The 56,708-nt window shown below is 72.0% G+C and carries 51 protein-coding genes, 2 pseudogenes and 1 riboswitch (1 of these 54 running past the window's edge); of the genes and pseudogenes, 22 read left to right on the forward strand and 31 right to left on the reverse strand.

Annotation, left to right across the window (positions count from 1 at the left end; translation table 11 throughout):
• Positions 1-1,019: 1,019 nt before the first annotated feature.
• A pseudogene (locus E0F75_RS40475) lies at positions 1,020-1,097 on the forward strand (hypothetical protein); the annotation flags it as partial.
• 267 nt (positions 1,098-1,364) lie between these two features.
• Here E0F75_RS40475 and E0F75_RS29710 read toward each other — a convergent pair.
• The 16 genes and pseudogenes from E0F75_RS29710 to rsmH form a co-directional block, all read right to left on the reverse strand.
• Positions 1,365-1,499 (reverse strand): annotated as a pseudogene (locus tag E0F75_RS29710) (DivIVA domain-containing protein); the annotation flags it as partial.
• Positions 1,500-1,554: 55 nt separating this feature from the next.
• Positions 1,555-1,845, reverse strand: coding sequence for a YggT family protein (locus tag E0F75_RS29715; protein ID WP_017238790.1), 291 nt, complete (start codon positions 1,843-1,845; stop codon positions 1,555-1,557).
• Positions 1,846-1,926: 81 nt separating this feature from the next.
• On the reverse strand, positions 1,927-2,550 hold the full coding sequence (locus E0F75_RS29720) for a cell division protein SepF (RefSeq protein WP_030314526.1): 624 nt from the start codon (positions 2,548-2,550) through the stop codon (positions 1,927-1,929).
• 139 nt (positions 2,551-2,689) lie between these two features.
• The gene (locus E0F75_RS29725; protein WP_229314043.1) at positions 2,690-3,409 is read right to left on the reverse strand and encodes a YggS family pyridoxal phosphate-dependent enzyme; all 720 of its coding nucleotides are present in this window, start codon (positions 3,407-3,409) and stop codon (positions 2,690-2,692) included.
• An 8-nt stretch (positions 3,410-3,417) separates the two neighbouring features.
• Positions 3,418-4,146, reverse strand: coding sequence for a peptidoglycan editing factor PgeF (gene pgeF / locus E0F75_RS29730; RefSeq protein WP_229314044.1), 729 nt, complete (start codon positions 4,144-4,146; stop codon positions 3,418-3,420).
• Positions 4,143-5,357, reverse strand: coding sequence for a cell division protein FtsZ (gene ftsZ, locus E0F75_RS29735; protein WP_229314045.1), 1,215 nt, complete (start codon positions 5,355-5,357; stop codon positions 4,143-4,145). Before ftsZ ends, pgeF begins: the two co-directional genes overlap by 4 nt.
• A 278-nt stretch (positions 5,358-5,635) precedes the next feature.
• Positions 5,636-6,451, reverse strand: coding sequence for an FtsQ-type POTRA domain-containing protein (locus E0F75_RS29740; protein WP_229314046.1), 816 nt, complete (start codon positions 6,449-6,451; stop codon positions 5,636-5,638).
• A gap of 28 nt (positions 6,452-6,479) precedes the next feature.
• Positions 6,480-7,574 carry an undecaprenyldiphospho-muramoylpentapeptide beta-N-acetylglucosaminyltransferase gene (gene murG, locus E0F75_RS29745; RefSeq protein ID WP_030314515.1) on the reverse strand — a complete coding sequence of 365 codons (1,095 nt, stop codon included), beginning with the start codon at positions 7,572-7,574 and terminating at the stop codon, positions 6,480-6,482.
• Positions 7,575-7,580: 6 nt separating this feature from the next.
• Positions 7,581-8,921 (reverse strand): putative lipid II flippase FtsW, encoded by a 1,341-nt coding sequence (ftsW, locus tag E0F75_RS29750; protein WP_229314047.1) that lies wholly within the window; start codon positions 8,919-8,921, stop codon positions 7,581-7,583.
• 55 nt (positions 8,922-8,976) lie between these two features.
• A complete protein-coding gene (murD, locus tag E0F75_RS29755; protein ID WP_229314048.1) occupies positions 8,977-10,416 on the reverse strand; it encodes a UDP-N-acetylmuramoyl-L-alanine--D-glutamate ligase in 1,440 nt (479 codons plus the stop codon).
• Positions 10,398-11,468, reverse strand: coding sequence for a phospho-N-acetylmuramoyl-pentapeptide-transferase (mraY, locus tag E0F75_RS29760; RefSeq protein WP_229314049.1), 1,071 nt, complete (start codon positions 11,466-11,468; stop codon positions 10,398-10,400). The genes murD and mraY overlap by 19 nt, the downstream gene beginning before the upstream one ends.
• Entirely contained in the window at positions 11,465-12,889 is a 1,425-nt protein-coding gene (murF, locus tag E0F75_RS29765) for a UDP-N-acetylmuramoyl-tripeptide--D-alanyl-D-alanine ligase (protein ID WP_229314050.1), read from the reverse strand. The genes mraY and murF overlap by 4 nt, the downstream gene beginning before the upstream one ends.
• Before the next feature lie 4 nt (positions 12,890-12,893).
• The gene (locus E0F75_RS29770; RefSeq protein ID WP_374115456.1) at positions 12,894-14,582 is read right to left on the reverse strand and encodes a UDP-N-acetylmuramoyl-L-alanyl-D-glutamate--2,6-diaminopimelate ligase; all 1,689 of its coding nucleotides are present in this window, start codon (positions 14,580-14,582) and stop codon (positions 12,894-12,896) included.
• A 16-nt stretch (positions 14,583-14,598) separates the two neighbouring features.
• Complete coding sequence (locus tag E0F75_RS29775; RefSeq protein ID WP_229314052.1) at positions 14,599-16,581, reverse strand: penicillin-binding protein 2; 1,983 nt, start codon at positions 16,579-16,581, stop codon at positions 14,599-14,601.
• A 7-nt stretch (positions 16,582-16,588) separates the two neighbouring features.
• Positions 16,589-17,122 (reverse strand): septum formation initiator family protein, encoded by a 534-nt coding sequence (locus E0F75_RS29780; protein WP_229314053.1) that lies wholly within the window; start codon positions 17,120-17,122, stop codon positions 16,589-16,591.
• The gene (gene rsmH / locus E0F75_RS29785) at positions 17,119-18,075 is read right to left on the reverse strand and encodes a 16S rRNA (cytosine(1402)-N(4))-methyltransferase RsmH (protein WP_229314054.1); all 957 of its coding nucleotides are present in this window, start codon (positions 18,073-18,075) and stop codon (positions 17,119-17,121) included. The genes E0F75_RS29780 and rsmH overlap by 4 nt, the downstream gene beginning before the upstream one ends.
• A 327-nt stretch (positions 18,076-18,402) precedes the next feature.
• On the opposite strand from rsmH, the gene E0F75_RS29790 reads away from it, so the two are divergent.
• The 4 genes from E0F75_RS29790 to E0F75_RS29805 all read left to right on the forward strand — a co-directional run bounded on the left by E0F75_RS29790 (position 18,403) and on the right by E0F75_RS29805 (position 23,882).
• The gene (locus tag E0F75_RS29790; protein ID WP_229314055.1) at positions 18,403-18,966 is read left to right on the forward strand and encodes a carbonic anhydrase; all 564 of its coding nucleotides are present in this window, start codon (positions 18,403-18,405) and stop codon (positions 18,964-18,966) included.
• Positions 18,967-19,111: 145 nt separating this feature from the next.
• Positions 19,112-20,128, forward strand: a complete 1,017-nt coding sequence (locus tag E0F75_RS29795) for a MoxR family ATPase (RefSeq protein ID WP_229314056.1) — start codon at positions 19,112-19,114, stop codon at positions 20,126-20,128.
• Positions 20,128-21,483 (forward strand): DUF58 domain-containing protein, encoded by a 1,356-nt coding sequence (locus tag E0F75_RS29800; protein WP_229314057.1) that lies wholly within the window; start codon positions 20,128-20,130, stop codon positions 21,481-21,483. Before E0F75_RS29795 ends, E0F75_RS29800 begins: the two co-directional genes overlap by 1 nt.
• Entirely contained in the window at positions 21,480-23,882 is a 2,403-nt protein-coding gene (locus E0F75_RS29805) for a DUF3488 and transglutaminase-like domain-containing protein (RefSeq protein ID WP_229314058.1), read from the forward strand. The genes E0F75_RS29800 and E0F75_RS29805 overlap by 4 nt, the downstream gene beginning before the upstream one ends.
• A gap of 644 nt (positions 23,883-24,526) precedes the next feature.
• On the opposite strand, the gene E0F75_RS29810 is transcribed toward E0F75_RS29805, so the two are convergent.
• The 3 genes from E0F75_RS29810 to E0F75_RS29820 form a co-directional block, all read right to left on the reverse strand.
• Entirely contained in the window at positions 24,527-24,937 is a 411-nt protein-coding gene (locus E0F75_RS29810; protein ID WP_030314489.1) for a DUF3040 domain-containing protein, read from the reverse strand.
• 272 nt (positions 24,938-25,209) lie between these two features.
• Positions 25,210-25,998, reverse strand: coding sequence for a bifunctional 2-polyprenyl-6-hydroxyphenol methylase/3-demethylubiquinol 3-O-methyltransferase UbiG (locus tag E0F75_RS29815; RefSeq protein WP_229314059.1), 789 nt, complete (start codon positions 25,996-25,998; stop codon positions 25,210-25,212).
• Positions 25,999-26,117: 119 nt separating this feature from the next.
• Positions 26,118-26,633, reverse strand: a complete 516-nt coding sequence (locus tag E0F75_RS29820; RefSeq protein WP_229314060.1) for an SAV_6107 family HEPN domain-containing protein — start codon at positions 26,631-26,633, stop codon at positions 26,118-26,120.
• Between the two features lie 164 nt (positions 26,634-26,797).
• Between E0F75_RS29820 and E0F75_RS29825 the strand changes: the two genes are divergently transcribed.
• The 5 genes from E0F75_RS29825 (at position 26,798) to E0F75_RS29845 (ending at position 32,948) form a co-directional block, all read left to right on the forward strand.
• Positions 26,798-27,823 (forward strand): ATP-binding cassette domain-containing protein, encoded by a 1,026-nt coding sequence (locus E0F75_RS29825; protein ID WP_229314061.1) that lies wholly within the window; start codon positions 26,798-26,800, stop codon positions 27,821-27,823.
• A complete protein-coding gene (locus tag E0F75_RS29830) occupies positions 27,795-29,891 on the forward strand; it encodes a YhgE/Pip domain-containing protein (protein ID WP_229314062.1) in 2,097 nt (698 codons plus the stop codon). Before E0F75_RS29825 ends, E0F75_RS29830 begins: the two co-directional genes overlap by 29 nt.
• Positions 29,892-29,934: 43 nt before the next feature.
• Entirely contained in the window at positions 29,935-30,543 is a 609-nt protein-coding gene (locus E0F75_RS29835; protein WP_229314063.1) for a TetR/AcrR family transcriptional regulator, read from the forward strand.
• A gap of 272 nt (positions 30,544-30,815) precedes the next feature.
• Positions 30,816-31,463 carry a DUF4126 domain-containing protein gene (locus E0F75_RS29840; protein ID WP_229314064.1) on the forward strand — a complete coding sequence of 216 codons (648 nt, stop codon included), beginning with the start codon at positions 30,816-30,818 and terminating at the stop codon, positions 31,461-31,463.
• 42 nt (positions 31,464-31,505) lie between these two features.
• Entirely contained in the window at positions 31,506-32,948 is a 1,443-nt protein-coding gene (locus tag E0F75_RS29845) for an NAD(P)/FAD-dependent oxidoreductase (RefSeq protein WP_229314065.1), read from the forward strand.
• A gap of 42 nt (positions 32,949-32,990) precedes the next feature.
• Here E0F75_RS29845 and E0F75_RS29850 read toward each other — a convergent pair whose 3' ends face one another.
• From E0F75_RS29850 to E0F75_RS29870, 5 genes are all read right to left on the reverse strand, one after another.
• A complete protein-coding gene (locus E0F75_RS29850) occupies positions 32,991-33,827 on the reverse strand; it encodes a hypothetical protein (RefSeq protein WP_229314066.1) in 837 nt (278 codons plus the stop codon).
• Between the two features lie 54 nt (positions 33,828-33,881).
• Positions 33,882-34,796, reverse strand: a complete 915-nt coding sequence (gene metF, locus E0F75_RS29855; RefSeq protein ID WP_229314067.1) for a methylenetetrahydrofolate reductase [NAD(P)H] — start codon at positions 34,794-34,796, stop codon at positions 33,882-33,884.
• A gap of 151 nt (positions 34,797-34,947) precedes the next feature.
• A complete protein-coding gene (gene thiE / locus E0F75_RS29860; protein WP_229314068.1) occupies positions 34,948-35,607 on the reverse strand; it encodes a thiamine phosphate synthase in 660 nt (219 codons plus the stop codon).
• Between the two features lie 167 nt (positions 35,608-35,774).
• Positions 35,775-36,140 carry an Rv2175c family DNA-binding protein gene (locus E0F75_RS29865; RefSeq protein WP_229314069.1) on the reverse strand — a complete coding sequence of 122 codons (366 nt, stop codon included), beginning with the start codon at positions 36,138-36,140 and terminating at the stop codon, positions 35,775-35,777.
• 43 nt (positions 36,141-36,183) lie between these two features.
• Positions 36,184-37,419, reverse strand: coding sequence for an FAD-dependent oxidoreductase (locus tag E0F75_RS29870; protein ID WP_229314070.1), 1,236 nt, complete (start codon positions 37,417-37,419; stop codon positions 36,184-36,186).
• A gap of 82 nt (positions 37,420-37,501) precedes the next feature.
• Positions 37,502-37,615: riboswitch (TPP riboswitch) on the forward strand.
• Here E0F75_RS29870 and thiO point away from each other — a divergent pair.
• From thiO to E0F75_RS29900, 6 genes are all read left to right on the forward strand, one after another.
• Positions 37,613-38,959, forward strand: coding sequence for a glycine oxidase ThiO (gene thiO, locus E0F75_RS29875; protein WP_229314071.1), 1,347 nt, complete (start codon positions 37,613-37,615; stop codon positions 38,957-38,959). (Overlaps the previous riboswitch by 3 nt.)
• The gene (gene thiS, locus E0F75_RS29880; RefSeq protein ID WP_030314461.1) at positions 38,956-39,156 is read left to right on the forward strand and encodes a sulfur carrier protein ThiS; all 201 of its coding nucleotides are present in this window, start codon (positions 38,956-38,958) and stop codon (positions 39,154-39,156) included. The genes thiO and thiS overlap by 4 nt, the downstream gene beginning before the upstream one ends.
• A 5-nt stretch (positions 39,157-39,161) precedes the next feature.
• Complete coding sequence (locus E0F75_RS29885) at positions 39,162-39,956, forward strand: thiazole synthase (RefSeq protein WP_229314072.1); 795 nt, start codon at positions 39,162-39,164, stop codon at positions 39,954-39,956.
• Positions 39,957-40,051: 95 nt separating this feature from the next.
• Positions 40,052-41,974 (forward strand): Stk1 family PASTA domain-containing Ser/Thr kinase, encoded by a 1,923-nt coding sequence (gene pknB / locus E0F75_RS29890; RefSeq protein WP_229314073.1) that lies wholly within the window; start codon positions 40,052-40,054, stop codon positions 41,972-41,974.
• A 6-nt stretch (positions 41,975-41,980) separates the two neighbouring features.
• Complete coding sequence (locus tag E0F75_RS29895; RefSeq protein WP_229314074.1) at positions 41,981-42,832, forward strand: deoxyribonuclease IV; 852 nt, start codon at positions 41,981-41,983, stop codon at positions 42,830-42,832.
• 83 nt (positions 42,833-42,915) lie between these two features.
• Complete coding sequence (locus E0F75_RS29900; protein ID WP_229314075.1) at positions 42,916-43,530, forward strand: DUF4396 domain-containing protein; 615 nt, start codon at positions 42,916-42,918, stop codon at positions 43,528-43,530.
• Positions 43,531-43,564: 34 nt separating this feature from the next.
• Here the strand turns inward: E0F75_RS29900 and E0F75_RS29905 are convergent, their stop codons facing one another.
• On the reverse strand, positions 43,565-44,197 hold the full coding sequence (locus E0F75_RS29905; RefSeq protein ID WP_229314076.1) for a sulfite oxidase-like oxidoreductase: 633 nt from the start codon (positions 44,195-44,197) through the stop codon (positions 43,565-43,567).
• 177 nt (positions 44,198-44,374) lie between these two features.
• On the opposite strand from E0F75_RS29905, the gene bfr reads away from it, so the two are divergent.
• A complete protein-coding gene (gene bfr, locus E0F75_RS29910; RefSeq protein ID WP_030314454.1) occupies positions 44,375-44,851 on the forward strand; it encodes a bacterioferritin in 477 nt (158 codons plus the stop codon).
• A gap of 9 nt (positions 44,852-44,860) precedes the next feature.
• Here the strand turns inward: bfr and E0F75_RS29915 are convergent, their stop codons facing one another.
• Positions 44,861-45,100, reverse strand: coding sequence for a bacterioferritin-associated ferredoxin (locus E0F75_RS29915; protein ID WP_055598849.1), 240 nt, complete (start codon positions 45,098-45,100; stop codon positions 44,861-44,863).
• Between the two features lie 132 nt (positions 45,101-45,232).
• Positions 45,233-46,579 carry a class II 3-deoxy-7-phosphoheptulonate synthase gene (locus E0F75_RS29920; protein ID WP_229314077.1) on the reverse strand — a complete coding sequence of 449 codons (1,347 nt, stop codon included), beginning with the start codon at positions 46,577-46,579 and terminating at the stop codon, positions 45,233-45,235.
• 160 nt (positions 46,580-46,739) lie between these two features.
• On the opposite strand from E0F75_RS29920, the gene E0F75_RS29925 reads away from it, so the two are divergent.
• The 3 genes from E0F75_RS29925 to E0F75_RS29930 all read left to right on the forward strand — a co-directional run bounded on the left by E0F75_RS29925 (position 46,740) and on the right by E0F75_RS29930 (position 51,635).
• Positions 46,740-49,517 (forward strand): N-acetylmuramoyl-L-alanine amidase, encoded by a 2,778-nt coding sequence (locus tag E0F75_RS29925; protein WP_229314078.1) that lies wholly within the window; start codon positions 46,740-46,742, stop codon positions 49,515-49,517.
• Positions 49,518-49,610: 93 nt separating this feature from the next.
• Entirely contained in the window at positions 49,611-49,667 is a 57-nt protein-coding gene (locus tag E0F75_RS40775; RefSeq protein ID WP_073917353.1) for a trp operon leader peptide, read from the forward strand.
• A 96-nt stretch (positions 49,668-49,763) separates the two neighbouring features.
• Positions 49,764-51,635, forward strand: a complete 1,872-nt coding sequence (locus E0F75_RS29930; RefSeq protein WP_229314079.1) for an anthranilate synthase family protein — start codon at positions 49,764-49,766, stop codon at positions 51,633-51,635.
• Positions 51,636-51,649: 14 nt separating this feature from the next.
• Here the strand turns inward: E0F75_RS29930 and E0F75_RS29935 are convergent, their stop codons facing one another.
• The 4 genes from E0F75_RS29935 to E0F75_RS29950 all read right to left on the reverse strand — a co-directional run bounded on the left by E0F75_RS29935 (position 51,650) and on the right by E0F75_RS29950 (position 55,421).
• Positions 51,650-52,648: a 2-hydroxyacid dehydrogenase gene (locus E0F75_RS29935; protein ID WP_229314080.1), complete on the reverse strand. Its 999-nt coding sequence runs from the start codon at positions 52,646-52,648 to the stop codon at positions 51,650-51,652.
• A 107-nt stretch (positions 52,649-52,755) separates the two neighbouring features.
• Positions 52,756-53,430: a response regulator transcription factor gene (locus tag E0F75_RS29940; protein ID WP_030314442.1), complete on the reverse strand. Its 675-nt coding sequence runs from the start codon at positions 53,428-53,430 to the stop codon at positions 52,756-52,758.
• Positions 53,427-54,641, reverse strand: a complete 1,215-nt coding sequence (gene macS / locus E0F75_RS29945; RefSeq protein WP_229314081.1) for a MacS family sensor histidine kinase — start codon at positions 54,639-54,641, stop codon at positions 53,427-53,429. Before macS ends, E0F75_RS29940 begins: the two co-directional genes overlap by 4 nt.
• Positions 54,642-54,689: 48 nt before the next feature.
• Positions 54,690-55,421, reverse strand: a complete 732-nt coding sequence (locus tag E0F75_RS29950) for a 1-acyl-sn-glycerol-3-phosphate acyltransferase (protein ID WP_229314082.1) — start codon at positions 55,419-55,421, stop codon at positions 54,690-54,692.
• A gap of 200 nt (positions 55,422-55,621) precedes the next feature.
• Between E0F75_RS29950 and E0F75_RS29955 the strand changes: the two genes are divergently transcribed.
• Together E0F75_RS29955 and E0F75_RS29960 are read left to right on the forward strand one after the other, a co-directional pair.
• Positions 55,622-56,404, forward strand: coding sequence for a carboxylesterase (locus tag E0F75_RS29955; protein WP_229314083.1), 783 nt, complete (start codon positions 55,622-55,624; stop codon positions 56,402-56,404).
• Positions 56,397-56,708 carry the 5' end (the start) of a hypothetical protein gene (locus tag E0F75_RS29960; protein WP_229314084.1) on the forward strand. It continues 378 nt past the right edge of the window, so only the first 312 of its 690 coding nucleotides appear in the window; the start codon lies at positions 56,397-56,399; its stop codon lies off the right edge, out of view. Before E0F75_RS29955 ends, E0F75_RS29960 begins: the two co-directional genes overlap by 8 nt.

A 56,708-nucleotide genomic window follows, 5' to 3' on the forward strand; every position in this document is an offset into this window, starting at 1 on the left:
CGGTGGCGGGCGCAGCCCGGCAGAGGGTGCGGTGGCGGGCGCAGCCCGGCAGAGGGTGCGGTGGCGGGCGCAGCCCGCGTGGGGGTGGGCGCAGCCCGCGTGGGGGCGGGCGGCGGCACGGCCCGCATGGGCAGGGGGTGCGCCGGGGCGGCCCGCATCGGCAGGGGGCGCGCCGGGGCGGCCCGGGCAAGCGGGCACCGTCCAGCGGGACGATTGCCCACACGGGGGGGGTGGCGCCCCGGGCAGGGCCAGCGCGGGCGCGGCGCCGCGGCCGGGTACGGCAAAGGGCCGGGCCCCGGTTTCCCGGGGCCCGGCCCTTCAGCCTGCCGACGGCTACGCGCTCATCGCGCGACAACCGGCCGTCAGTTGTCGTCCTCGTCGATCAGAAAGCCACGCATCGGCGCCGGCGCCTGCTGCATCGGCTGCGGAGCCTGCGGACGGACCGGAGCCATCGGCTGGGTCATCGCAGGGGACATCTGCTGCTGGCCGCCGTAGGACGGGGCGCCGCCCATGGACGGTCCACCACCCATCGCACCGTTGCCGCCGTAGGACGGCGCACCGGCGCCGGCCGAGGCCATCGACGGGGCCGGCGGCAGCGAGGCCGTGGCGGGGGTACGCGGCGGGGCGAGCGAGTCGTCGGCCTGGGTCTCCAGCTGACGCAGCTGCGACTCCAGGTACGACTTCAGACGCGTGCGGTACTCGCGCTCGAAGCCGCGCAGGTCCTCGACCTTGCGCTCCAGCGTCGCGCGAGCGGACTCCAGGGAGCCCATCGCGACGCGGTGCTTCTCCTGCGCGTCCCGCTCAAGAGCGTCCGCCTTGGCGCGGGCGTCCCGCTCCAGGCCCTCGGCACGCGAACGCGCCTCGCCGACGATCTTGTTGGCCTCGGAGCGGGCCTCGGCGATCGCCTGGTCGGCGGTCTGCTGGGCCAGCGAGAGGACACGCGCGGCGCTGTCGCCACCGGGACCCTGCTGCGGCTGCTGCATCTGCGGCGGCATCTGCTGCTGCATCTGCTGCTGCGGGTGACCCATGGGGCCGCCCTGCATCGGACCGCCCTGCATGGGGCCGCCCTGCATCGGGCCACCCTGCATGGGGCCGCCCTGCATCGGGCCACCCTGCATGGGGCCGCCCTGCATCGGACCACCCTGCATGGGGCCGGCGGGAAGCTGCGGGGCACCGGACGGAAGCTGCGGCGGGCCCATCTGCGGCGGCTGCTGCTGGACCGGCGGTCCGGATATGGCGGCGGGCACGGGCGCGCCGGGACCGACGGGACGATCCTGCTGCTCCGGGGGCTTGCGCATCCCCTGCTGCTGCTGGTTCTGCGCGGCGGCACGGGTCGCGGCGGCCAGCTTGGCGCGCAGGTCCTCGTTCTCGCGGAGCAGGCGGGTCAGCTCGGCCTCGACCTCGTCGAGGAAGGCATCGACCTCGTCCTCGTCATAGCCTTCTCGGAGGCGGACGGTCGTGAACTGCTTGTTCCGCACGTCCTCGGGGGTCAGCGGCATCTCTTCTTCACCTCTACGTAGTCGTCGGCAGTCGGCAAGACCGTATCGTCCACATTCACCTCGCGAAGCTGCTCACGATGGAGATCAGGATGTAGACGATGATCATCAGAACGAAGAAGGACAGGTCGAGTGCCACGCCCCCGAGACGCAGCGGCGGGATGAGTCGCCGCAGAAGCTTGAGCGGTGGATCGGTGACAGTGTAGGTGGCCTCAAGGACGACCACCATCGCCTTACCGGGTTGCCATGAACGGGCGAACTGGAAGACGTAGTCCATGACAAGTCGGACGATCAGGAGGACGAGGAAGCACATCAGCACGATGTAGACCACCTGTAGTGCGACGCCCATCCCGCGTTTCCCTCTCCCCTGACTTACGTGCTCTCACTTGTTCCGGCCGCTTCGCGACCGGTCCGTCCGGTTCTCGTGTTCTCAGCTCTGGTTGAAGAATCCGCCCTCTGCGATCCGGGCCTTGTCCTCCGCCGTGACATCGACGTTAGCAGGCGACAACAGGAACACCTTCTGCGTCACGCGCTCAATGCTGCCATGGAGCCCGAAGACGAGTCCGGCGGCAAAGTCGACAAGTCGCTTCGCGTCCGTGTCGTCCATCTCCGTGAGATTCATGATCACCGGGGTGCCCTCACGGAAGTGTTCCCCGATGGTACGGGCCTCGTTGTAGGTCCGGGGGTGCAGCGTGGTGATGCGGTAGGGCTCCCGCTCGGACACGACCTTGGGCATGATCACGGGTGCGTTCTTCTCCATGCTGGGACGTTCGGGTGTGATGGATGCCACGGGGGCAATTCGGGCCGGACGTCCGCTTTCGGCGAGTACCGGAACAGAATGGGACATCGGCTCACGGGGGGCCGGAGGCTGCACCACTCGTACCGGTTCCTCACGCTCCACCTGTCGCGGGGGGGCGATGTGGCGCCGGTCGCGCTCGGGCTCCGGCTCCAGCTCGGGTTCGAAGTCGTCGTCGGGGTCGAAGCCCCGGCCGTCGTACCCATCGTCCTCCACGAGGCCGAGGTAGACCGCCATCTTGCGCATCGCGCCGGCCATTCTCTGAGTCCTCCGCTCTGTGGTGGATCGCCATACTGGCCAATGTCGCAGCGTCACCAAGTGCCCGCGATCCACGGGTCGTCCCGCCGTTCTGCGGAATGACCATATTTTCTGCTGTGGTCCGACTTGCTTCGCGACGTTACCCGAGCTTCGGGCGGACTCCGAGTACCGCCGTACCGACGCGTACGTGTGTCGCCCCGGCGGCGACGGCCTCTTCGAGGTCCGCACTCATCCCTGCCGACACCATGTTCGCAGCCGGACGGGTCGCGCGCAGGGCAGTCGACAAATCCATCAGCCGGTCGAAGGCGGCGCGTTGCCGTCCCGCGTACGGACCGGAGAGCGGGGCGACGGTCATGAGTCCGTCGAGCCGCAGCCCCGGGGCGGCGGCCACCGCGGCCGCCAACTCCTCGATCCCGTCGGGTGCGACACCGCCGCGGTCGCCCCGCTCGCCCGACTCGGCGTCGAGCGCGACCTGGAGGAGACAGCCGAGCTCGCGGCCCTCCTTCTCCGCGGCCGCGGAGAGCGAGGAAACGAGCTTCAAGCGGTCGACAGACTGCACCACATCGGCATAACCCACCACGGATCTGACCTTGTTGGTCTGCAACTGACCCACGAAGTGCCAGGTCAGATCAAGGTCGGCACAGGCGGCCGCCTTCGGGGCGGCGTCCTGGTCCCGGTTCTCGGCGACGTGCCGTACGCCGAGTCCGTGGAGGATTCTCACATCGCTCGCGGGGTAGGTCTTGGTGACCACGACGAGCGTCACCTCTTCCCGCGGGCGCCCGGCGGCCGCGCAGGCGGCTGCGATGCGCGCCTCCACCCGGGCCAGGTTCTCGGCGAGTTCCGACGTGCGGTCCGTCATGTCTCTTCTCAGTCCAACCAGACATATCCCGCGAGTCGCCCCGTGGTGCGATCGCGGCGGTACGAGTAGTGGTCACCGGATTCCCGGGTGCAGTCCGTACTGGCCTGCCGGTCCGTGACGCCGAGCCGTTCGAGCTGGGCGAGGACTCCTGCGGTGACGTCGACGGCCGGGGTGCCCCAGCTCGTCTCGGCCCAGGCGGCGGGCTCGGTCCCGGCGACCTCGGCCCGCATGGCCTCCGGCACCTCGTAGCAACGCCCGCAGACGGCGGGGCCGGTGCGGGCGACGATACGGGCGGGGTCGGCGCCGAGATCGATCATGGCCGCGACCGCGGCGGGAACGACTCCCGCCACCATCCCGGGCCGCCCGGCGTGGGCGGCGGCCGCGACCCCGGCGACCGGATCGGCGAGGAGGACGGGGACGCAGTCCGCGGTGAGGACGGCGAGGGCGAGTCCGGGGCGGGAGGTGACGAGGGCGTCCACCGACGGGATTCCGTCGGTGCCCCACGGCCCCTCGACCTCGGCGACGTCCGCGCCGTGCACCTGGTTCATCCAGACCACCGACGCGGGGTCGAGCCCGAGGGCGCCGGCCGCGAGCGACCGGTTGGTCCGCACCGCCTCAGGGGTGTCCCCCACCGCGCCGCCGAGGTTGAGCTCCTCGTACGGAACGGCGCTCACCCCGCCCCACCTGTCGGTGAAGGCGAAGTGCGCGCCGTTCGCGTCGAAGCGCTGTCCTATCACTTCAGGAAGTCCGGGACGTCCAGCTCTTCGGCCTGGCTGTCCGCGTACGGACGGGCCGGCGGGACGACCGGAGGGGCGGGCGACAGCGGGGTCTCGTTGACCGCCGGCGCGGGCTCGGCCGGAACCTGGACCGGCTCCTCGCGCGGGGCGACCGTGCCGAGGCCGCCCAGCGGGCGGGAGGTCTCGACGTGGCGGGGCGCCGGGGCCGGCTCCTCGCGCTTGGCGGAGACCGAGCCGATGATGTTGTCCCGGCGGGCCGGCGGCTGGCCGCCGTCGAAGCCGGCCGCGATGACGGTGACCCGGACCTCGTCGCCGAGGGCGTCGTCGATGACGGCGCCGAAGATGATGTTGGCCTCCGGGTGGGCTGCCTCGCTGACCAGCTGCGCGGCCTCGTTGATCTCGAAGAGACCGAGGTCGCTGCCGCCGGAGATGGAGAGCAGCACGCCACGGGCGCCGTCGATGGAGGCCTCGAGGAGCGGCGAGGAGATCGCCATCTCCGCCGCCGCCACCGCGCGGTCGTCGCCGCGGGCGGAGCCGATGCCCATCAGGGCCGAACCGGCCTCGGACATGACCGACTTGACGTCGGCGAAGTCGAGGTTGATCAGACCCGGGGTGGTGATGAGGTCGGTGATGCCCTGCACACCGCTCAGCAGCACCTGGTCGGCCGACTTGAAGGCGTCGAGCACGGAGACCTGACGGTCCGAGATCGACAGGAGCCGGTCGTTGGGGATGACGATGAGGGTGTCGACCTCTTCGCGGAGCTCGGCGATGCCGTCCTCCGCCTGATTGGCGCGACGGCGGCCCTCGAAGGTGAACGGCCTGGTGACCACACCGATCGTCAGGGCGCCGAGCGAGCGCGCGATGTTGGCGACGACGGGTGCGCCGCCGGTGCCGGTGCCGCCGCCCTCTCCGGCGGTGACGAAGACCATGTCGGCCCCCTTGAGGACCTCCTCGATCTCCTCACGGTGGTCCTCTGCCGCCTTGCGACCGACGGCCGGGTTCGCCCCGGCGCCGAGGCCACGGGTGAGTTCACGGCCGACGTCGAGCTTGACGTCGGCGTCGCTCATCAACAGCGCTTGCGCGTCGGTGTTGATGGCGATGAACTCGACGCCCTTGAGACCGACCTCGATCATTCGGTTGATGGCATTGACACCACCGCCGCCGACACCGATGACCTTGATGACTGCGAGGTAGTTCTGCGGTGCTGCCACGTCGAAGGCCTCTCGCCTCGAGTTACGTGTCGTCGCTGCGCGGTTGGTCGCGCGGCTCCGACGGATGCCGATTGGGACGGTCCGAAACGCCGACCCAAACCCTAACGTTGAAGTTTAGGGTTACCAGTGTCTCTGTTCGCTGGACTCTTCCGAACAGGACACTAAGTCGACAAGTGGCGCACGTTCAACGAACACGCCGAACCTCCCGTTTTTCTTTTCACCCTATGTGATCACCCGTAGCGCTGGCCAACCAGGGGGCTGGCCAGGGGCGATTCCCGTCAACTCCCGGACGAGGCGGGCGCTGTGGGAGCACTTACATCGAAGTGCCCCGCTTTGGGGGTGGCTTTCAGGAGAGCGGTGAGAACGCGGGCCTTGACGGGACCGTGTTCGCCGCTGCCCCAGAAGACCGTGCGCCCCCTGGTCAGCTCCAGAGTGACGGAGTCGTACGAGGTGACGCGTACGACACGAGTGTGACGGGCGATTTCGGCCGGGAGTTCACCCCGGACGCGCACCGCCTCCCGGAGCAGCCGGTCCGCGCCGAAGCGGCGCAGGCTCGGCGAGGTGGCGCTGTCGAGGACGAGCCGGGGGACGCCACGGGGAGCGGTGTCGACGGTGGCGAACCGCATTCCGGTCGCGTCCACTTCGATGAACTTTCCGCCCTTTTCCACCAGAAGAACGGGCTTCCGTTCCGTCACTTTCAGCCCGATTCCGTGCGGCCAGGACCGCACGACCTCCACCGACTCGATCCGCGGGAACCCCTCCCGCAGCCGTGCCTCGATGGCCTCGGTGTCGACGGTGACGAGCGGGGCGCCCATCGGTACGGCGGCGACGGCCTCGACCTCACGCGGGGTCAGGACCGAGGTGCCGGAAGTCTTCACACGTTCCACACGGAACCAGTTCGAGCCGTAGAGCGCCCAGATCCCGCCGGCCACGAGCAGGAGAACGGCGAGGGCGACGAGGAGCGCCCGGGCGCCGGGCACCCGGAACTTGCGATTCCGGGTGCCCGTGCGGGACGGACCGTCCGACGAGCCCTTCGACGACCTCTTCGACTCGCTCGCGCCGCTCTTCTCCGCGGTCGTCGGTCCGGCTGCCACGTGGCGTCTCCTGCCCTCAGCCGCCGCGCTACGCCTGGCGGCGCGCGGCGATCGCCTCGTACACCATGCCGACGAGCAGGTCGTCGGCGTCCCGGCGGCCGAACTCGGCGGCGGCGCGGGACATCTCGTACAACCGGTGCGGATCGGCCAGTACGGGCAGGACGTTGCCCTGCACCCACTGCGGCGACAGCTCCGCGTCGTCGACGAGGAGTCCGCCGCCGGCCTTGACCACCGGCTGGGCGTTGAGCCGCTGTTCGCCGTTGCCGATCGGCAGCGGTACGTACGCGGCGGGCAGCCCGACGGCGGAGAGCTCGGCGACGGTCATGGCGCCCGCACGGCAGAGCATCATGTCGGCCGCGGCGTACGCGAGATCCATCCGGTCCACGTACGGTACCGGCACGTAGGGCGGCATTCCGGGCATGTTGTCGACGCGCGGCATTTCGTTCTTCGGGCCGACCGCGTGCAGGATCTGGATGCCGGAGCGCTGGAGCACCGGAGCGATCTGCTGGATCACCTCGTTGAGCCGCCGGGCGCCCTGGGAGCCGCCGGAGACGAGGAGCGTCGGCAGGTTCGGGTCGAGCCCGAACGCGGCGCGCGCCTCGGGGCGCACGCGCGCCCGGTCGAGGGTCGCGATGGTATGCCGCAGCGGAATGCCGATGTAACGGGCGTTGCGGAGCTTGCTGTCCGGGGTCGCGACGGCGACCCCGGCCGCGTACCGCGAACCGATCTTGTTGGCCAGGCCGGGCCGGGCGTTGGCCTCGTGCACGACGATCGGCACTCCGAGGCGCTTGGCCGCCAGATAGCCGGGCAGCGCCACATAGCCGCCGAAGCCCACCACGCAGTCCGCCTTGGTGCGCTCCAGGATCTGCTCGGCCGCCTTGATGGTGCCGCGCAGCCGCCCGGGAACGGTGATCAGCTCGGGGGTGGGCTTGCGGGGCAGCGGTACGGCGGGGATGAGGGCCAACTCGTAGCCCCGCTCGGGCACGAGCCGGGTCTCCAGACCCTTCTCCGTGCCGAGCGCCGTGATCCCCACGCTGGGGTCCTGCCTGCGCAGGGCGTCCGCGAGGGCCAGCGCGGGCTCGATGTGGCCGGCGGTCCCCCCGCCGGCGAGTACGACATGCACCGAAATTCACCGCTCTCCGGACGGGCGCTTCTTGACGCGCCGTCGCATCGACTTCCATCTCACCCCGGCCCGCTTGCCCCAGCCGGGGCGGCGCATGGCCAGGGCCGCTTTCGCGGCGGGTTCCTGTCGCGCGAAGGCGATGAGGAGCCCGACGGCGAACATGGTCGGCAGTAGGGCCGACCCACCGTAGGAGAACAACGGGAGCGGGACACCGGCGATCGGCAGCAGACCGAGCACCGCACCGATGTTGATCACGGCCTGAGCCGTGATCCAGGTGGTCACACCTCCCGCGGCGAACCTCACGAAGGGGTCCTCCGTGCCTCCGGCCACGCGGATACCCGCATAGCCTAGAGCCGCGAACAGGGCGAGTACCGACAGCGTCCCCGCCAGACCCAGTTCCTCACCGGTGACCGCGAAGATGAAGTCGGTGTGCGCCTCGGGCAGTTGGCCCCATTTCTCGACGCTCGCACCGAGTCCGGAACCGAACCATCCGCCCGACGCCAGAGCATAGATTCCGTGCGCGGCCTGCAGACAGGGGGCCCCCTCGCCGCCGGGGTCGGAGGCTCCGATGCACTGGAACCGGTCCATGCGGTGGGGGCTCGTCTTGATGAGCAGCGCCCCGAGGGCGCCGGCCACCGCGAGCACCCCGACGAAGAGCCGGGTGGGCGCTCCGGCGGTCCACAGCAGGCCGAAGAGGATCGCGGTGAGGATGATCGCGGTGCCCATGTCGCCGCCGAGCATGATCAGTCCGAGCAGCATGAAGGCACCCGGGACCAGCGGCACCAGCATGTGCTTCCACTGCGTGAGCAGCCGCATGTCGTTCTTGCGGGCGAGCAGGTCCGCGCCCCAGAGGATCAGCGCCAGTTTGCCGAACTCGCTGGGCTGGAGCATGAACGGGCCGCCCAGCGAGATCCAGTTCTGGTTGCCGCCGACGGAGTGCCCTATCCCCGGGATCTGCACGAGCACCATCAGGAAGACCGCGCCGACCAGGATGGGGTAGGCGAGGGCCCGGTGGAGCTTCACGGGCATCCGTGAGGCGGCCAGGAGCAGTCCGGTGCCCAGGAGCGCGGCGAAGAACTGCTTCCGGAAGAAGTAGGAGGGCACGAGTTCGTAGCGGAGCGCCGTGATCATCGAGGCGGAGTAGACCATCACGAGGCCGAGCGCGGTGATGAGCATGCCCGCGCCGATGATCACGTAATACGCCGTGAGCGGCCGGTCCCAGGCCTTCCGCGCCCGCTCGTGGAGCCGTCGCAGGCCCCCGCCGCGGGGTCGCCGCGGGGTCGCGGGGGCCCGCCCTCCGCCGCGTACGGCGGAGGGCCCACGTGTCCCTGCGATCTTGCTCGGCATGGTCGCTGCCCCCTCCGGTCGTGCCCGGTCCTGCCGGACCCTCCCACGGGTCGGGTCAGGCGTCCCCGGTGGCGGCGAGGGCGCGGACCGCGTCCGCGAAGGCCTCGCCGCGCTTGTTGTAGTTGGTGAACATGTCCATCGAGGCACAGGCCGGGGCGAGGAGCACCGTGTCCCCCGCGCGGGCGAGCCGGGTCGCCTCTCGGACCGCCTCGGACATCGCCCCAGTGTCGGTCCGGTCGAGGTCCACCACCGGTACTTCCGGGGCGTGTCGCGCCAGGGCTTCGCGGATCAGGGCCCGGTCGGCGCCGATCAGGACGGCCCCGCGCAAGCGCTTCGCCGACTTCTGGACGAGCTCGTCGAAGGTCGCGCCCTTGGCGAGGCCGCCGGCGATCCAGACGATCGGGTCGTAGGCGGCCAACGAGGCTTCCGCGGCGTGGGTGTTGGTGGCCTTGGAGTCGTCGACGTACGCGACCCCCTGGACCTCCTCGACCAGTTCGATGCGGTGCGGGTCGGGCCGGAAGGCCTTCAGGCCGTCGCGTACGGCCTTGGCGTCGACGCCGAAGGCGCGGGCCAGGGCGGCCGCGGCCAGGGCGTTGGCGATGTTGTGCGGGGCCGGCGGCTGGACGTCGGAGACCTCGGCGAGCTCCTGGGCGTTCTTCTGCCGGTTCGGGGCGAAGGCCCGGTCGACGAGGATGCCCTCGACGACGCCGAGTTCGGACGGGCCGGGGGTGCCGAGGGTGAAGCCGATGGCCCGGCAGCCCTCCTCGACGTCGGCCTCGCGGACCAGGTCCTCGGTGGCCTTGTCGGCGACGTTGTAGACGCAGGCGACCTGGTTGCCCTCGTAGATGCGGCCCTTGTCGGCCGCGTACGCCTCCATGGAGCCGTGCCAGTCGAGGTGGTCGGGCGCCAGGTTGAGCACGGCGCCCGAGTGGACGCGGACGGACGGCGCCCAGTGGAGCTGGTAGCTGGAGAGCTCGACGGCGAGCACGTCGTACTGCTCCTCGCCGAGGACGGCGTCGAGGAGCGAGACCCCGATGTTGCCGACGGCGGCGGTCCGCAGTCCGGCCGCCTCCAGGATCGAGGCGAGCATCCGGACGGTCGTGGTCTTGCCGTTGGTGCCGGTGACCGCGAGCCAGGGGGCCGCTCCCGGCCCCCTGAGCCGCCAGGCGAGTTCGACGTCGCCCCAGATCTCCACGCCCGCCTCGGCGGCGGCCGCGAAGAGCGGCTTGTCGGGCCGCCAGCCGGGGGTGGTGACGATCAGCTCGGTGCCGGACGGCAGGGTGGCCCCGTCGCCGAGGCGGACGGTGATGCCCTCCGCCTCCAGCTCGGCGGCCTGGGCCCGGGAGCGCTCGTCGTCGCCGTCGTTGACGACGGTGACGAGCGCGCCGAGACCGTGCAGGACGCGGGCGGCCGGGATGCCGGACACCCCGAGTCCCGCGACGGTGACCTTCTTGCCGTTCCAGTCGAGCTGTTCTGTCACTTTTCCGATGCCCATCCCGCGTAGAAGAGGCCCAGGCCCACGATCACGCACATGCCCTGGATGATCCAGAACCGGACGACGACAAGGACCTCGGACCACCCCTTGAGTTCGAAGTGGTGCTGGAGGGGTGCCATCCGGAAGACGCGCTTGCCGGTCATCTTGAACGAGCCGACCTGGATGACCACGGACATCGTGATCAGTACGAACAGTCCGCCGAGCAGGGCCAGCAGCAGCTCCGTACGGGAGCAGATGGCGAGACCGGCGAGGGCGCCGCCGAGGGCGAGCGAGCCGGTGTCACCCATGAAGATCTTGGCGGGCGAGGTGTTCCACCACAGGAAGCCGAAGCAGGAGCCCATGAGCGCGGAGGCGACGACGGCGAGGTCGAGCGGGTCGCGCACCTCGAAGCAGGCGTTGGGGTTGGTCAGGGTCATGGCGTTCGCACAGGACTCCTGGAACTGCCAGAGCCCGATGAAGGTGTACGCGCCGAAGACCATCACCGAGGCGCCGGTGGCCAGGCCGTCCAGACCGTCCGTCAGGTTCACGCCGTTGGACATGGCGAGAATCATGAAGAGCGCCCAGACCACGAACAGCACCGGTCCGATGGCCCAGCCGAAGTCCGTGATGAAGGAGAGCTTCGTGGAGGCGGGCGTGAGCCCCCGCAGGTCGGCGAACTGCAGCGACAGCACGGCGAAGGCGATGCCGACGATCAGCTGGCCGGCCATCTTCGCCTTGGCCCGCAGACCCAGCGAACGCTGCTTGACGATCTTGATGTAGTCGTCGAGGAAGCCGACCAGGCCCATGCCGGCCATGAGGAACAGCACCAGGGCGCCCGAGTACGTCGGGTCCTCACCGGTGATGACCTTGGCCAGGGCGTACGCGATGAGCGTGGCCAGGATGAAGGAGATGCCGCCCATGGTGGGCGTGCCCTTCTTGCCGGCGTGGCCGCGCGGGCCGTCGTCCCGGATGAACTGCCCGTACCCCTTGCGGGCGAGGAGCTTGATCAGCAGCGGGGTGCCGATCAGGGTCAGGAAGAGCCCGATGGCCCCCGCGAAGAGGATCTGCCTCATCGGACGGCGACCTCGCCCTCGGTGTCGAGGAGCGCCAGGGCGACCTGTTCGAGGCCGACCGACCTGGAAGCCTTCACAAGGACGACGTCCCCCGGGCGCAGCTCACTGCGCAACAGGTCGACAGCCGCCTGCGCGTCGGACACGTGCACCGACTCCTCACCCCACGAACCCTCGTTATATGCGCCCAGTTGCAGCCAGGACGCTTCCCTGTCCCCGACCGCCACGAGCTTGCTGACGTTGAGCCGGACGGCGAGCCGTCCGACCGCGTCGTGCTCGACGAGCGATGCGTCACCGAGCTCGGCCATCTTGCCGAGCACCGCCCACGTACGGCCCCCTCGGGCCTGTGCGGCCCTGCCCATGGCCGCGAGCGCGCGCAGGGCGGCTCGCATGGACTCGGGGTTCGCGTTGTAGGCGTCGTTGACGATCGTCACGCCGTCCGGACGCTCGGTGACCTCCATGCGCCAGCGCGACAGGGTGCCGGCCTCGGAGAGCGCGGTGGCGATCTCTTCGACAGGCATGCCCAGCTCGTGCGCGACGGCGGCCGCTGCGAGCGCGTTCGACACGTGATGCTCACCGTACAGGCGCAAGGTCACGTCACTGCACCCGGTGGGTGTGTGAAGCCTGAAAGAAGGCTGTCCGGACTCTGTGAGGCGGACGTTCTCGGCCCGTACGGCCGCTTCGTCCGCTTCGCCGAAGAAGGTCACGCGGGCCTTGGTGCGGCTGGCCATCGCGCGGACCAGCGGATCGTCGGCGTTGAGGACCGCGACACCGCCGTCCTCGGCCGTCGGAAGCGCTTCGACGAGCTCGCCCTTGGCCTCGGCGATCTGCTCCCGGCCGCCGAACTCGCCGATGTGGGCGGTGCCCACGTTGAGGACGAGGCCGATACGGGGCGGGGTGAGGCCGGTGAGGTAGCGGATGTGCCCGATGCCGCGGGCGCCCATCTCCAGGACCAGGTGCCGGGTCTCGTCGCTCGCGCGGAGCGCCGTGAGCGGCAGGCCGATCTCGTTGTTGAGCGAGCCGGGCGTCCAGACGGTGGGCGCGTGCCGGTCGAGGACCTGGGCGATCAGGTCCTTGGTGGACGTCTTGCCGGCCGAGCCGGTGAGGGCGACGACATCGGTGCCGAGCCGTTCGACGACGGCTCGGGCGAGGGCCCCGAGCGCCGTCTGGACGTCGTCGACGACGATGGCGGGGACGCCGACGGGGCGGGCGGCGAGGACGGCCGTCGCACCCGCCGCGACGGCGCGTTCCGCGTAGTCGTGGCCGTCGACGTGCTCACCGGCGAAGGCCGCGAACAGGCTGCCGGCCCGCACCTCGCGGGAGTCGATGACGACGGGCCCGGTGATCCGGGCGGCCGGATCCGGTATGTCGTGCGCCTGCCCGCCGACGATTTCGGCGATCTCGGCGAGGGAGAGGGCGATCACTGCTTCATCCCTGACTGTTCTGGTGGCCGGCTGTTCCGCTCGGCGCGGAAGCCCGGGTGTGCGAGCGGTCGGCGATGGCCTCGCGCAGGACCTGGCGGTCGTCGAAGGGGCGTACGACCCCGGCGATCTCCTGGCCCTGCTCGTGGCCCTTGCCCGCGACGAGGACGGTGTCGCCGGGCTGTGCGCGGGCGACCGCGGCCGCGACGGCCGCGGCGCGGTCGGCGAGGACGAGCACCTCGGCGCGTTCCTCCGCGGGCACCTCGGCGGCGCCCGCGAGCATGGCGGCGAGGATCTTGAGCGGGTCCTCGGAGCGGGGGTTGTCGGAGGTCAGGACGGCGGTGTCGGCGAGCCGGGCCGCGGCGGCGCCCATCGGGCCGCGCTTGGTGGTGTCCCGGTCCCCGCCGCAGCCGATGACCACGTGCAGCTTGCCCTCGGTGACCTCGCGCAGGGAGCGCAGGACCGACTCGACGGCGTCCGTCTTGTGCGCGTAGTCGACGACGGCGAGGTACGGCTGGCCCGCGTCGACCCGCTCCAGGCGGCCCGGCACGCCGGGGACGGCGGCGACGCCCTCGGCGGCGCTCTTCGGGTCGATGCCCGCGGCGGCGAGGGTGACGATCGCGGCGAGGGTGTTGGCGACGTTGAACGGGCCCGGCAGCGGGGCCGTGGCGGAAATCCGCTCCCCCGCGGGGCCGACGGCGGTGAACGTCGAGTCGTGGGAGCCGAGGACGAGGTCCTCGGCGCGCCAGTCGGCGTCGGCGCGGCCCTCGACGGAGAAGGTGACGACCGGGACGGTCGCCTCGCCGGCCAGCCTGCGGCCGTAGGCGTCGTCGAGGTTGACCACACCGAGGCGGCTGCGCTCGGGCGTGAAGAGCCCGGCCTTCGCCCGGTAGTAGTCGTCCATGTCGGAGTGGAACTCCATGTGCTCGGGGCTGAGGTTGTTGAAGACGGCGACGTCGAAGACGCAGCCGTCGACCCGGCCGAGCACGAGGGCGTGGCTGGAGACCTCCATGGCGACCGCGTCGACGCCCCGCTCGCGCATGACCGCGAAGAGCGCCTGGAGGTCGGTGGCCTCCGGGGTGGTGCGCTCCGACTTGATGCGCTCGTCGCCGATCCGCATCTCGACGGTGCCGACGAGCCCGGTGTGGTGCCCGGAGCCGCGCAGGCCGCCCTCGACGAGGTAGGCGGTGGTGGTCTTGCCGGACGTGCCGGTGATCCCGATCTGGAGGAGGTCGGCGCCGGGCCGCCCGTAGATCTCGGCGGCGAGTTCGCCCATCCGGCCGCGCGGGTTCTCGACGACCAGGACCGGCAGGCCGGTGGCCGCGGCGCGCTCGGCGCCCGTCGGGTCGGTGAGGATCGCGGCGGCGCCGAGTCCGGCGGCCTGGGCGACGAAGTCGGCGCCGTGGGCGCGGGCACCGGGCAGGGCCGCGTACACGTCGCCGGGTCGCACGGCCCGGGAGTCGTGGGTGATGCCCGAGATCTCGGCGGTTCCGGGGGCGTCGACCCCCAGCTGCGCGGCCAGGTCGCCCAGGGGTGTCGGGCGGGCCTGCTCCGGCCGGGGCGGGGCGGTTCGGTACTGATCAGCGTGTGGCACGGCGGTGAGCGTACCGGGCGCACCCTGCGGGGGGCCAAAAGAGCCCGGGGCCTCGCCGGAGTTCGATTTCCGGTTCCCGGAATGGGGGGTGATCGTTGTCACTGGTGCTCCCGGAGTGTCACGGGGTGGGGTCGAACATGACCGGCAGTCGGGCGGGCTCGCTGCCCGTGGGGGCGACGTGGAGGGTCTTGAGGGCGAACTCCATGACCTTCTTGTAGATGGGGCCGCAGATCTGGCCGCCGAAGTAGCTGCCCTTGGTGGGGTTCTGGATGGCGCAGTAGACGGTGATCTGGGGGTCGTCGGCGGGGGCGAACCCGGCGAAGGATGCGGTGTAGCCCTTGTAGCGGCCGAGCTCGGGGTCGACGCGGTTGGCGGTGCCCGTCTTGCCGGCGACGCGGTAGCCGGGGATGGCGGCCTTGTTGCCGGTGCCCTCCCGGTCGTCGACGACGGACTCCAGCATCTGGGCGAGGGTCTTGGCGGTCTTCTCGCTGACGACCCGGGACTCCTCGGGCTTGGGCGCCGGCGTGAAGCGCCCGTCGGGTCCCTTGGTGCCGCGGATCAGGGTCGGCTCGACGCGTACGCCTTTGTTGGCGATGGTCGAGTACACGGAGGCGGCCTGCATCGCGCTGACGGAGAGGCCCTGGCCGAAGGGGATCGTGTACTGCTGCGAGGTGGACCAGTCCTGCGGCTTGGCCAGGATGCCGGCGGTCTCGCCCGGGTAGTTCAGGCCGGTGGGGCTGCCCATGCCGAACTTGCGCAGGTAGGAGTGGAGGACCCTGTTCGACTCGGCCTGGGTGGCGCCCAGCTGGCCGGTGGCGAGGATGGTGCCGATGTTGCTGGACTTGGCGAGGACGCCGTTGAGCGTCAGGTACCAGGTCGGGTGGTCGATGTCGTCCTTGAAGAGCCGGTCGCCGCGGTGGAGCCGGTTGGGGACGGTGACCTGGGTGTCGGGGGCCGCCTTGCCCTCCTCCAGGACGGCGGCCATGGACATGACCTTGCTGGTGGAGCCGGGTTCGTAGGCGTCCTGGAGGGCCGCGTTGCCCATCGAGGCGGCGTTGGCGGCGGAGAGGTCGTTGGGGTCGAAGCCGGGGGCGTTGGCCATGGCGAGGACCTCACCGGTCCTCGTGTTCTGCACGACGACATAGCCCCGGTCGGCCCTGGACTTCGTGACCTGCTCGGTGATGGCCTGCTGGGCGGCCCACTGGATGTCCCGGTCGATGGTCAGCTCGATGTCGGAGCCGGGGACGGCGGGGGTGCCCTGGGAGCCCGCGGTGGGCACCTGGCGGCCGCCGGACTGGGTGAAGCGGATCTTGCCGTCCTTGCCGGCGAGCTCCGGGTCGAGCATCGACTCGACGCCGCCGGCGCCCTTGCCCTCGGCGTTGACGTAGCCCAGTATCCCGGCGGCGAGCTCGCCGTTCGGGTACACGCGCTTGGTGCTGGGCTCGCTGAGGATGCCGCCGAGGAGGTTGACGCCGCTGCCGCCGGCCGAGCGCTGGGCCTTCTGCCCGTAGACGCGCCGCAGGTCCTTGATCTGGTTCCAGACCTGCGGGGTCTGCTTGCGGGCGAGCAGCGTGTACCGGGACTTGGGGGTACGGAGCTTCTTCGCGAGCTCCGCGGGCTCCTTGCCGAGGAGGGGGGCGAGGAGGGCGGCGGCCTGCTCGGGCGCGTCCGGGACCTTGGACACCTCGGGCGTGAAGAGCTGCGGGTCGGCGGTGATGTCGTACGCGTCGACGCTCGCGGCGAGCGCGATGCCGTTGCGGTCGGTGATCTCGCCCCGCTCGGCGGAGAGCGTGTACTCCTGGAAGCGGTACTTGTCGGCCTTGGCCGCGTACGCGCTGGCGTCGACGGCCTGGACCTGGAGCAGCCGCACCACGAAGGCCGTCATGACCAGGGTCAGACCGAGGGAGACCAGCCGCAGCCGGGGCCGGGGGCTGCCGAGCCGGATGGTGCGCGGCCGGCGGGCCGGCGGCCGGGGCGCGGTCCGCTTCGCGGTCGGGCGCGGGGCGGGGCGGGACGTGCGGGCCCCGGCGGAGGCGGGCCGGGGGCGCGCGGGCCTGGCGGGTCCGGGGACGCGGCGGCGCGGGGGCTCCTTGGGGGGCACTTGCGGGTCACCTGCCGGAGTTCGTCGGGTCGGGTGGCGGTGCGGGTGCGCGGGCGGGCGCTGTCTGTGCGGGACCGGTGGCGGTGGCGCCCGCACCGGTGGCCGTCCCCGGCTTCGGGGAGCCGGTGGCGGGCGGCGCGGGCTTCCGGCTCGGGGTCGGGGTGGGCTTCGGGGCGGCAGCCTCCGAGGGCTCGCCGAGCACCTTGCCGTCCGGGCCCAGGAAGGCCGGGCTGCCGCCCGGGACCATGCCGAGCTCGCGGGCCCGCCGCTCCAGGGCGTCGGGGGCCGCGTAGTCGTCGACGTCCCGCTGGAGCGCCTGCTCCTCGTCGGTGAGTTCGGTGGTCCGGTCCTTGAGCTCGTTGAGCTGGAAGGAGCCCTGGTTGAGGGCCGAGTTCAGCAGCAGCAGGCTGATCAGACCGCCGCCGAGCAGCACGACGACCAGCAGGACGAAGGGGGTGCGGGCGGCCGAGCTCGGCCCCGACGGCATGAGCCGTCCGAGCCGCGCGGCCCGCCCTTTGAGCGGCCCCTTCGCCGTGGTCACAGGACGTCTTCCCGGATCCGCTCGGCGCCCCGGAGCCGGGCCGGGGCGGCGCGCCGGTTCTCGGCGACCTCCTCCTCGGTGGGCAGCTCGGCGCCGCGGGTGAGCAGCTTCAGACGAGGCTGGTACTTCTCGGGGACGACGGGCAGGCCGGGCGGGGCGGTGGTGGCCGCCCCGGCCGCGAAGACCTGCTTGACGATCCGGTCCTCCAGGGACTGGTACGAGAGGACGACGACCCGCCCGCCGACGCCGATGGCCTTCACGGCCGCCGGGATGGCCTTCTCGACGCTGTCGAGCTCGCGGTTGACCTCGATGCGCAGGGCCTGGAAGGTGCGCTTGGCCGGGTTGCCGCCGGTGCGCTTGGCGGCCTGCGGCAGGGAGTCGCGGATGAGCTCGACGAGCCGGGCGCTGTTGCTGAACGGCTCCTTGTCGCGCTCGCGCACGATCGCCGAGACGATCCGCTTGGCCTGCTTCTCCTCGCCGTACGCGCGGAGGATGCGGACCAGCTCACCGGGTGCGTAGGTGTTGAGGACCTCGGCGGCGCTGATGCCGGTCGTCTGGTCCATGCGCATGTCGAGCGGGGCGTCCTGCGCGTAGGCGAAGCCGCGGTCGGCCTCGTCCAGCTGCATGGAGGAGACGCCCAGGTCGAAGAGGACGCCGTCGACGGTGGGGAGGCCGAGCTTGTCGAGGACCTCGGGCAGCTCGTCGTACACGGCGTGGACGAGGGTGGCGCGGTCCCCGTACGGGGCGAGCCGCTCGCCGGAGAGCCGCAGGGCCTCCTTGTCCCGGTCGAGGGCGACGAGCCGCACCTCGGGGAACTGCTGCAGGAGTGCCTCGCTGTGGCCGCCGAGGCCCAGGGTGCAGTCGACGACGACCGCGCCGGGGCGCCGCAGGGCGGGGGCCAACATGTCCAGGCACCGCTGGAGCATGACCGGGACGTGTCGGTCGTTGCTCAATGCGCCCTCTCAGATCCGGCGCGGAGGTACGGGCGAGCGGGTAAGAAGGCCGAGCCGTAGGTACCGCCGCACACACGGGGGAGAAACCGCGGAAGTCGCTCGTTGTCTCCGTGAACTTCGCGTCACTTTAGTCCACGGGACCCGCCGGTCAATCAACCGGCTGGCGCGTCGCACGGCGCCGGAGAGCCGACGGGACATTCCGGACGGCTCACCCGTTCGGGGCGGGGCCGTCCAGGGCTGTGGGTTACCTCACAACAAGGCTCATTGAGGTTCTTTGTCCCCTCTCACAGCAGGCCCGGAAGGCCTGTGACCATTAACGTCGGAACCATGTCGACCTCCGCGCACCCCTCTGCCGACGCCATACGCACCGGCGGCACGGTCACCGACCGTCTCGTCGACGCGAACGCGCGTTACGCCGCCGACTTCACCGACCCGGGCATGGACGCGCGCCCCGTGCTGCGCGTCGCCGTCGTCGCCTGCATGGACGCCCGTCTCGACCTGCACTCCGCGCTCGGCCTCGAGCTCGGCGACTGCCACACGATCCGCAACGCGGGCGGCGTGGTCACGGACGACGTGATCCGGTCGCTCACCATCAGCCAGCGCGCCCTCGGCACCCGCAGCGTGATGCTGGTGCACCACACCGGGTGTGGCCTGGAATCGCTGACCGAGGACTTCCGGCACGAGCTGGAGGACGAGGTCGGCCAGCGGCCGGCCTGGGCGGTCGAGGCCTTCCGCGACGTCGACCAGGACGTACGGCAGTCGATGCAGCGGGTGCGGACCTCCCCCTTCCTGCTGCACGCCGACGACGTCCGGGGCTTCGTCTTCGATGTGACCACCGGCCTCCTGCGGGAGATCGATCCCGCGTCCGACGCCGAGACCGACCCGGCTTAAACACCCAAAGCCCGGCATTTCACCCGCACTTGTCCGCGGGCAAGTGACACAACCCGGCCATGCGAACAAGAATGCTGGGGTGCGACACCCTCCGACGATTCCACGGGGGCAGGTGTCCGTGTTCCGGAAGGCCGAGGAGGGCCGGGTGACGACCTATGACGATCGAGCGAGCCTCACTGATCTGACCACCACTGTGGAGCGGGTGCGCAGATCGGTGGAGAGTGTGATCGAGGGCAAGCCCGAGGTCGTACGGCTTTCGCTGACCGTGCTGCTCGCCGAGGGACACCTCCTCATCGAGGATGTCCCCGGCGTCGGCAAGACCATGCTGGCCAAGACCCTGGCGCGGTCCATCGACTGCTCGGTGCGCCGCATCCAGTTCACCCCCGACCTGCTGCCCTCGGACGTCACGGGCGTGTCGATCTTCGACCAGCAGCGCCGGGACTTCGAGTTCAAGCCGGGTGCGATCTTCGCGCAGATCGTGATCGGCGACGAGATCAACCGCGCCTCGCCGAAGACCCAGTCCGCACTCCTTGAGTCCATGGAGGAGCGCCAGGTCACCGTCGACGGCCAGACCTACGAGCTGCCCAGCCCGTTCATGGTGGTCGCCACGCAGAACCCGGTCGAGATGGAGGGCACCTACCCGCTGCCCGAGGCCCAGCGCGACCGCTTCATGGCCCGGGTCTCCATCGGCTACCCGAGCGCCGAGGCCGAGCTCCAGATGCTCGACGTGCACGGCTCGACCTCCCCGCTGGACGACCTCCAGCCGGTCGCCCACGCGCACGACATCCTCAAGCTGATCGAGGCGGTCCGCGCGGTCCACGTCGCCGACGCCGTACGCCGCTACGCGGTCGACATCGTCTCCGCCACCCGCACCCACACCGACCTGCGGCTCGGTGCCTCCCCGCGGGCCACCCTGCACCTGCTGCGGGCCGCCAAGGCCTCCGCCGCGCTCAGCGGCCGCGAGTACGTGCTGCCCGACGACCTCCAGGCACTCGCGGCGCCCGTCCTCGCCCACCGGCTGCTGCCGACGGCGCAGGCCCAGCTGAACCGCCGCACCGCCGAGCAGGTCGTCCAGGACATCCTGCAGCGCACCCCCGTCCCGGCCGCGGCCCCGCCCGCCGGACCCCTCTACGGCCAGCAGCCCGGCGCCCGGCGGCTGTGATGACCACCGCTGCCGTGCCGGACGGGCAGCGGGGCGACGAGGACGACCGGGGCGGTCTGCGGGCCGCCCTCGGCGGTCTCACCACCCGTGGCCGTTCCTTCCTCGCCGCCGGAGTGGCCGCCGCCGCCTGCGCGTACGTCCTCGGCCAGGCCGATCTGCTGCGCGTCGGGCTGCTGCTCGCCACGCTGCCGCTGATCTGCGTCCTGGTACTGCACCGCACCCGCTACCGGGTCGCCGCCTCCCGCCGGCTCACCCCCCAGCGGGTGGAGGCGGGCTCCGAGGCCCGGGTCCAACTGCGGATGGAGAACGTCTCCAAGCTCCCCACCGGGCTGCTGATGCTCCAGGACCACGTGCCGTACATGCTGGGGCCCCGCCCCCGCTTCGTCCTCGACCGGGTCGAGGCGGGCGGCCGGCGCGAGGTGTCCTACCGGGTCCGCTCCGACCTGCGCGGCCGCTTCCCGCTGGGCCCGCTCCAGCTGCGGCTCAACGACCCCTTCGGGATGTGCGAGCTGACCCGCTCCTTCAGCGCGTACGACACCCTCACCGTCGTCCCGCGGACCGAGGCGCTGCCGCCGGTGAAGCTCGTCGGCGAGGCCTCGGGGTACGGCGACGGACAGCAGCGCTCGCTCGCCCTCGCCGGCGACGACGACATCATTCCGCGCGCCTACCGCCACGGCGACGACCTGCGCCGGGTGCACTGGCGCTCCACCGCCCGCTACGGCGAGCTGATGGTCCGCCGCGAGGAGCAGCCGCAGCGGGCCCGCTGCACCGTCCTCCTCGACACCCGCCGGATCGCCTACCAGGGCTCCGGCCCCGACTCGGCGTTCGAGTGGGCGGTCTCCGGCGCCGCCTCCGCCCTGATCCACATGCTGGAGCGCGGCTACGCGGTCCGGCTCGTCACCGACACCGGTACCTCGGTGCCCGGCGAGGGCACCGAGGGCTTCGCCGGCTCGGCCCAGGACTCGGCCGAGTCGGCCGGTCTGATGATGGACACCCTCGCGGTCGTCGACCACTCCGAGGGCGGCGGCCTCTCCCGCGCCTCCGACGTGCTGCGCGGCGGCGACGAAGGACTGCTCGTCGCCTTCGTCGGCGATCTCGACGAGGAGCAGGCGGCCCTCACCGCCCGGATGCGGAACCGCACCGGCGCGGCCGTCGCCTTCGTCCTGGACTCCGGGACCTGGCTGACCGGCGGCGCGGTCGCCGGGGCCGTCGAGGACCGGGTACGGCAGCTGCGCGAGGCGGGCTGGACGGCGCTGGCCGTACCGCCCGCGGCCAAGCTCGCCGACCTCTGGCAGCAGGCTGCCGGAGTCCGCGCGGAGTCCGCCGCCGCCGACACCTACGGAGGATGGTCATGAGCGGGCGCGCACGGCTGACCCTGGCCGCCTGGGGCGCCACCCTGATGGCATCCGGAGCGCTGCTTCCCCTGGTGAAGCCGGCGACCTGGATCTTCACGGCCGCCTTCGTCCTCGCCCTGGTGAGCGGGGTGGGCACGCTGGCCCGACGGGCACCGCTGGCCCAGCCGCTGACCCTGCTCGCCCAGCTCGCCGTCGCGCTCCTCGCGCTGACCGCGATCTTCGCCCGCGAGCAGGCGATCCTCTGGTTCCTGCCCGGCCCGCAGGTCTTCACGCACGCCGCCGACCTGTTCGCGGCGGGGGCCGAGGACGTCGGCAGGTACGCGATCCCCGCGCCGGACACCGAGGGCATCCGGATCATGCTGGTCGGCGGCGTGGTCGCCATCGGCCTCATGGTGGACACCCTCGCCGTCTCCTTCCGCAAGGCGGCCCCGGCCGGTCTTCCGCTGCTCGCCCTGTACTCGGTGGCGGCCGGTCTCTCCGGCGGCGGCGCCGGCTGGCTCTGGTTCCTCCTCGCCGCCTCCGGCTATCTGCTGCTCCTCCTCGCCGAGGGCCGCGACCGGCTCTCGCAGTGGGGCCGGGTCTTCGGCGGCGCCCAGCGCTCCGCCAGGCCCGGCTCGTCCGTCGCGGGCGGCGGCGGCCCCACATTCGCCCCGGCCCGCACCGGTCGCCGCATCGGTGCCGTGGCCATGGGCGTCGCCATGGTCGTCCCGTTCGCGCTGCCCGGCTTCACCGGCGGCCTCATCGGCAACGGCGACGGCGAGGGAACCGGCGGCGAGGGCCGGGGCGGCACGATCTCGGCCGTGAACCCGCTGGTCTCCCTCCAGGACAATCTCCGCCAGCCCGAGGACCGGGAGGTGCTGCGCTACCGGACCAACGCCCGCGACACCTCCGGCCTGTACCTGCGGCTCGTCGCCCTCGACCAGTTCGACGGCACCTCGTGGAAGTCCTCGGCCCGCCCGATCGAGGCCGTGCCCAAGCAGCTGCCCTGGCCGGACGGACTCTCCCAGAGCGTCCGGATCACCGAGGTGACCAGCAACTTCGTCGCCTCCGAGGGGTACGAGCAGAAGTGGCTGCCGATGCCGTACCCGGCCGGCCGCGTCGACATCGACGGCCGCTGGCGGTACGAACCGGCCGGCCGGATGCTCGTCGGCGACGACAAGCAGACCACCAAGGGCGCCCGCTACACCGTCTCCAGCCTGGACGTACAGCCGACGTCCGAGCAGCTGGCCGCGGCCGGGGACGCCCCGGAGAAGCTCCTCCGCGAGTACACCAAGATCCCGGCCTCGCTGCCGGCCGATGTGAAGGCGACCGCGCTCCAGGTCACCAAGGGCGCGCGCAACGACTACGAGCAGGCGGTGAAGCTCCAGGAGTGGTTCGCCCGGGACGGCGGCTTCCGCTACGACGTGGACGTCGAGTCCGGCACCGGTGTGCAGGCGATCTCCCGCTTCCTGAAGGACAAGGAGGGCTTCTGCGTCCACTTCTCCTTCTCGATGGCGGCGATGGCCCGCTCCCTCGGCATCCCGGCCCGTGTGGCCGTGGGCTTCATGCCGGGCACGACGCAGACCGACGGCTCGGTGTCGGTCGGCATCCGGGACGCGCACGCGTGGCCCGAGCTGTACTTCGAGGGTGCGGGCTGGACGCGGTTCGAGCCGACCCCCTCGCGGGGCTCCACCCCCTCGTACACCCAGGACAACACGCCCTCGGGTACGGCCACCGGGCCCGCCCAGCCGGAGCAGAGCGCCTCGGCGCAGCCGTCCGCCGCGCCCAGCGCCTCGGCGAGCTGCACGCCGCAGGAACGCCGGCTCGGCGACTGCGGCCCGGAGGAGGCGGTGGCCGGCGCGGACTCGTCCGGCGGGGGCCCGAACCCCCTGACGGTGGTCCTGATCGTCGTGGGAGTGCTGGCGGTCCTCGCCATCCCCCTCTTCCCCCTGCTGTGGCGTACCCGGATACGGGCACGGCGGCTGGGTCCGGGCGGGGCGGCGGCCGGGGCGCGGACGCTCGCGGTCTGGCAGGAGATCCTCGACACGGCCTGGGACTACGGAATCGAACCGGACGAGTCGCAGACGCCGAGGCGTACGGCGGCCAGGATCGTCCGCCTGGGCGAACTGGGCGGCGAGGCGGCGGACGCGGTGCACCGGGTGGCCCGGGCGGTGGAGGAGGCGCTCTACGCGCCGAACCCGCGGCCGGCTTCGGGTCTGGCGGAGGAGGCGGCCCGGATCCGGGCGGGCTTCCACGCGTCGGCGGACCGCGGAACGCGCCTGCGCGCGCTCCTGGCGCCGCGGTCGGCTGCGCGGCTGCGCTGGTCGACGGCGGCGCGGTGGTCGGAGACGACGACGAGGTGGTCGATCCAGCGGGAGGCCCTGCTGACCCGCGCGATCCCCCGCCTACGCCGCAACTGACCCCCCGGAGGCCCGACCCCAACACCCCCGGGCCTCCGCCTGCATCCATACGGGCCCCGCTCGCGGCCACCACCGCGCCCCGAGCGGGGCCCCTCGCCATACCCGGCCACCACCGCGCCCCGAGCGGGGCCCCTCGCCATGCCGGCCACCACCGCGCCCCGGGCGGGGCCCTCGCCGTGCCCGGCCGCCACCGACCCGCACGCGGGCTGCCGCCCTCACCCCCGCCGTGTGGGCAATCGTCCCGCAGGGCGGGACGGGTGGGCACACGGGACGGCGCCCTCTGGCGGCGCCTCCGCCCCTTGCGCCCTGGCCCGCACCCGACTGTGCACCGCACATGGGGTGCGGGCTCAGGCGCGGAAGCCTAGGCCCGGCACAGGGCGCCGTTCCGTTGTGCCCACCCGTTCCGCCCCAGCGGAACGACTGCCCACAACGGGGGCGGGCGGCGAGAGCGGCGGCCCGGGCGGGGTGGGCACCGCCCCTGGAGGTCCCCCCGGACGGAGTCGGGGGGAGGAACATGCCCACAACGAGGGCGGCGGGCGGCGGCGTCGCAGGCGGGCACGACGAAGCCCCGCGGCCGGCGCATTCGCGCGGGCGCCACGGGGCTTCGTCGGATTCGTTGCGCGGGGCCTCCGCTCAGGGGGCCGTCAGTGGCCGCCACCCTGCTGCTCGTCGCGGCGGCGCTGCCACCGCTCTTCCATCCGGTTCATCATGGAGCGTCGCTGCCGGGTCTGACGGCCACCGGCCGTCGTCCCACCCCTGGTGGCCTGCTGCTGCTCACCCGGCTTCGGCGCCTTGCGCCATCCGGTGACCGCCAGGACCGCGCAGCCCAGCATGACGAGGAATCCCACCACGCTGATCCAGATCTGCTGTGCGACCATTCCGGCCATGAGGAGCGCGATACCCACCAGGAAGCCGGCGACTGCCTGGTAGACCCGTCGCCGGGTGTACGTACGCAGTCCGCTTCCCTCGAGCGCTGTCGCGAACTTGGGATCTTCGGCGTACAGCGCTCGCTCCATCTGCTCGAGCATTCGCTGCTCGTGCTCCGAGAGCGGCACGGAGTCCTCCTAGTCGTCGGTCGCGGGGGCGACCGGTTTGCGGCCCTTTCAGGATAGGCAGGGAATCGCCCCCGTGAAACCCGCCCTCAATGCCGAATAGCCAATCCGGGCCGCCATGCGGATCGGTTGCTGAGGCGTTGATTCCCCAGGCCCTCCTCCGTCATGCCGGATGCTGTCCCCCGATCATACGGGGCAGAGCCCGTTATCGGGCGGGCTGTGGCGTACTCCATGGAGTGCCGCGCCCCGCGCCGCCGGACGGGTGGCCGTCCGGCTCAGGCCCGCTTCTCGCCCAGTACGTGCAGCTGGGTGGCGATGGCGTGGAAGGAGGGCAGCTCGGCGGCGGCCGCCTCCAGCTTGAGCAGGGCCTCGGCCGCGCCGGGTTCGGTGTCGACGAGGACGCCCGGAACGAGGTCGGCGAAGAGCCGGACACCGTGCACCGCGCCGACGTCCAGACCGGCCCCGTCGGCCAGTTCGGTGAGCTGCTCGGCGGTGAAGCGCCGGGGTACGGGATCGCCCGCACCCCAGCGGCCCGCCGGGTCGGAGAGCGCGTGCCGGGCCTCGGTGAAGTGTCCGGCGAGGGCGCGGGCCAGGACCGCGCCGCCGAGTCCGGCGGCGAGCAGGCTGAGGCTGCCGGCGGGCCGGAGCGCGGCGACCGCGTTCCGCACGCCCTCGGCGGGGTCGTCGACGTACTCCAGGACCCCGTGGCAGAGCACCGCGTCGTAGCTCTCGCGCCCGGCCACGTCGAAGAGGCCGCTGATGTCGCCCTGGACGCCGGTGACGAGGTCGGCGACCCCGGCCTCGGCGGCCCGGCGCTCCAGCGCGAAGAGCGCGTTCGGGCTGGGGTCGACGACGGTGACCCGGTGGCCGAGGCGGGCGACCGGCACCGCGAAGTTCCCGGAGCCGCCGCCGGTGTCGAGGACGTCGAGGCTGTCCTTCCCGGTGGCCTCGACCCGGCGGTCGAGGGCCTCCTTGAGGACGTCCCAGACGACGGCGGTACGCAGGGAGGCGCGCGACGGGCGCGAGGTCGCCTCTCGACCGAAGACAGGGGAAGGGTCCGGCACGGCTGTTGACTCCTCGGTGACGGGTACGGACGCCCCCACCCTATGGCCTGGGGGGTGCCTTGCCGATCACGCCGCGAGCCCGGCCCGATCGGCAAGGCACCCCGGGGCCCGCGCCGCGGTCAGCCGCCCGCCTCGTCCACGCCCGGCTGCCGGGGCAGCACCGGCTGGAGGACGAGCAGCCGCTCGACCAGGCGCAGGAAGTACGCGGCGTCCCTGAGCAGGTCGTCCGCCTCGCGCCGGGTCGCCGCACCGGCGATCCCGGCCTCGGCGCGGGCCCTGCGCTCGGCTCCGGAGGCGAAGAGGGCGCACCACTCCGTCAGCTCGGGCGCCAGCTCGGCCAGGAGCTCCCAGGCGCTCCGTATCCGCTGTCTGCGGCGGGATCCGGTCTCGGGCCTGGCCCGGGCGGCCAGCACGGCGGCGGCGGCCCGCAGGGCGGCGAGGTGGGCCGCGGCGTACCGCTCGTGGGGGCGGTCGAGCGCGGCGGCCTCGGCGAGTCCGGCACGCGCCTTGGCGAGGAGGTCGAGGGCCGCCGGCGGGGCGGCGGCGCGCGGGACGGGGTGGATGTCGGACGCGGGTCCCGCTTGCGCGGGGGCGGGGCGTCGGCGGGGCGCGGCTGCTGCGGAAGGGCTTGCCATGACGAGTCCTCCTGTCGTCGCGTGACGGCTTCGTGGCCGTATGTGTCCATCGTGCCCGCCCCCACTGACAATCCCCCCGACCTGGGGTTTTGCTGGAAATCCCGACTCGGGGGTAACTTTTGCACTGACCAGTCAGTTCAAAAGGGGAATCGGGGGGTGGGCCCGTGGGAGCGGAAGCCGATGAGCGGCCGCACGGCGCCGCCGTCGTCGTGGACGGATTCGGGCTGAAGGGGCCGCGTGGCTGGGCCTTCCGGGAGGTCTCGTTCCGGGCCGGGCCGGGCACGCTGGTGGCGATCGAGGGGCCCTCGGGCTCGGGCCGCACCTGCCTGCTGCTCGCGCTCACCGGCCGGATGAAGGCCAAGGAGGGCACCGCCGAGGTCGGCGGCCTGGCGCTGCCCAGGAAGATGACCGCGGTGCGCCGGATCAGCGCCCTCGGGCACGTCCCCGGCGTCAGCGAGCTCGATCCCGCCTTCACGGTGGCCGAGCACCTGGGCGAGCGGGCCCTGCTCCAGCGCCGTTTCGACGGCTCCGTCCGGACCTTCCTGCGCCGCCCGTCCGAGCGGCGCGCGTCGGCCCGGGCCCGGATCGACGAGGCCGTGGCGGCCGCGGGGCTCGACCTGGCGGCCCTGCCGAAGGGCGAGCGGACCTCCGTACGAGATCTGGAGCGGCTCGAGGCACTGCGGCTCTCGATCGCCCTGGCCCTGATCGGCCGGCCCCGGCTGCTCGCCGTGGACGACACGGACCTGAAGCTCTCGGACGCCGACCGCGCCGAGGCCTGGGCGCTGCTGCGCTCGGTGGCCGACTCGGGGACCACCGTCCTGGCGGTCTGCAGCGAGGCCCCCGAGGGGGCCCTGCGGATCACCACGCTCGACGCCGCCACAGCCGTCACCGACACCGTCAAGGCGGCGGCCGGAACCGCGCCCGGCACCGAGGCCCGTACCGACGAGACCGAGGCCGCCGCCGCCAAGGCCGAGGCCGAGGTCGCAGCCGCCTCCGGCGCCGACAAGGCCGACACCGCCGACGCCGACGCCGACGCCGACACCGCCGCAGCCGACACCAAGGCGGACGACGCCCAGGTGTCCGGCAAGGCCGACGAGGCCGACGAGGCCGCCAAGGCCGACAGCGATCTCACCGAAGACACGACCGAGGAGGGGGCGGCCGATGCGCTCGCCGAAACTGGCCGCGCTTGAGCTGAAGCGCTTCGGCAGGGGAAAGCTGCCGCGCGCCGCGCTCGTCGCGATCCTGCTGCTGCCCCTGCTGTACGGCGCCCTGTACCTGTACTCGTTCTGGGATCCGTACAGCAGGCTCGACAAGATCCCCGTCGCCCTCGTCAACGAGGACCGGGGCGCCACCACCGACGGCAAGAAGATCAACGCCGGTGACGACATCACCAAGGGTCTGCTGGACAGCAAGACCTTCGCCTGGCACCGGGTGAGCGACGCCGAGGCGCGCAAGGGCGTCGAGGACGGCACGTACTACCTGTCCCTGACCATGCCCGGCGACTTCAGCTCGCGCATCGCCTCCAGCTCGGGCGACTCCCCCGAGACCGGCGCCCTGCGGGTGCGGACGAACGACGCCAACAACTACATCGTCGGCCAGATCTCCCGGACGGTGTTCTCCGAGGTCCGCACCGCGGCCTCCACCAAGTCCTCCCGCACCTTCCTCGACAAGATCTTCATCTCCTTCTCCGACATCCACGACGCCACCGCGAAGGCCGCCAAGGGCGCGGGCGACCTCAAGCAGGGCGTGGACAAGGCGAAGAAGGGCTCGAAGGACCTGGCGAACGGCCTCAAGGACGCCAAGACCGGCAGCGGCGACCTGGCCGCCGGCCTGAAGAAGCTCGACAAGGGCGCCAGGGACCTGGAGAGCGGCTCCCGCAAGGTCGCGAACGGCACGCAGTCGCTCGCCGACAAGGTGAACGGCAACGCCGACAAGGTCCGCCCCTATCTGGCGAACAACGGCAGGTCGATCCGCGACACCGCCCGGCTCGTCTCGGACTCCGCCACCGCGGTCCGCCACAACCTCGACGACCTGGTGAAGCGCGCCCCGGTGATCCGCAGCGCGGCGCACGTGGCCGACGACGAGCTGGCCAAGGCCCATCAGGAGGAGTGCGTGGCGAATCCGGCGGCCGCCGCCGAGTTCCCCACCGTCTGCGCCAAGCTCAAGGAGGCCTCGGTCACGGCCGGCGACGTCGCCACCATCGCGGACGACGTCCACGAGCTGACCAAGGGCAGCAAGGGCGACCTCAAGACCCTCGACGCGCGGCTCGTGAAGCTCACGCAGCAGGCCGACGAGCTGGCCCGCCGCGCCCCGCACCTCGACGAGGACGTCGAGGACGCCATCCGGAAGATCAACGAGCTCAACGCGGGCGCGCGGAAGGTCGCCGCCGGCGCGGAGAAGCTGCACACCGGCATCTCCGGCGCCAAGACCGGCTCCGTGAACCTCGACACCGGCGTCGGCAAGCTCAAGAAGGGCGCGGGCGACCTCGACGGCGGTCTGTTCAAGCTGGCCGACGGCTCGGGCACCCTCGCCTCCGGTCTGAAGGACGGGGTCGACCGGATCCCCGACTACGACGAGCAGGACCGCGACCGGCGTACGGAGGTCATGGCCGATCCCGTGCAGCTGGCCTCCCAGTCGCTGCACAAGGCGCCGAACTACGGCACCGGTTTCGCCCCGTACTTCATCCCGCTCTCCCTCTGGGTCGGCGCGATGGTCGCGTACATGATCATCCAGCCGCTGAACCGGCGCGCCCTGGCCGCCGGCGGCTCCGCCTGGCGGATCGCCCTCGCGGGCTGGCTCCCGGTGGCGGCGATCGGCGTCCTCCAGGTCGCGGCCCTCATGTCGGTCCTGCACTGGGGCCTCGGCCTCCAGATGGACCGCGCCGCCGGAACCGTCGGCTTCCTCGCCCTGGTCACCTGCTGCTTCTCCGCGATCATCCAGTGGCTCAACGCCCGCTTCGGCGCGGCCGGCCGGATCCTGGTCCTCGCGGTGCTGATGCTCCAGCTGACCTCGGCGGGCGGCACGTACCCCGTCCAGACCAGTCCGGGCTTCTTCAACGCCGTCCACCCCTTCCTGCCGATGAGCTACGTGGTCGAGGCCCTGCGCCGGCTGATCTCGGGCGGCGGGATCAGGCCCGTCTGGCAGGCCTGCGCGGTGCTCGCCGCGTTCACCCTGGGCGCCCTGGCGCTGACCGCCGTGTCCGCCCGCAAGAAGCAGGTCTGGACGCTCGACCGCCTCCACCCCGAACTGACCCTGTGAGACGGGGCCGGTGACACCCGCGACACCTGTGAGAATCGACCCCATGGACAGCAGCAGCACCCGACGCCAGGCCACGCGCGCGAAGCTCTACGAGGCGGCGGTCACCCTCATCGCGGAGCAGGGCTTCTCCGCGACGACGGTGGACGAGATCGCCGAGCGGGCCGGCGTGGCCAAGGGCACGGTCTACTACAACTTCAAGAGCAAGACCGAGCTCTTCGAGGAGCTGCTGCGCCATGGGGTGTCGCTGCTCACGGCCTCGCTGCGGACGGCGGCCGAGGAGACCTCCGCGCGCGGCGGGAGCCGGGTCGACGCGCTGGACGCGATGATCCGGGCGGGACTCGTCTTCATCGACCGCTACCCGGCCTTCACCCAGCTGTACGTGGCCGAGCTCTGGCGCACCAACCGGGCCTGGAACTCCACGCTCCTGGTGGTCCGCCAGGAGGCGGTCGCGGTGGTCGAGGGGGTGCTGCGGGAGGCGGTCGCGGCCGGTGAGCTGAGTGACGAGATCGACGTCCAGCTGACGGCGGCGGCGCTGGTCGGGATGGTGCTCGTGGCGGCGCTCGACTGGCAGGCCTTCCAGAGCGAGCGTTCGCTCGACGACGTGCACGCGGCGCTCTCGCGGCTGCTGCACGGCCGGGTGGGCGGCCGTTAGACCCTGTCCGCCGGTACGGAGAAGGCCGGTCCTTCGAGGCTCGATCCCCCCGAGCCTCGCCGGACCGGCCTTCGCCGTACGTCCCCCGTGACACCCCCGTGCCCCGTTGCGGCAGGCACGCGGCCCCGGTTCCGCCGCCCCGTGTCGGCGGTTCCCGGGGCCGCGCCCCTTCCGTGGACTCCACTCTTCCGTCTCTGCGTCCCGGACTCATCCGCGTACCTACTCATCTCGCCCCCTAGGTACGGGTACTCAGACTGGTTACGATCGCGGGCGTGTCCGTACTCCCCCTGGTGTTCACCAGCGGCTGGGCGAGCGGGATCAACGCGTACGCGGTGGTCCTGCTGTTCGGCGTATTCGGCGCGACCGGGCTCACCGACGAGGTGCCCGAGTCCTTGCAGCGCACCGATGTCCTCGTCGTGGCCGGCGTGCTCTTCCTGTGCGAGGCGGTGGCGGACAAGATCCCGTACGTCGACTCGATATGGGATGCCGTCCACACGGTGATCCGGCCGATCGCGGGGGCCGTGGTCGGCGCCCTGCTCGCCGGGCAGAACGGTTCGCTGCCCGAGCTGGCGGCGGGCGCGGTCGGCGGTTCGACGGCCCTGCTGAGCCACTTCGTCAAGGCCGGGACGAGGATGGCGGTCAACACCACGCCCGAGCCGTTCTCCAACGTCGCGCTGAGCCTGGCGGAGGACCTCGGGGTGGCGGCCATCGTCACCTTCGCGCTCTTCCATCCGGTGGCGGCGGCGAGCATCGCGGGCGCGCTGCTCATCGGCGGCCTGGTGATACTGATCTTCCTCGCCCAGCGGATCCGTCGCTTCCTGCGCCGCAGGTCGCAGCGGCGCGAGGAGAGACGGCTCGCGGACGCGGAGGCGCGCGCCCGCGCCCGGCCGCCGTCCGGCGACGGTTCGGAACACTTCTGAGCCCGTTCGGGACTGTCCGAGGCGCCGGATAGGGTCGCTGACATGGCACGGATTGTGGTGATCGGCGCGGGACTCGGCGCCATGGCGGCGGCGGCCCGGCTGGCCGTGGCGGGCCACCGGGTGACGGTGTACGAGCGGGGGACGACGTACGGCGGGGCGGTCGGCCGCTTCGCGCGCGACGGGTTCGCGTTCGACACGGGCCCGGGACTGCTGCATCTGCCCGCCGTGTACCGGGACCTGTTCGTGAAGACCGGCAGGGAACCGCTGGAGGAGTGCGTCACGCTGACGCAGGTCGACCCGGCCAGCCGTCATGTCTTCGCCGACGACACCCGCGTGGACCTGCCGAACGCCTCCCGGGCCGGCACGATCGCCGCCCTGGACACCGCGCTCGGCGCCGGCGCGGGCGAGCGGTGGGGCGAGTTCCTGGTCCGGGCCCGCGAGGCCTGGGACCGCACCCGCCGCCCGCTCCTGGAGGAGCCGCAGCCCGCCGACCCGGCGCCGCTGGCCCGTGAGCCGTACCCGGCCCTGAAGGCGGGCCTGTTGCGCCGCCCGACGACGACGCTCGCGCAGGTCGGGGCACGGGAGCTGCGGGACCCCCGGCTCGCCGCCCTCCTCGACGCGTACGCGTGGTCGTACGGCTTCGACCCGGCGACGGCCCCGGCCTCGGCCGCCGTCCTGCCGTACATGGAGCAGACCTTCGGCAGCTGGTACGTGGGCGGGGGCCTGCGGGCGCTCGCCGACGCGGTGTACGAGCGCTGCCGGAAGCGGCGGGTCGAGTTCGTCTTCGACACGCCCGTGGAGGACGTCCTGGAGAAGGACGGCCGGGCGGTCGGTGTGCGCCTGGCGGGCGGCAAGACCGTCGAGGCCGACCATGTCGTCTCGGGTGCCCCGGTGCCCGCTCTCTACCGCGATCACGTCGTCGAGTGGGGCCACGGCGACGACCGGCCGCACCACCAGGTCACCGGGACCGGCCGGGTGACGGTCTGTCTGGCGCTGCGCGGTCCCCGCGAGGCGGAGGCGGTCCACCGCACCGTCGTCCACGCGGCGGGCGAGCGGCCGACGGTGACGGTGCTGCGCCCGGACGACCCGGCGCTGCGCCCGGACGCGGACCACGAGTCGGTGACGGTCACGGCGACCGTGCGTACGTCTCCGGAGCGGGACGCGGCCGCGTGGGAGGCCTTCGCCGGGCGGATGGTCGAGGCGGCCGGGTACGCGGTCCCGGGGCTGCGGGAGCGGCTGTTGTGGCGGCACGTCCGCACCCCGGAGGACGTACGGCGGGACACGGGCGTCGCCGAGGTGCCGGGGCCCGCGCTCGGCGGGGCCGGCGGACGGCTGCTCCCGGCCGGCAACCGCTCGCCGCTGCCGGGCCTCTGGTTCGCCGGGGGCTGGTCCCACCCGGGCGGCGGGCTTGCCCACGCGGGCATGTCGGGCGCGCTGGTGGCCGGGTTCATCGTGGAGGGCGCGGACTTCCGCGGCTCCCGGTAGACGGACGTGGGGCCCGGCGGATGCGCCGGGCCCCACGGTCGGTCAGTACCGGTACTGCTGCTGGTCGTCCGGGTGCGGCTCGTAGCCGTACTGGCCCGGTCCCTGTGGCTGCTGCTGCGGCTGGGGCGGCTGGTCGGTGTCGCGCTGCTGCGGGACCCAGACCCCGCCGGGCGGGGTGTCGTAGGTGTACGAGGGGGCGTACGGGTCGCCGTAGTACGAGCCGTACTGCTGGCCGTCCGTACCGGGGCCGATGTACGGGTCGGAGTAGGCGGCGTACTGCTGCTGCCCGGCGGCCTGGCCGTAGTCGTAGGCGGGCTGCTGCTGCTCGTACGCGGGCGCGTAGGGGTCGTACCCGGTCTGGTAGCCCGTCTCGTATCCGGTGCCGGGGGCCTGGGAGGCGCCGTGGGCCGGGTCCTGGCCCATGTTGTAGACGCCGTACTGGCCGGTGTCCTCGGGCATCGGCAGGGGCTCGTAGACCGCGGTGGTCTCGGCGGCGGACGGAGCCTCGGCCCCCTCGGGTCCGGCGTACGGGGTGTGCTCGGCCTCGTAGGAGAGCTCGGTGACCTCGAGGGTGGGTCCGGCCTGCGGCGGAGCGGCGGACCTGCGGCGACGGCTCGCGCCCGGGTTGCCGCCGAGCGCCCAGCCGGTGGAGAAGCCGCGGCGGAAGGAGAGCGTCACATAGGTCTGGCCGACGGCGAAGGCGACCGCCCCGACGATGATGACCGCCACCAGGGACAGCAGGACGCCGAGGACCACGCCGAGGAAGCCGCAGAAGGCGAGCACCCGCCAGCGCAGTCGCGCCTTGTACTGGAGGAGCACCTCCCCCAGCAGCCACAGCGCAACCACGCCGAATGCGATGTAGAGGACCGTCCACCCCATGCCCCGCCGCCCCTCTCCACGGTCACCGCCGCGGGTCGGGGCGGGTACGACCGGTCACGACTGCTGGTGCAGTCCGAGATTCTCGTAGATCTCGATCGCGGTGGAGCTGTTCAGCGTGATGAAGTGCAGTCCGGGGACACCCTCGGAGAGCAGCCGCGCGCAGAACTCCGTCGCGAACTCGATACCGATGGAGCGTACAGCGGCGGGATCGTCCTTGACGGCGAGGATGCGCTCTTTCACATCCGCGGGGAAGTGAGCGTTGCTCAGCTGGTGCAGTCGGCCGAGGGTCTTCACGTTCACAACGGGCATGACCTCGGGGATGATCGGGGTCTCGCAGCCCGCCTTGGCGACGCTGTCCCGCAGCCGCAGATAGTTCTCGGGGTCGAAGAACATCTGGGTGATCGCATAGTCGGCACCGGCGCGGCACTTGTCCACGAAGTGCCGGATGTCCGTGTCCCAGTCGAGGGAGCGGGGGTGCATCTCCGGGAAGGCGGCGACGCCGACGCAGAAGTCGCCCGATTCCTTGATCAGCCGGACGAGGTCGGCGGCGTACTTGACGCCCTCGGGGTGCTCGACCCAGTCCCCCAGCGGGTCGCCCGGCGGGTCGCCGCGGACGGCGAGCATGTTGCGGATGCCGGCGTCGGCGTACTGGCCGAGGACGTTGCGCAGCTCGGCGACCGAGTGGTCGACGGCCGTGAGGTGGGCGACCGGGGTGAGCGTGGTGTCGGAGGCGATCTTCTGGGTGGCCTTGACGGTGCCGCCGCGGGTGGAGCCGCCGGCGCCGTAGGTCACGGAGACGAAGCTGGGGCCGACCGCCTCGACGCGGCGCATCGCGTTCCAGAGGACCTGCTCGCCCTTCTCGGTCCGGGGCGCGAAGAACTCGAAGGAGTACGACGTGCCGCCGGAGGCGAGGATCTCGCGGACCGTGCGGGCGCGGTCCGAACGGACGGAAGCGGTACCAAGGGCCATACGGGCAGGTTAGACGGGCTGCGCGGAGGTGCGTGAACGCCGTCCGAGTGGTGGACACAGTTTTGGACAGTCGGCGGGGCGGATCGATGGACGAACCTCCGACGGATCCCCCGGCGCCGCCCCACGAGCCCCGAGCCGCCGGACGGAGGCCCTACTCCCCCGCGCGCTCCCGTACCCGCTTGGCGAGCGCGGCCGTCGCGGCGGCCGGGTCGTCGGCCTCGGTGATGGCCCGGACGACGACGATCCGGCGCGCGCCCGCGTCCAGGACTTCGTCCAGATTCGACTCGTCGATGCCGCCGATGGCGAACCAGGGGCGGTCCTGGGCCAGGCCCGCCGTGTACCGCACGAGGCCGAGGCCCGGCGCGTACCGTCCGGGCTTGGTGGGGGTGGGCCAGCAGGGGCCGGTGCAGAAGTAGTCGACGCCGGGCTCGACGGCGGCCGCGGCCGCCTCGGTCTCGGCGTGGCAGGAGCGGCCGATCAGTACGTCGTCACGGCCGCCGAGGATCGCCCGGGCGGCGGGCACGGGCAGGTCGCCCTGGCCCAGGTGCAGTACGTCGGAGCCGATGGCGTGGGCGACGTCGGCCCGGTCGTTCACGGCGAGGAGCCTGCCGTGCCGGCGGGCGGCCTCGGCGAAGACGGCGAGGTGCTCCAGCTCCTCACCCGCCTCCATGCCCTTGTCGCGGAGCTGCACGATGTCCACGCCGGAGGAGAGCACGGCGTCGAGGAAGGCGGGCAGGTCGCCCTGGCGCTTCCGGGCGTCGGTGCACAGGTAGAGCCGGGCGTCGGCGAGCAGCTCACGAGGCGTGGGCATGGGTGGTTCCCCCCGTCGGTGGCACGGGGTCGCTCCCCGTGGGTGTCGCGGGGCGGTACCCCGGCGGTGCGGCGCGGGGTTCCCCGCGTCGGTGGCGCGGGGCCGCGGCGGCCCGGCCGTGGGGCCGGTCGCCGCGACATCCGCTCATGGTGTCCTTCGGTGGCGCGTCAGATGGCGAGCGCCTGGGCGCGGCGCTTCACCTCCGTGCCGCGGTTCTCGTTGAGCGCCTGCGCGGGCGTGCCCGGCAGGCTCTCGTCCGGAGTGAAGAGCCACTCCAGGATCTCCTCGTCGGTGAAGCCGTCGTCCCGCAGTACGGTCAGGAGCCCGACGAGCCCCTTGACGATCTTGTCGCCCTGGATGAAGGCGGCGGGGATCTGCAGGGCGTTGTTCTCTCCACGGCGCACGGCGATGAGCTGACCGTCCTTGATCAGCTGCCGCACGCGCGTCACCTCGACATCGAGCATCTCCGCGATGTCGGGCACATAGAGCCAGGCGGGGACGAGCGCATCGATCTTTACGTCAATCTCGGTCACAGGACAAGCCTGCCATCCCGGACTGACAGTCGGTAGTCGGGGCCTAGGCGACTGCCGCCTTCAGGGGGACGGAGGGGTCCGCCGCGCGCGTGGGGTCGACGGCGGTGGCCGTCTCGATGAGCTTGCGGCCCTGGGCCAGGTCGCGGGGGCGGCCGACCGCGAGCAGGGCCACCGGGACCCCGGCCCGCAGCCACAGCACGGACCAGGTCTTCTCCGCCGGGTCGCCGCGCCAGAGCAGCTCGTCCGCGTCCGCGTGGTGCCCGGCGTACTGGACGAAGCGGCCGAACTGCTCGGACCAGAAGTACGGGACGGGGTCGTACGGCCCGGAGTCCGCCCCCGTACCGGACCGGGTGATCGTCGCGGCGACCGTGCGGGGGCCCTGGAGCGCGTTGTCCCAGTGGTGGACGAGGAGGCGTCGCCCGTAGCGGGCGGAGGGGAAGGAGGCGCAGTCCCCGACGGCGTACACATCGGGCAGGCTGGTGCGCAGCCGCTCGTCGGCGGTGACGGCCCCGCTCGGGTCGAGGGCGATCCCGGAGCCGGTGAGCCATCCGGTGGCGGGGAGGGCGCCGATGCCGACGACGACGGCGTCGGCGGGCAGCTCCCGGCCGTCGGCGAGGACGACCCTCCCCGGCTCACCGGGCTCGACGGTGCGGACGCGCGCGTGGGTGAGGAGTTCGGCGCCGTTCTCGCCGTACCACTCGGCCATGGGGGCGGTGACCTCGACGGGCAGGGCTCCGGCGAGGGGGCGGTCGGCGGCCTCGACGACGGTGACGGCGCAGCCGGCCTCGCGGGCGGCGGTGGCGAACTCCGCGCCGATCCAGCCGGCTCCGACGACCACGACGCTGTGCCGGCGCTCCAGGACGGGCCCGAGGCGGACGGCGTCGTCGAGGGTCCGCAGCAGATGGACCCCGGGGACGCCTTCGGTGCCGGGCAGGGTGATCGGCTGGGCGCCGGTGGCGACGACCAGGATGTCGTACGCGACGGGCCCGGCCTCGGTGTCGATCTCGTGGTCGTCGGCGCGCAGCCCGGTGACGTCGAGGCCGAGGCGGAGTTCGACGCCGAGCTCCTCGAAGTCGACGTCGAAGGCGGAGCCCTCGGCCTTGCCGAGGAGGACGGCCTTGGAGAGCGGGGGCCGGTCGTAGGGCTGGTGGGGCTCGGCCCCGATGAGGGTCACCGGGCCGGTGAAACCCTGTTCGCGCAGGGCGACGGCGGTCTGGACGCCCGCCATGCCGGCGCCGACGATCACGACGTGCTGCTGTGCCTGCTTCTGCTCGCTCACCCGACCACCTTACGCATCTGACGGACCGTCAGGAAGGGAGGGGTCTGCGGCCCCCCGGAGGCGGAAGCTAGTGTGTCGGGCGTAAAGCACTCGCGGGAGCCCGGACGCACCGGGCTGAGAGGGAGGCTGGGACGGCCTCCGACCGTACGAACCTGATCCGGGTCATGCCGGCGAAGGGAGGGGCTGGACGCCCATGCGTTCTTCCGAAGTCCACGTGTCCGAAGTCCATGTGTCCGGGGACCGCGCGTCCGGGGCGGACGTGCCGGATGCCGCCGCATCCGCCGCGAACGTGCCGGCTGCCGCCGTGCCGGATGCGGGTCCGTCCGCCGCCGGTCTGCCCGATGCGGGTCCGTCCGACGGCCGCGGGGCCGGTGCCCGCGGCGCCGACGTCCTCGTCGTCGGGGGCGGCATCATCGGCCTTGTCACGGCCTGGGGGGCCGCGCGACGCGGCCTGCGCACCGCCGTGATCGACCCGGCCCCGGGCGGCGGCGCCGCCCACGTCGCGGCCGGGATGCTCGCCGCCGTCACCGAACTCCACTACGGCGAGGAGACCCTCCTCGGGCTCAACCTCGCCTCCGCCGCGCGCTATCCCGCGTTCGTCGCCGAGCTTCAGGAGGCCACCGGCCACGACGTCGGCTACCGCGCCTGCGGCACCCTCGCCGTCGCCCTCGACGCCGACGACCGGGCCCACCTGCGCGAACTGCACGCCCTGCAGACCCGCTGCGGGCTCACCTCGGAGTGGCTCAGCGGCCGCGAGTGCCGCCGCCTCGAACCGATGCTGGCCCCGGGAGTGCGCGGCGGGCTCCGGGTGGACGGCGACCACCAGGTCGATCCGCGCCGGCTCGCCGCCGCGCTCCTCGTCGCCTGCGAACGGGCCGGGGTGGTCTTCCACCGCGACCTCGCGCAGAACCTGACGGTGGTACGGGACCGGGCGCGCGGTGTCGTGCTCGCCGGGGGCGGGGAACTGACGGCCGACCAGGTCGTCCTCGCCGCGGGCAGCCTGAGCGGCCGCCTCGCGGGCGTGCCGGACGAGGTGCTTCCGCCGGTGCGCCCGGTGAAGGGCCAGGTGCTGCGGCTGCGCGTACCGGCCCCGTACGCCCCCTTCCTCTCCCGGACGGTCCGGGCCGTGGTCCGCGGCAGCCACGTCTACCTGGTGCCCCGCGAGAACGGCGAACTCGTCGTCGGCGCCACCAGCGAGGAACTCGGCTGGGACACCACGGTGACGGCGGGCGGGGTGTACGAGCTGCTGCGCGACGCCCACGAACTCGTCCCCGGGCTCACCGAGCTACCGCTGACCGAGACCCTGGCGGGCCTGCGCCCCGCGTCGCCCGACAACGCGCCGCTGCTCGGCCCCACCGCCCTGCCCGGCCTGCACCTGGCCACCGGCCACTACCGCAACGGGGTCCTGCTCACCCCCGTCACCGGCGACGTCATGGCCGAGGTGCTCACCACGGGGGTCCTCCCCGACGAGGCCCGCCCCTTCACCCCCCGCCGTTTCTCCCCCGCGCCCGCGTCCGTACGTCAGGAGCAGCCCGCATGAACGTGTCCGTGAACGGAGAGGCCCGCGTGCTCTCCGGCCCCGTCTCCCTCGACGCCCTCGTGGCGACCCTGACCAAGGCCCGCTCCGGGGTCGCCGCCGCCCTCAACGAGACGGTCGTACCGCGCGGCGAATGGGAGACGACACTCCTCGGCGAAGGCGACCGGGTGGAAGTCCTCACCGCGGTCCAGGGAGGCTGAGCGCGATGTCCGACGACGTGTTCACCCTCGGCGGTACGGAGTTCTCCTCGCGGCTCATCATGGGCACCGGCGGGGCGCCCAGCCTCGACGTCCTGGAGCGCTCGCTGGTCGCCAGCGGTACGGAGCTGACGACGGTCGCGATGCGGCGCCTGGACCCGACCGTCCAGGGCTCGGTCCTCTCCGTCCTGGAACGGCTCGGCATCCGGGTCCTGCCGAACACGGCGGGCTGCTTCACCGCGGGCGAGGCGGTCCTGACCGCCCGCCTGGCCCGCGAGGCGCTCGGCACCGACTGGATCAAGCTGGAGGTCGTCGCGGACGAGCGGACGCTGCTGCCGGACGGGGAGGAACTCCTCGTGGCGGCCGAGACGCTGGTCGACGACGGCTTCACCGTCCTCCCCTACACCAACGACGACCCGGTCCTCGCACGGAAGCTGGAGGACGTGGGCTGCGCGGCGATCATGCCGCTCGGCTCCCCGATCGGCTCGGGCCTCGGCATCCGCAACCCGCACAACTTCCAGCTGATCGCGGAACGGGCCGGGGTGCCGGTGATCCTCGACGCGGGGGCCGGCACGGCGTCGGACGCGGCGCTCGCGATGGAGCTGGGGTGCGCGGCGGTGATGCTGGCGTCGGCGGTGACCCGCGCCCAGGAACCGGTCCTGATGGCTTCGGCGATGCGGCACGCGGTGGAGGCGGGGCGGCTGGCGTACCGGGCGGGGCGGATCCCGCGCCGCCACTTCGCGGAGGCGTCGTCCCCCGTGGAGGGCCGCCCCGCCCTGGACCCGGAACGCCCGGCCTTCTGACCACCCGCCCCTCGCCGTGCGGGGCTCGTCACAGGTGGGTCGCAGTCGGGGGCGCACGGCCGAGCCCCCGGCCACCCCCTCGTAGACTCGACGCCGTGGACACGACCCTTCAGGACCCCCTCGTCGGGCGGCTGCTCGACGGCCGCTACCGCGTCGACGCGCGCATCGCCGTCGGCGGGATGGCCACCGTCTACCGGGCCGTGGACACCCGCCTCGACCGCGTCCTCGCGCTCAAGGTGATGCACCCCGCCCTCGCCGCCGACGCCGCGTTCGTCGAGCGCTTCATCCGCGAGGCGAAGTCCGTCGCCCGTCTCTCGCACCCCAACGTCGTCGGCGTCTTCGACCAGGGCGCCGAGGGCGCGTACGTCTACCTGGCGATGGAGTACGTCGCCGGCTGCACCCTCCGTGACGTCCTGCGCGAGCGCGGCGCCCTCGCGCCCCGGGCCGCCCTGGACATCCTGGAGCCGGTGCTCGCCGCGCTCGGCGCCGCGCACCGGGCCGGGTTCGTGCACCGGGACATGAAGCCGGAGAACGTCCTGATAGGGGACGACGGCCGGGTCAAGGTCGCCGACTTCGGTCTCGTACGGGCCGTGGGCTCGGCGACCGCCACCACCGGCTCGGTCCTCGGGACCGTCTCGTACCTGGCGCCGGAGCAGATCGAGCACGGCACCGCCGACACCCGCGCCGACGTGTACGCCTGCGGTGTCGTCCTCTACGAGATGCTGACGGGCGGCAAGCCGCACTCCGGCGACACCCCCGCACAGGTGCTCTACCAGCACCTCAGCACGGACGTGCCCGCCCCCTCCGCGGCCGTTCCCGGGCTCGCAGTGGAACTGGACGAGCTGGTCGCGGCGGCCACCGCCCGTAACCCCGAGGTCCGCCCGTACGACGCCGTCGCCCTGCTCGCCCTGCTGCGGGAGGCCCGCGCCGCGCTCCGCGAGGAGCAGTTGGACGCCGTGCCGCCGCAGGCCCGGTCCGGGGCCCGGGACACCACGGACGACCGGACCAGCGTGATCCCCCGGGCGGTACCGGTCGCGGCCGAGACCGGGGCCGGGACCGACGCGCACGAAGTGCTGCACACGAACCGGCTGCCGGCCCCCGAGCCGCCCGCGCACGGCCGGCGTCGCCGGCCCCCGCGCGGCCCTCTGCTCCTCGTCCTGGGCGTACTGCTCGCCCTCGGCCTGGGCACCGGTGTCTGGTACATCAATTCGGGCCAGTTCACCCGCGTCCCCGCCGTGCTCGGCCAGACGGAGACCGAAGCGGCCAGGCGGATCACCGATGCCGGCCTTGAGGTCGGCACGACGAAGCGCGCGTTCAGCGACGTGTACGAGCGCGGCACCGTCATGGCCGTCGACCCGGCTCCCGGCGAGCGCCTCCGGGACAACGGCACGGTCACGCTGACCCTCTCCCGCGGTCCCGAGATCGTGAAGGTGCCCAACCTCAAGAACAAGCCCCTCGCCGAGGCCAGGCGCGTCCTCGCGGAGGAGGGCCTGGTCGCCGGGGTGATCACCCAGAAGTTCAGCGACACCGTCGCCCAGGGGGCCGTGATCGGCTCCGACCCCGAGCCCGGAACCGAGCGGGCCCCCGACTCCGCCGTCGCCCTGGTGGTCAGCAAGGGCTCCCCGATCGACGTCCCCGACGTCACCGGCGAGACCGTCGACGACGCCACGGCCCTGCTCCAGGGCGCGGGGCTCAAGGTGGTCCTCGCCCCGGAGCGGATCAACTCCCCCGAGGTCGCCGGATCCGTCGCCGCCCAGTCCCTCGCCGAGGGCAGCCGGGCCGCCGAGGGCGACACGGTCACCCTCACCGTCTCCAAGGGCCCCCGGCTCGTCGAGGTCCCGGACGTCGTCGGCGAGACGGTCGACGACGCCCGTACGGCCCTGGAGGACGAGGGCTTCGAGGTGGAGGTCAAGAAGTCCTTCCCCTACCTGGGCAGCGAGGTCACGGGCCAGTCCGTGGAGGGCGGTTCCACCGCGCCCGAGGGCTCCACCGTCACGATCACGATCAAGGGACTGTAGAAACTGATGCGCAACCCCGTCGGCGGCCATGTCCCGGTGGCCGGTGGCCTCGCGAAGGTCGGCCTGGGCTACGCCCGTGAGCTCGGCGCCGAGACCGTGCAGGTCTTCGTCGCCAACCCGCGCGGCTGGGCCACCCCGCCCGGGAACCCCGCCGAGGACGAACGGTTCCGCGCCGAGTGCGCCGCCGAGTCGATCTCGGCCTGGGTCCACGCCCCGTACCTGATCAACTTCGGTTCCCACACCGAGGCCACCGCGGAGAAGTCGGTGGAGTCGATGCGGCACTCGCTGCGGCGGGGCCGGGAGATCGGCGCGAAGGGCGTGGTGGTGCACACCGGCTCGGCGACCGGCGGCCGCCCGCGCGCGGTGGCGCTCGCGCAGGTCCGGGAGCTGCTGCTGCCGCTGCTCGACGAGCTGACGCACGACGACGACCCGGATCTGCTCCTGGAGTCGACGGCCGGCCAGGGCTTCTCGCTCTGCTCGCGGGCGGAGGACTTCGGGCCGTACTTCGAGGCGCTCGACCGGCACCCGAAGCTGGGGATCTGCCTGGACACCTGCCACATCTTCGCCGCGGGCCACGACCTGACCGGTCCGCACGGCGCGGCGCAGACGCTCGACCAGCTGGTGGAGACGGTGGGCGAGGGACGGCTGAAGCTGATCCACGCCAATGACTCCCAGGACGTCGTCGGCGCCCGCAAGGACCGGCACGCGAACATCGGCGTGGGCCACATCGGCGAGGACGCGTTCCGCAACCTGCTCCGTCACCCGGCGACCGAGGGCGTGCCCCTGATCATCGAGACGCCCGGCGGCACGGCGGGACACCTCGCGGACGTGGAGCTGCTCAAGAAGCTGAGGGACTGACACGGTTTCCCGTTGAGGAATACCCCAGGGGGGTATACGGTTCCTGTAACGGCAGGAACCGCTACCCGACCCTGGGGGCACCCATGCAGCACGACGCGCACGCCCATCACGACCACAGCGCTCACAGCACCCACGCCGACCACGAGAGCCACGACGGCCACGACGGCCACGACGGCCACAAGGGACACGAGGGTCACGAAGGCCGGCAGGAGCAGCACGGCGGGCACCACGAGGGCCACGGCGCCCACCACGCCCCCGGCAAGGCCTCCTGGTCGATGGCGGCCAGGGCGACGCTGCACTGCCTCACCGGCTGCGCCATCGGCGAGGTCCTCGGCATGATCATCGGCACCGCGCTCGGCTGGGGCAACATGGAGACGATGATCCTCGCGATCATCCTGGCCTTCTTCTTCGGCTACGCGCTGACCCTGCGCGGAATCCTCGCCGCCGGCGTCGATTTCAAGACAGCCTTCAAGGTCGCGCTCGCCGCCGACACCCTGTCCATCGCGGTCATGGAGATCATCGACAACGGCGTCATCGCCCTCTGGCCCGGCGCCATGGACGCCCATCTGTCCGACCCGATCTTCTGGATCGTGCTCGCCATCGCGCTCGCCGCCGCCTTCGTGATCACCACTCCGGTCAACAAGTGGCTGATCGGCCGCGGCAAGGGGCACGCGGTGGTCCACCAGTACCACCACTGACCTGCGACACCACGCCGAAGAACGGTCCGGAGCGCTACAGCTCCGGGCCGTCTCCCGGTTCCTCCTGGTACGAGTACCGCTGCTCCGTCCAGGGGTCGCCGAGGTTGTGGTAGCCGCGCTCCTCCCAGAAGCCACGCCGGTCGGCGGCCATGTACTCGACGCCGCGGACCCACTTGGGGCCCTTCCAGGCGTACAGGTGCGGGACGACCAGGCGCAGCGGGAATCCGTGCTCGGCGGTGAGGAGCTCGCCGTCCATATGGGTGGCGAAGATCGAACGGTCGTCGGCGAAGTCGGCGAGCCGCATGTTGGCGCTGTAGCCGTATTCGGCCCAGACCATCACATGGGTGACCTGCGGCGCGGGCGGGGCGAGCTCGAGGACCGTACGGGCCGGGACGCCACCCCATTCGGCCCCGCGCATGCTGAATTTCGTGACGCAGTGCAGATCGGCCACGACCGAGGAGAACGGAAGGGCCGAGAACTCCTCGTGGTTCCAGCACCGCTTGTCGCCGTCGGCCGTCGCGCCGAAGACGCGGAACTCCCAGCGGTCCGGCTTGAACTTGGGGACGGGCCCGTAATGGGTGACCGGCCAGCCGCGCTGGAGCCGCTGACCCGGCGGAAGATCCGACTGCCCCGCTTCCCGGTGTACTCCGCTCTCCGTCCGACCCATGTCATCCATGGTGACAGACGGCGAGGGGTGGTCATGACCAGGAGACCTCCGGCCTGGCTCGATTCGGGCAACTCCCACTAAGCCTGCACTTACTGGACGCCCCCCATTCGGGGTGCGAGGATGCGGCCATCCTGCCCAGTGACGGCGTAGACACGCAACGTGGAAGGAGCCTCTGCGATGCAGGGCGACCCCGAGGTCCTCGAGTTTCTCAACGAGCAGCTGACCGGCGAGCTGACGGCCATCAACCAGTACTGGCTGCACTACCGCATCCAGGACAACAAGGGGTGGACGAAGCTCGCCAAGTACACGCGCGAAGAGTCCATCGATGAGATGAAGCACGCGGACAAGCTGACCGAGCGCATCCTGATGCTCGACGGCCTGCCCAATTACCAGCGCCTCTTCCACGTACGGGTCGGCCAGACCCTCACCGAGATGTTCCAGGCGGACCGCCAGGTCGAGGTCGAGGCCATCGACCGTCTGAAGCGCGGGATCGAGGTCATGCGGGCCAAGGGGGACATCACGTCCGCCAACCTCTTCGAGGAGATCCTGGCCGACGAGGAGCACCACATCGACTACCTGGACACGCAGCTGGAGCTGATCGAGTCCCTGGGTGAGGCCCTCTACATCTCGACGCTCATCGAGCAGCCGAGCTGAGGTTCCCCCCTAAGCGGCTTCCCCGAGTTCGGTGACGGTCTCCGCCGCCAGCGCGGGCATCCCCTGGTCCAGGAGGTCGCGTCGCGGGCAGTTGCCGCGGCCGAGGATGGCCTGAATGCGACGGACACAGGAACCGCAGTCCGTGCCGGCCTTGCAGGCCGAGGCGATCTGGCGGGGCGTGCAGGCGCCCGCGTCGGCATGCGCCTTGACCTGCTTCTCCGTCACTCCGAAGCATGAGCAGACGTACATCGCGGTTCACCTCCCGCCGTGATCGATAAGGCTAACCTAACCTTACCCGGCACCGAGGGACCATAAAAGCCCTGGCTACGACGATGGGGCGCGGATCACATGGATCCGCGCCCCATCGTCGTAGGTACCTACTTACTGATCGCGGTACATCTCCGCGACCAGGAAGGCCAGGTCGAGGGACTGGCTGCGGTTGAGACGCGGGTCGCAGGCCGTCTCGTAGCGCTGGTGCAGGTCGTCGACGAAGATCTCGTCGCCGCCGCCCACGCACTCGGTGACGTCGTCACCGGTGAGCTCGACGTGGATGCCGCCCGGGTGGGTGCCCAGCGCCTTGTGGACCTCGAAGAAGCCCTTGACCTCGTCGAGCACGTCGTCGAAGCGGCGCGTCTTGTGGCCGGAGGCGGCCTCGAAGGTGTTGCCGTGCATCGGGTCGGTGACCCAGGCGACGACCGCACCGGAGGCGGTGACCTTCTCGACCAGCTCGGGGAGCTTGTCGCGGACCTTGTCGGCGCCCATGCGGACGATGAAGGTCAGCCGGCCCGCCTCGCGGTCGGGGTCGAGACGGTCGATGTACGTCAGCGCCTCGTCGACCGAGGTGGACGGGCCCAGCTTGATGCCGATCGGGTTCGCGATGCGCGCGGCGAACTCGATGTGGGCGTGGTCGAGCTGGCGGGTGCGCTCGCCGACCCAGACCATGTGGCCGGAGGTGTCGTACAGCTTGCCGGTGCGCGAGTCCGTACGGGTGAGGGCGCCCTCGTAGTCGAGCAGCAGCGCCTCGTGGGAGGCGTAGAACTCGACGGCCTTGAACTCGGCCGGATCGGTGCCGCAGGCCTTCATGAAGTTGAGCGCGTTGTCGATCTCGCGGGCGAGCGCCTCGTAGCGCTGACCCGAGGGGGACGACCTCACGAAGTCCTGGTTCCAGGCGTGCACCTGGCGCAGGTCGGCGTAACCACCGGTGGTGAAGGCGCGCACCAGGTTGAGCGTGGAGGCGGAGGCGTTGTACATCCGCTTCAGGCGCTCGGGGTCCGGGATGCGGGACTTCTCGTCGAAGTCGAAGCCGTTGACGGAGTCGCCGCGGTAGGTCGGCAGGGTCACGCCGTCACGGGTCTCGGTGCCCTTGGAGCGGGGCTTCGAGTACTGGCCCGCGATACGGCCGACCTTCACGACGGGCACGGAGGCCGCGTAGGTGAGGACGGCACTCATCTGGAGCAGCGTCTTGAGCTTGGCCCTGATGTGGTCGGCGGACACGGCGTCGAAGGCCTCGGCGCAGTCGCCGCCCTGGAGCAGGAACGCCTCGCCACGGGCGACGGCTCCCATCCGGGCGCGCAGCTGGTCGCACTCGCCGGCGAAGACGAGCGGAGGATACGACTCGAGGTCCGCGATCACATCGCGCAGAGCCTCGGCATCGGGGTACTCGGGCTGCTGCGCCGCGGGCAGGTCTCGCCAGGTCGCCTTGGCGACGGCGTGGGTATCAGCGTTCACGGTCACACGGACCACACTACGGGGTTCTTCGTCCTGTCCTGTCCCCCTGCCCAGCGAGTGAGACGCGCGTCCGAAATGTCTCCCGCTGATATTCACGCCAACGAGTGGTGTTACCCTCTGGCCCGTTTCACAACACAACAGTCGAACCACAGGGGTGGGCGTGACCCAGAGGCATCGCAGGGACCGTAAGAAGAGACGACTCCTGTACGGAGCGGCGGCCGCCGTCGTCGCCACCGCCACGATCGGAACCCTCGCGGTCGCCTCTCCGGGCCTCCTCGGCGCGGCGGGCGACGACAAGGCTGCTGGTGACGCTTCCCTCCAGTCGCAGTTCGCAAACGCGGCGCGCGAGTTCGACGTGCCGCAGAACGTGCTGATGGCGGTGTCGTACCAGCAGACCCGCTGGGAGTCGCACGACGGCGAGCCGAGCACGACCGGCGCGTACAACGTCATGGGTCTGACGAAGGTCGACCCGGAGGACGTGCCGCAGAAGGTCACCGACGAGCAGATCGACCACTTCAACGGCTCCGGCCGGCCGGAGATCGAGAAGACCTTCGACCGCGCGAAGGTCCGGCAGATCCTGGAGAAGGCGCTCGTCGACACCGACGACCCCCGGCTCCACACCCTGGACAAGGGCGCCGAGCTGATCGACAGCTCCAGCGAGGCCGTCCAGAACGACACCGCCGCCTCCATCCGGGCCGGTGCCGCGCTGCTCGCCGACTACCAGAAGCAGGCCGGCGCCGAGCTGTCCGACGACGCGGGCGACTGGTACCCGGCCGTGGCCCGCTACAGCCAGTCCCCCGAGAAGAAGGGCGCCGACCTCTTCGCGAAGCGCGTCTTCGAGTCGATCCAGGAGGGCGAGCGGGCGGTCACCCTCGACGGCGAGCAGGTCGCCCTGCCGGCCGACCCGTCGGTCGAGCCGGTCAAGCCGTCGAACGTGCCGCTCGCGGCGACCTTCGCGAGCACGAACGCGGCCGCCGCGGTCCCCGAGTGCCCGTCGAGCCTGACCTGCGACGTCAAGCTGACCGTCCCCAACGCCGCGGGGAAGAAGAACTACACCGCGGCCGACCGCCCCAACCAGGGCGTCGACATCCGTCAGATCGTGATCCACGACACCGAGGGCTCCTACGAGGGCTCGCTCAAGGTGCTGACCGATCCGAACGGCGGGGGCAGTGCCCACTACCTGATCAGGGCCCAGGACGGCCAGGTCACCCAGATGCTCGAGAACAAGAATCTGGCGTGGCACGCGGGCAACTGGACCCACAACATGCACGCCATCGGCGTGGAGCACGAGGGCTACGCCATCAAGGAGGGGAGCTGGTACACCGAGCAGCAGTACCGTTCCTCCGCCGAACTGGTGAAGTTCCTGGCGAACAAGTACGGCGTGCCGATCGACCGTGAGCACATCATCGGCCACGACGAGGTGGCGCTCCAGACGGACACCGGCCTCGCCAACCTCCACTGGGACGCCGGCCCGTACTGGGACTGGAACTACTACATGTCCCTCCTGGGCGCCCCGCAGGGCGACAAGGGCGCGGGCGGCCTGCTCCGGGCCGGCCAGGTGGTCCGCGTGGTGCCGCCGTTCACCACGGACAACCAGCCGAAGCTGACCGTCGGCGGCACGGCCGTGCCCGCGCGTCCGGCCAACTTCGGCTACCTGTACACGACGCCGTCCGCGAGCGGGACGACGCTGAAGGACCCGTACTTCACCTCGGGAGCGAACGAGGGCTCGAACTACGGCAACAAGGTCCGCGCCGGCGGCACGTACGTCGTGGCGGAGGCCCAGAACAGCTGGACGGCGATCTGGTTCGCGGGCCAGAAGGCCTGGTTCTACAACCCCGGCGGCCAGTACACCGTGCCGGTGAACGCCACCACGGTGAAGGTGAAGTCGGGCGTGGCCCCGATCAGCGTCTACGGCCGGTCCTTCCCGGAGACCGCCGCCTACACCGCGGCAGGGCTCTCCGCGCCGGGTGACGAGAACGCCTCCCTGTCGAAGTTCTCCCTCCCCGTGGGCCAGGCCTATGTGAAGGCCGGCCCGGCGGTGAAGGGCGACGACTGGTTCGGCTCCGCCCAGAAGAACGTCATCGGCAGCACGCTGTTCGTGCCGATCCGCTACCACCACAAGATCGCCTGGGTGAAGCAGAGCGACATCGCGGAGGCCCCCGGGGCCACTCCCGTCGCCACGAACAACCGCTACAACCTGCTCGCCCGTGACACCTCCGGTGTCCTCTGGCAGTACCAGGGCACCGGCAGCGTCTCCGCCCCCTACCTGACCCGCTACCGGATCAGCGCCGGGTGGAACACGTACAACACCGTGACCCCGATGACCGCGCTGCGGGCGGACGGGACCGGGGACGTCATGGCGCGGGACACCACCGGCATCATGTGGTACTTCCCCGGCAGCGGCAACGCCTCGATGCCGTTCAAGTCCCGAATAAAGGTCAGCGCGGGCTGGCAGATCTACGACCGCATGGTCGGTGTCCGTGACATCACCGGCGACGGCAAGGCCGACCTGCTCGCGCGCGAGAAGTCGGGTGTCCTGTGGCTGTTCAAGGGCACCGGCACCCCGGCGACGCCGTTCGCCCCGCGGGTGAAGGTCAGCGCCGGCTGGACGATCTACAACGAGCTGGTCGGCACCGGTGACCTCACCGGCGACGGCAAGCCCGACGTCATGGCGCGGGACACCACCGGCGGCATGTGGATCTTCAAGGGCACCGGCACGAGCACCCTCTTCCAGCCCCGGCTGAAGATCAGCAACGGCTGGCAGAGCTACCTGAGCATGGTCGGTCCGAGCGACCTGAACAAGGACGGCAAGGTCGACTTCACCGCCCGGGACACCGCGGGTGTGCTGTGGACCTTCCCCGGCACCGGCACCAGCACCCTGTTCGCCCCGCGGGTGAAGGTCGGCGGCGGCTGGCAGATCTACAACCTGATCTTCTGATCGGGTAGTCGAACGGCCCACGGGGCCCGGCTCGCACCGTCCACGGTGCGGACCGGGCCCCGTTCCCGTGTCCGGCTGGGTTACAGTGCTCGCATGTACGCGTCGCAGATCCAGAACTGGTGGTGGACCGCTCATCCGGCGGCCCACTGATCGCGCGTACATCCGACGCACAGGCCGCCCCGAGGGGCGGCCTTTCTCGTACCCGGGCCGTTCCCCTCCGCACACCCACGGAAGGAACGACGGACCATGGACCTCTCCCGTCTCCTCGACGACTCCTGCCCGCCCTTCGCCCTGCTGCGCCGCCGCACCCCCGGCCGCGACCACGACACCGTCGAGGTGCTGATCGGCCGGGTCCACGAGGCCGAGCGCCTCGCGGAGCTGCCCGTGGGCCCGCGTCCGACGCTCGCCCTGGTGCCCTTCCGGCAGATCCGGGAGCGCGGCTTCGACGTCCGCGACGACGGCACCCCGCTCTCCGTGCTCGTCGCCGACGAGGTCCACGAGCTGCCGCTCGCCGAGGCCCTCCAGCAGCTCCCGGCGCACGACGTACGCGTCGAGAACGGCGGCTTCGACGTCTCCGACGAGGAGTACGCCGGGATCGTGCGGCGGGTCATCGACGAGGAGATCGGCTCCGGCGAGGGCGCGAACTTCGTCATCCGGCGGACGTACACCGGGGAGATCCCGGGCTTCGGGCGTGCCGACGCGCTGGCCCTGTTCCGGCGGCTGCTCGCCGGTGAGCGGGGTGCGTACTGGACCTTCGTCGTGCACACCGGCGACCGGACGCTCGTCGGGGCGAGCCCGGAGGTGCACGTCCGGATGTCGGGGGGCACGGTCGTGATGAACCCGATCAGCGGCACGTACCGCTACCCGGCCGGGGCCGCCCCGACCGCCGACGGCCTGCTCGCCTTCCTCGCCGACCGCAAGGAGACCGAGGAGCTGTCGATGGTGGTCGACGAGGAGCTCAAGATGATGTGCACGGTCGGCGACATGGGCGGGGTGGTGATCGGTCCCCGGCTGAAGGAGATGGCCCATCTCGCACACACCGAGTACGAGTTGCGGGGCCGTTCCAGCCTGGACGTGCGGGAGGTGCTGCGGGAGACGATGTTCGCGGCGACCGTCACCGGCTCGCCCGTGCAGAACGCCTGCCGGGTGATCGAGCGTCACGAGGCGGGCGGCCGCGGCTACTACGCGGGTGCCCTCGCCCTCCTCGGTACGGACGAGAGCGGCGCCCAGACCCTGGACTCCCCCATCCTGATCCGTACGGCCGACATCGCGGCGGACGGGCAGCTCGCGGTGCCGGTCGGCGCCACGCTCGTACGGCACTCGGACCCGGCGGGCGAGGTCGCCGAGACCCACGCCAAGGCGGCCGGGGTGCTCACCGCGCTCGGGGTACGGGAGGGCAGGCCGGCCGGCGGTTCGGCACCGGCCTCCGCGCCGCTCGCCGACGATCCCCGGGTACGGGCCGCCCTGGACGCGCGCCGGGCCGATCTCGCGCCGTTCTGGCTGAGGATGCAGGTCCGCTCGGCCGAACTGTCCGGCCACGCCCTGGTGATCGACGCCGAGGACACCTTCACGGCGATGCTCGCGCACGTCCTGCGCTCCTCGGGCCTCGATGTGTCGGTGCTCCGCTACGACGAGCCGGGGCTGCGCGAGCTCGCGCTCGCCCACGAGGGTCCGGTGGTCCTCGGCCCCGGCCCCGGGAACCCCTCGGACGCCGCCGACCCGAAGATGCGCTTCCTTCGCGCGCTCACGGCCGAGCTGGTCCGGGAGCACCGGCACGGCCTGCTCGGCGTCTGCCTCGGGCACGAGCTGATCGCCGCCGAGCTGGGTCTGGAGATCGTCCGCAAGCGGACCCCGTTCCAGGGGGCCCAGATGCGGATCGACCTCTTCGGGCAGCAGCGGAGGGTGGGCTTCTACAACAGCTTCACCGCCCGCTGCGACGACCGGACGGCGACGGAGCTGGCCCTGCACCGGATCGAGGTGAGCCGGGACGCGGAGACCGGTGAGGTGCACGCGCTGCGCGGGCCGGGCTTCGCCGGGGTGCAGTTCCACCCCGAGTCGGTGCTGACGACGGACGGCGCGGCCCTGACGGCCTCGCTCCTCGCCGGGGTGCTGGTCTAGGAGACCCTCGGGGTCTAGGAGACCCTCGGGACGAGGACGTTCTCGCTGCGCCGCCCGGCGGTGTAGTCGAGGACGTTCCGGACGGTGGTGTCGATGATCTGACCGACGGCGTCCTCGGTGTAGTACGCCTGGTGCGAGGTGACCACCACGTTCGGGAAGGTCACCAGACGCGCCAGGGTGTCGTCCTCGACGACCTCCAGGGACTTGTCGAGGAAGAAGAGCCCGGCCTCCGCCTCGTACACGTCGAGGCCCACGCCCGCGAAGCGGCCGGCCCGGAGTTCGGCGACGAGCGCCTCGGTGTCGACGAGTCCGCCGCGGCTGGAGTTCACCAGGATGGCGTCGTCCTTCATCGACCGGAGGGCGGCGGCGTCGATGAGGTGCTGGGTGGACGGGAGCAGCGGCACGTGGAGGCTGATGAGGTCGGCCTCGGCGAACAGCCGCTCCTTCTCGACGTACTTCATGCCGAGGTCGACGCAGGCGGGGTTCTCGGCGACGTCCCAGCCGAGGAGGTTCATGCCGAAGCCGTGCGCGATCCGGGTGAAGGCCTCGCCGATCTTGCCGGTGCCGAGGACACCGACGGTCCGGCCCCGCAGGTCACGGCCCATCAGTCCGTCGAGCCTGAAGTCGAAGTCGCGGGTCCGGTTGGAGGCGCGGACGATCCGGCGGTTGACGGCCATGGCGAGGGTCCAGGCGAACTCGGCGACGGAGTACGGCGAGTAGTACGAGACCCGGGCGACGGTGATGCCGAGACGCTCGGCGACCTCCAGGTCGATGTTGTTGAAGCCCGTGGAACGCTGGGCGATCATCTGCGTCCCGCCGGCGGCGAGGGTCTGCAGGACGCGGTGGTCCAGGCTGGCGTTGACGCTGGTGGAGACGATCTCGTAGCCGGCGGCGATGGGCGCGGTGTCCTCGGTGAGGAAGACGCTCAGACAGCGGACGTCGTGGTGCCCCGCGAAGGCCTTCTCGATGAGGGGCTTCTCGTCCGCCTGCACGCCGAATGCCAGGATTTCCACGAGATTCCCCTCAAAGGTGACAAACGGGCCGCATATCCGCGATACGTGCGAATATACGGCCCCTCATGTCGCCGTGCCCGGCATACGGGCGCACCGTGCCGGCCGCGTCAGGCGTCGTCGAGACCGCGCTCGATGGCGTACCGGACGAGCTCCACCCGGTTGTGCAGCTGGAGCTTGCCGAGGGTGTTCTGGACGTGGTTCTGCACCGTGCGGTGCGAGATCACCAGGCGCTCGGCGATCTGCTTGTAGCTGAGGCCCTTGGCGACGAGCCGCAGGACCTCCGTCTCGCGCTCGGTCAGCTGCGGGGCCTTCGGCTCGTCGGCGCCGGCCGCCGGTGCGGGCTCGGTCGCGAGCCTGCGGTACTCGCCGAGGACCAGTCCGGCGAGGCCGGGGGTGAAGACGGGGTCGCCGACCGCCGTCCGCCGTACGGCGTCGATCAGCTCCTCCGTACTCGCCGACTTGAGGAGGTAGCCGGTGGCGCCGGACTTGACCGCCTCCAGGACGTCCGCGTGCTCGCCGCTCGCCGAGAGGACCAGGACCCGCAGCCCCGGCCGGCCGCCGACGAGCTCCTTGCAGACCTGGACGCCCGGCTTCACCGGCAGGTTCAGGTCCAGGACGAGGACGTCGGGCAGGACCGCGAGGGCGCGGCGCACCGCCTGCTCGCCGTCGCCCGCCGTGGCGACCACGTCCAGGCCCGCCTCGGCCAGATCGCGGGCGACCGCGTCCCGCCACATCGGATGGTCGTCCACGACCATCACTCTGATCTGCTGCTGCTCGCTCATCTTCCTTGTCCTGCCTTCCCCCGTGGAATCTTCAACTCGACTTCCGTGCCCTGCCCGGGGACCGAGATCAGCTCGGCCGAGCCGCCCAGATCCCGCAGTCTCCCCCGGATGGAGAGGGCGACGCCCATCCGGCCCTCGCCCCACGCCTCGGCGAGGCGGCCCTCCGGGATGCCGGGGCCGTCGTCCCGGACGGTGACGATCACCTCGTCCGGCCAGTCCTCGACCAGGATCCACGCGTTCGCGTCCTCCCCGGCGTGCACCCGCACATTGTCCAGGGCGGCGCCGACGGCGGCGGCCAGCTCACGGGCGGCGGGGGGCGCGAGGAGCACGGGCGCGCCCGGCTCGGAGAGGGTGACCTTCGCCCCGGCGCGCGGGGCGAGCAGCAGCCTCAGGTCCACGGGGGAGTCGTCGTCGTGTTCCTCGTCCACCTCGACGACCCGGACGACTGCGCCCTCGGACTCGTCCTCGGAGACCAGGCTGGGGCGGATGAGGCCGCCGGCCACGAGGGTCCGGAGGGCCACCTCCTGCTCCCCCGCCATCCGTCCGAGGTCGGCGGCCTCGCCGCCGAGGGCGGTGCCGCGCCGCTGTACCATCGCGAGGACCTGCAGGACGCTGTCGTGGATGTCGCGGGCGAGGCGCTCCCGCTCGCGGGTCGCGGCCTCGATCTCCAGGGCGCGGGCGAGGGTGCGCTCGGAGGCGCGGGCGACCTCGACGACGTAGCCGATGGCGATGGAGGCCACCCAGACGAGGAGGACGTTGTGGAGGGTGTCCCGGCTGGGGTGGCCGCGTTCGATGATGTTGGCGACGGCGACGAGGGAGGAGGCGACACCGGCCCAGCGCCAGCCGCCCTTGATCGCGTACGCGAGGACGGATCCGGCGGTCCATATCGACGGCAGGGTGGGGCCCTCGATGGTCTGGGCGTGGGTGTCGGCGAGCGGGGTGAGGAGGATGCCGACGAGTGCGATGGTGAGGTCGGCGCCGAGGAAGCGCTTGGTGCAGCTGGCCGCGTTCGCCACCTTGGGGAGGGTCGCGAGGGTCCAGACGCACATCACCGCCAGGAAGACGACGGCGATCCAGGGCCGCTCGTACCGGTCACGGCCGAACGCGAACAGCAGGACCGCGTAGACCATGGTCAGGACGCGGTAGCCGGTCAGTGCCCGCCACAACGGCTGCTCGACCGACATGCGCACGACACGCTCGCGCTTGGCCATCTCCCCCACCCCCGGCCGTCCCGTACGGGACGGCTGACCGCCGGACGCCTACGCGCCGGACTCTTCCCGAGCGGCGATCTCGGCCTTCACGGCCTCCTTGGCCGCCTTCTCCGCGTCCGCGATCTGCCGCTTGGCGGCGGTCGCGTAGATGTCGACGTACTCCTGGCCGGACAGCTTCATGATCTCGTACATGACCTCGTCGGTCACCGAGCGGAGGATGAAGCGGTCCCCCTCCATGCCCTGGTAGCGGGTGAAGTCCAGCGGCTTGCCGATCCGGATCCCCGGGCGCATCAGCTTGGGGACGACCTTGCCGGGCGGCTGGATCTTCTCGGTGTCGATCATGGCGACCGGGATCACCGGCGCGCCGGTGGCCAGGGCCACGCGCGCGAGCCCGCCGGGCTTGCCGCGGTAGAGGCGGCCGTCGGGCGAGCGGGTGCCCTCGGGGTAGATCCCGAAGAGGCCGCCGTTCTCGATGACGTCGATACCGGCCCTGATCGCCGCCTCGCCCGCGCCGCGGGCACCCGAACGGTCCACCGGAAGCTGGCCGACACCCTTGAAGAAGGCGGCCGTGAGCCTGCCCTTCACACCCGGCGAGGTGAAGTACTCCGCCTTGGCGATGAAGGTGACCTTGCGGTCGAGCACGGCGGGCAGGAAGAAGGAGTCGGAGAACGACAGGTGGTTGCTCGCCAGGATCGCGGGCCCCTCGGCGGGAATGTTCTCCAGACCCTCCACCCAGGGCCGGAAGGCAAGCTTCAGGGACCCTCCGAGGGAGAACTTCATTGCGCCGTAGATCAACTCGCCATGCCTTCCGTGTGCCGTCGCGACGACTTTATCCCGTACCGGCGTACGGCCCCCGCTACGGCCCTGGTCGGTGTCGGTCCGGTCGCGTACCGTGAAGGTCCTTCCCCATTTTCCGTCGCTTCGGCGCACCCAGGGCGCACCCGAAGGCGAACGCGAAGTCGAGCGAACAGGAGACCCCGGTGCCGGTCCTTCCCGGAGCCGAGCCGTACCGCCATGAAGGCGGAGAGGTCGGCGTCCTTCTCTGTCACGGATTCACCGGTTCCCCGCAGTCGCTGCGCCCGTGGGCCGAGTATCTGGCCGCGCGCGGTCTGACGGTGTCACTGCCGCTGCTGCCCGGCCACGGCACCCGCTGGCAGGACATGCAGCTCACCACATGGCACGACTGGTACGCCGAGGTCGACCGGGCGCTGAGCGAGCTCCTGGAGCGGTGCGCGACCGTCTTCGTCTTCGGCCTCTCCATGGGCGGGGCGCTGACCCTGCGGCTCGCCGCGCGGCACGGGGACGCCGTGAAGGGCATCGTCCTGGTCAACCCGGGCAACAAGGTGCACGGCCTGGCGGCGTACGCGCTGCCGGTCGCCCGTCATCTGGTCCCCTCGACCAAGGGCATCGCCAGCGACATCGCCAAGGAGGGCGTCACCGAGGTCGGCTACGACCGGGTGCCGCTGCACGCGGCGCACTCCCTGCGCCGGTTCTTCCAGACCGTGGACGCGGAGCTTCCGCAGGTCACACAGCCGGTGGTGTTGCTCCACAGCCCCCAGGACCATGTCGTGCCGCCCGTCGACTCGGCCCGGATCCTCTCCCGGATCTCCTCGACGGACGTCAAGGAGATCCTGCTGGAACAGAGCTACCACGTGGCGACGTTGGACCATGACGCGGAGCGGATCTTCGACGAGAGCCTGGCCTTCGTCGAGCGTCTCGCGCCGGGTCTGGTCGACGAACAGGGGAGCAGGAGCGGTGGCTGAGGAGCAGGACGGCGGCGGGCGGGAGCCGCAGCCCATCGACGAGGAGGCGGCCTGGGCCGCGATCGTCGCGGGGTACGGCGATGAGCCGGCGGACCCGCCGGGTGCGAAGCCGTACCGGACCGTCGAGAACCTGTCGCTCCCGGAGCCGGAGGCCGACGGCGACGAGGACGAGGGCGCCGGAGAGGTCCGGCCGGTGAAGCCGGCGCCTTCCGCCGGGAAGGGCACGCCCTGGAAGCCGAGGCCGACGACCGGCGGGACGTCGCCGGAGGCCGGCGCCGACGAGGAGCCCGGGGCGGAGGAGGAG

The organism is Streptomyces sp. CB02980, from assembly GCF_014451325.2.
Taxonomy (GTDB): Bacteria; Actinomycetota; Actinomycetes; order Streptomycetales; family Streptomycetaceae; genus Streptomyces.

Excerpts from the sequence above, each read along its gene's own strand:
- E0F75_RS29715 (WP_017238790.1), bottom strand. The coding sequence starts at position 1,845 with ATGGGCGTCGCACTACAGGTGGTCTACATCGTGCTGATGTGCTTCCTC.
- E0F75_RS29720 (WP_030314526.1), bottom strand. The coding sequence starts at position 2,550 with ATGGCCGGCGCGATGCGCAAGATGGCGGTCTACCTCGGCCTCGTGGAG.
- E0F75_RS29725 (WP_229314043.1), bottom strand. The coding sequence starts at position 3,409 with ATGACGGACCGCACGTCGGAACTCGCCGAGAACCTGGCCCGGGTGGAG.
- ftsW (WP_229314047.1), bottom strand. The coding sequence starts at position 8,921 with ATGCCGAGCAAGATCGCAGGGACACGTGGGCCCTCCGCCGTACGCGGC.
- murD (WP_229314048.1), bottom strand. The coding sequence starts at position 10,416 with ATGGGCATCGGAAAAGTGACAGAACAGCTCGACTGGAACGGCAAGAAG.
- mraY (WP_229314049.1), bottom strand. The coding sequence starts at position 11,468 with ATGAGGCAGATCCTCTTCGCGGGGGCCATCGGGCTCTTCCTGACCCTG.
- E0F75_RS29790 (WP_229314055.1), top strand. The coding sequence starts at position 18,403 with ATGTCGACCTCCGCGCACCCCTCTGCCGACGCCATACGCACCGGCGGC.
- E0F75_RS29800 (WP_229314057.1), top strand. The coding sequence starts at position 20,128 with ATGACCACCGCTGCCGTGCCGGACGGGCAGCGGGGCGACGAGGACGAC.
- E0F75_RS29805 (WP_229314058.1), top strand. The coding sequence starts at position 21,480 with ATGAGCGGGCGCGCACGGCTGACCCTGGCCGCCTGGGGCGCCACCCTG.
- E0F75_RS29820 (WP_229314060.1), bottom strand. The coding sequence starts at position 26,633 with ATGGCAAGCCCTTCCGCAGCAGCCGCGCCCCGCCGACGCCCCGCCCCC.
- E0F75_RS29830 (WP_229314062.1), top strand. The coding sequence starts at position 27,795 with ATGCGCTCGCCGAAACTGGCCGCGCTTGAGCTGAAGCGCTTCGGCAGG.
- E0F75_RS29835 (WP_229314063.1), top strand. The coding sequence starts at position 29,935 with ATGGACAGCAGCAGCACCCGACGCCAGGCCACGCGCGCGAAGCTCTAC.
- E0F75_RS29845 (WP_229314065.1), top strand. The coding sequence starts at position 31,506 with ATGGCACGGATTGTGGTGATCGGCGCGGGACTCGGCGCCATGGCGGCG.
- E0F75_RS29850 (WP_229314066.1), bottom strand. The coding sequence starts at position 33,827 with ATGGGGTGGACGGTCCTCTACATCGCATTCGGCGTGGTTGCGCTGTGG.
- metF (WP_229314067.1), bottom strand. The coding sequence starts at position 34,796 with ATGGCCCTTGGTACCGCTTCCGTCCGTTCGGACCGCGCCCGCACGGTC.
- thiE (WP_229314068.1), bottom strand. The coding sequence starts at position 35,607 with ATGCCCACGCCTCGTGAGCTGCTCGCCGACGCCCGGCTCTACCTGTGC.
- thiO (WP_229314071.1), top strand. The coding sequence starts at position 37,613 with ATGCGTTCTTCCGAAGTCCACGTGTCCGAAGTCCATGTGTCCGGGGAC.
- thiS (WP_030314461.1), top strand. The coding sequence starts at position 38,956 with ATGAACGTGTCCGTGAACGGAGAGGCCCGCGTGCTCTCCGGCCCCGTC.
- E0F75_RS29885 (WP_229314072.1), top strand. The coding sequence starts at position 39,162 with ATGTCCGACGACGTGTTCACCCTCGGCGGTACGGAGTTCTCCTCGCGG.
- E0F75_RS29895 (WP_229314074.1), top strand. The coding sequence starts at position 41,981 with ATGCGCAACCCCGTCGGCGGCCATGTCCCGGTGGCCGGTGGCCTCGCG.
- E0F75_RS29900 (WP_229314075.1), top strand. The coding sequence starts at position 42,916 with ATGCAGCACGACGCGCACGCCCATCACGACCACAGCGCTCACAGCACC.
- E0F75_RS29905 (WP_229314076.1), bottom strand. The coding sequence starts at position 44,197 with ATGGGTCGGACGGAGAGCGGAGTACACCGGGAAGCGGGGCAGTCGGAT.
- bfr (WP_030314454.1), top strand. The coding sequence starts at position 44,375 with ATGCAGGGCGACCCCGAGGTCCTCGAGTTTCTCAACGAGCAGCTGACC.
- E0F75_RS29915 (WP_055598849.1), bottom strand. The coding sequence starts at position 45,100 with ATGTACGTCTGCTCATGCTTCGGAGTGACGGAGAAGCAGGTCAAGGCG.
- E0F75_RS29930 (WP_229314079.1), top strand. The coding sequence starts at position 49,764 with ATGGACCTCTCCCGTCTCCTCGACGACTCCTGCCCGCCCTTCGCCCTG.
- E0F75_RS29940 (WP_030314442.1), bottom strand. The coding sequence starts at position 53,430 with ATGAGCGAGCAGCAGCAGATCAGAGTGATGGTCGTGGACGACCATCCG.
- macS (WP_229314081.1), bottom strand. The coding sequence starts at position 54,641 with ATGGCCAAGCGCGAGCGTGTCGTGCGCATGTCGGTCGAGCAGCCGTTG.
- E0F75_RS29950 (WP_229314082.1), bottom strand. The coding sequence starts at position 55,421 with ATGAAGTTCTCCCTCGGAGGGTCCCTGAAGCTTGCCTTCCGGCCCTGG.